The sequence below is a fragment of the Tropicibacter sp. Alg240-R139 genome (genome assembly GCF_900537075.1).
In the GTDB taxonomy this organism is placed as follows: domain Bacteria; phylum Pseudomonadota; class Alphaproteobacteria; order Rhodobacterales; family Rhodobacteraceae; genus Falsiruegeria.
On record NZ_UNRA01000003.1, the window covers coordinates 513,354 to 567,353 of the forward strand.

Sequence of the window (54,000 nt, forward strand, 5' to 3'; positions counted from 1 at the left end):
GTCAAAGGGCTGATGGGGCCCGGTGTCGACCCGCATGCCTATCGCCAAACCCGCACTGACATCGTGGCGATGACCCGCGCCGACCTCATCCTGTGGCACGGTCTGTACCTTGAGGCGCAGATGGAAGGTTTCTTTCATGACCTCGAACGCAAGCGCACTGTGGTGGCTGTGGCCGAGGGCCTGGATAAATCCAAACTCCGCGCTCATGACGATTACGCCGACAAATTCGACCCGCACGTCTGGATGACCCCAGATCTGTGGCGCGATGTGGTGGTCGAAGTACAAAAAGCCCTGATTGACGTGCGCCCCGAGGCGGCGGATGTCTTTGCGGCCAACGCTGAAAAGCACTTGGCGGATCTGGACCGTCTGTCTACTTATGCCGCCGATACTCTGGTGCAGGTGCCGGAAAACAATCGCGTCCTTCTGACTGCCCATGATGCCTTTGGCTATTTCGGAGGCAGCTACGGGTATGAGGTGATGGGCATTCAAGGTATCTCGACTCAGTCCGAGGCCGGATTGAACCGCATTGGCGAGCTGGTGGATTTGCTGGTAGAGCGCCAGATCACGGCCGTATTCGTCGAAAGCTCGGTCTCGGACCGGTCCATTCGCGCTCTGATCGAAGGGGCGGCTGCGAAGGGGCACAAGGTGCACGTCGGTGGTGAGCTGTTTAGTGATGCCATGGGCGAGGACGGCACCTATGAGGGCACCTATATCGGGATGCTGGACCACAACATCACCGTGATCGCCGGAGCATTGGGTGCAGCCGTGCCTGCGCGCGGCATGGACGGCAAACTATCGGCGGGGTTCTGAATGATGCTGGAACTGGCAAGCAACAACGGTATTGCAAACACTAACGAGACCCTGACAGAAAGCCCGTTGGCGATCCGGGGTCTGACAGTCTCTTACGGTCAAAAGCCTGCGGTATTCTCTGTCGATATGACAGTGCAGGCCGGCGCGATGACGGCGATCATTGGACCCAATGGAGCCGGTAAGTCGACCATGCTCAAGGCCGCGCTTGGTATTGTCAAACCGCTGTCGGGGCAGGTTACTGCCTTTGGCAAGTCACTGGACGACCAGCGCGCCCGCATTGCCTATGTTCCACAACGTGCCAGCGTGGATTGGGATTTCCCAACCCGCGTGATTGATGTCGTTTTGATGGGGCTCTACCGAGAGCTTGGTCTACTGGGTCGACTTCGCGCACGGCACAAGGCTAAAGCGATGGATTGTCTGAACCGCGTAGGCATGCGCGATTTTGCCGACCGCCAGATCGGGCAGCTTTCAGGCGGCCAACAACAGCGCGTGTTTCTCGCCAGGTCGCTGGCACAGGATGCGGACCTGTATCTGCTGGACGAACCCTTTGCTGGCGTCGATGCGGCGACCGAAAAGGCGATCATCGCAGTGCTAAAATCGCTCAAGGACGCGGGCAAGACGGTGGTTGTGGTGCATCACGACCTGGCAACGGTTACCGATTATTTCGACCACGTGTTCTTGATCAACACGCGCAAGGTGGCCGAGGGATCGGTGGGTGAAGCCTTTACCGCCGAAACGTTGCAGGCCGCTTATGGTGGCCGCCTTGCAACCGCGCAGATCGACCAGTTGTCGCGTGTGGTCGGCTAAACAGACGGACACTCGCGTCATGCTCATCGATGCTTTGCTGTTGCAACTTGGCTATAATGCCACCTTGGTTGCCATTGGCGCTGCCCTGTTGGGTGTGTCCGCCGGGGTGACTGGCACCTTCCTGTTTTTGCGCAAACGTGCTTTGGTGAGCGATGCCATCAGCCACGCGACACTGCCCGGCGTTTGTATTGCTTTCATGATTATGGTCGCTTTGGGCGGGGATGGCCGCAACTTGATTGGCTTGCTGTTGGGATCGGCCTTGTCGGCTTGGATCGGGCTTTTGTGCCTCAACTGGCTGACCCGTAACACACGTCTGGCCGAGGATGCGGCCATTGGATCTGTCCTTTCGGTGTTCTTCGGCTTTGGCGTCGTTCTGCTGACGGTGATCCAGACCATGGGTGTCGGGCGGCAAGCGGGGTTAGAGGGATTCTTACTAGGGTCGACCGCAGGCATGCTTTGGGCTGATGCGATGATCATTGCGGTTGGTGGTGGTGCGACGCTGCTGTTGATCCTTTTACTGCGCCGACCAATGACGCTTGTGTCTTTTGACCCCGAACACGCTGCAGCCCGTGGCCTGCCCGTGGCGCGGATCGACTTGGCGATGATGGGGCTGGTGATGGCCGTGACGGTCGTGGGCCTAAAGATCGTAGGCTTGATCCTGATTGTGGCGTTGCTGATCATTCCACCAGTAACGGCGCGGTTTTGGACTGAACGTTCGGACCGTGTGGTACTTCTTAGTGGTCTGGCTGGCGGGATTTCTGGCTATGTTGGGGCCGCAATGTCGGCTTCTGCACCGAATCTGCCCACCGGCCCGATCATTGTTTTGGTCAGCTTCACCCTGTTTGCGCTGTCGATGCTTCTGGCGCCCAATCGCGGGGCGCTGGCTGCGATCCTCGGGCATCTGAAGTTTCAGCGCCGTGTTCACCTGCGGCAAGGTCTGCTGGCTCTGGCCCAGGGCCAACCGATCTATGAACGCTTGACGCTGCGCCTGTTGTCTCGCGCCGGATTAGCCCGCGCCGATGGGGTCGCGACCGAGTTTGGTCGTGCTCGTGCCGCTAAAGCTTTGCGTGACGAAAAGCGGTGGGAGGTGGTGCGCACCGATCAGGCGCATGAGGCGGCGGCGGCGCTTTATGATGGTCTCCGTGATATCGAAACGGTTCTGACCAAGGACCAGATCGCCGACATCGACCACCGCATCGGTGGCCCGCAGGAGATTCCGGCATGAGCGGAGAAGAGTTTGTTCCCCTGTCTCTGACACCTTTGTTGATCGGGATTTTTGCCGCTGTGGCCTGTGCTTTGCCCGGCAATTTCTTGGTATTGCGCAAACAGGCACTGATCGGGGATGCCATCAGCCATGTGGTTTTGCCGGGCATCGTCGTTGCCTTTCTGCTGACCGGCGTGATTTCGGCCTGGCCAATGATGCTGGGGGCGGCAGCGGCCGCAATCGTTGCGGTGGTAATGATCGAAGCCATTCGCCGGCTGGGTCGGATAGAGCCGGGTGCGGCTATGGGTGTGGTATTCACCACGATGTTTGCAGGGGGTGTTCTACTGTTGGAGCAAACCGACACTTCGACCGTTCATCTGGACGTCGAACACGCTCTGTACGGCAATCTGGAAAGCCTGATCTGGCTGGACGCGGTTGGTTGGTCTTCGCTGCTGGATGTGCAGGCCCTGGCCGGCTTGCCGGTCGAGTTGGGTCGGATCGCCGCGACTTTGGCGGGCGCGATCGCCTTTATCTGGTTGTTTTGGCGGCCGCTCAAGATCTCGACCTTTGACGAAGGGTTTGCGTGCACGATGGGCATCCGCACCAATGCGTTGGGTCTGGCACTGGTTGTGGTTGCGGCCATTGCCGCGGTTGCGTCCTTTGATGCCGTTGGGTCGATCATCGTGATCGCCATGTTCATCTGCCCTCCCGCTGCTGCGCGTATGATGACAAACCAGCTTGAACGCCAAATCGCCTGGAGCGTTGGATTCGCCGCTATTTCGGCCACCCTTGGTTATGTTCTGGCTGGTTATGGCCCGCTGTGGTTAGGCGCGGCCGATGCGGTGAGCGCTGCGGGCATGATCGCTACGGTTTCAGGCATCATTCTGGCGTTGGCAGCGATGTTCGGTCCCTGTCGCAAACGAGCAGGCGCCCCCGCGCAGGCCTGAACGTTGCGAGACCGGGCCAAGCCATTGCCCAAACACGCCATTTGTAAACTCTATGTGACAAAGGGCTTAACATTTGTGCTCAGCCACCCCAGTTTCAGGTCATGGCAAGGGCAATTTTCAGCCCCGAAATGACCACCACTCACTTAAGGCCCGGTGCCGCCCACATAAGTCTCGCTGAACACATCAAATGTCGCGATACCGGGGGCGCCGGGTCTTTCGCGCATAGACCCCCCTGGGCACAGCAAACGGGTGGCAGAATCGCGTCCGGCCATGCTAGGTCTAGCGGTATGGCAATCCTTGACCCCAATATCAGCGGTTTTCGACCGGTTATCCGGCAACTAGACGACGCAGCAATCAATCGGATTGCAGCGGGTGAAGTGGTCGAGCGTCCCGCCTCGGCGGTGAAAGAACTGGTCGAAAATGCTATCGACGCTGGTGCGACACGGATCACTGTGGACATCGCGGATGGGGGCAAGACCCTGATCCGGGTGACAGATGACGGGTGTGGCATTTCACCAGAGCAATTGCCGTTGGCCTTGTCCCGCCATGCGACGTCGAAAATCGACGGCTCGGACCTTTTGGAGATCCACACTTTTGGGTTCCGCGGCGAAGCATTGCCATCGCTTGGGGCCGTGGGTCGGCTGACAATCACCAGCCGAGTACCGGGTGAAGAGGCTGCGACCATTCGTGTTGCGGGTGGGCAGGCTGTACCGGTCAAACCGGCGGCTCTGCGCACGGGTACGGTGGTCGAGCTGCGCGATCTTTTCTTTGCCACCCCTGCACGGCTCAAATTTATGCGCACCGATCGAGCCGAGGCACAGGCGATTACCGACACGATCAAGCGTCTGGCGATGGCGGAACCTTCGATCGGGCTGACTCTGCGCGATGTTTCAGGTGGCGGCGAAGGCCGTATCGTGTTCCGTGCCGACGGCGAAAGCGGCGATCTGTTTGATGCCCTGCACGCCCGGCTGGCCCGCGTCATCGGACGCGAGTTTGCTGAAAACGCCCTGCGGATTGAATCCGAGCGGGACGGCATCCGGCTGTATGGCTACGCAGCTCTGCCGACCTATTCCCGTGGTGCGGCCGTGTCGCAGTACCTGTTCGTCAACGGACGGCCTGTGCGCGACAAGATGCTGACCGGGGCGCTCCGGGCGGCCTATTTCGATTTCCTCAGCCGTGACCGCCATCCGGCGGCGGCCTTGTTTGTGGATTGCGACCCGACCCTGGTTGATGTGAACGTCCATCCTGCTAAATCCGAAGTGCGCTTTCGCGATCCGGGCATTGCGCGCGGCCTTATCATATCGACCTTGCGCCACGCTTTGGCCGAGGCGGGGCACCGTGCTTCGACCACAGTGGCCAACGCCACTTTGGGCGCGATGCGGCCCGAGCCTGCACCACAACCCGGCCCGGCTCGCATATATCAGATGGATCGCCCGTCGATGGGGGCTCGGACTTCAGCCTATCGGGCCCAGGCACCCCAGCCGATGCCGACGCAGGGTTTCGCCGATTTGTCCCAGAGTTACTCGGGACAGATGATTGACCCGACACCGGCTGTTGAAGAACAGGCGTCCGAGACACCTGTGGAACAGCTTCCGCTTGGTGCTGCCCGCGGGCAGGTGCATGAAAATTACATCATCGCCCAGACCGCTGATGGTATGGTGATTGTCGATCAGCACGCGGCGCACGAGCGACTGGTTTACGAGAAACTCAAAACCCAGATGTCGGAAAGCGGCGTGGCCGCGCAAGCGCTATTGATCCCCGAGATTGTAGAACTGTCCGATGGAGACTGTGCTCGACTGTTGAAAGTGGCAGACCATCTGAGCAAATTCGGTCTGAGCATCGAAGCATTTGGCGGCAGCGCCGTGGCTGTGCGCGAAACTCCGGCCATTCTGGGTGAGGTGAACGCACGGGCGATGATTATGGATATTTTGGACGAACTGGCCGACCAAGGCGAAAGCCAGATGGTGCAGGCCCGGATCGAGGCGATCCTGAGCCGCGTGGCCTGCCATGGTTCGATCCGGTCGGGTCGCCGGATGCGCGGCGAAGAGATGAACGCGCTGCTGCGCGAAATGGAAGCGACGCCCCATTCCGGCCAATGCAACCACGGACGGCCGACGTATGTAGAGCTGAAACTGGCAGACATCGAACGGCTGTTCGGACGCAGTTGATTTTCCTGGATCCCCTCGCTAGAGGTTTGGGAAACAAAAAGAGAACAAGTGCGAGGCGCAGATGATCGAGATTGCAGGACAGACCTATTCGCTGGAGGATCCGATGGTCCTTTTGGCCCTTGGTGCGGCCGCGATCCTGTTGCTGATTGCTTTGATGGTGTTTCTCAGCCTGCGGGCGGCCAACCGCTCGGCCCGGATGGCGGAACCTTTGACGCAACAGATGGCGATTCTGGGCCAAAACGTACAACAGCTGGGCGCAGGTCAGGAGCAGCTGCGCGGCGGGTTGCAGCATGTCTCGGACACGCAGGCCAACGCGCAAGTTCAGGTGATCCAGACGATGGAAGCGCGCTTGGGCGATGTGCAGCAGCACATGAACGACCGGTTGGCGGACAATGCCATGCGCTCGGCGCGTGCTTTGGCCGAAATGCAGGAACGGATGAAAGAGAGCCTGCATGGCTCGTCGAAACAGACCGCGACGTCGCTGACGCAGCTGCAAGAGCGGCTCAAGACCATCGACAAGGCGCAGGACAACATCACCAAACTGTCCGGCGATGTGCTGAGCCTGCAGGACATTCTGTCGAACAAGCAAACGCGCGGTGCGTTTGGCGAAATTCAGCTGAACGACATCGTGTCAAAGGCGCTGCCGTCGGACAGCTATGCGTTGCAATATACCTTGTCGAACGGCAAGCGAGCGGACTGCCTGATCTATCTGCCCAACCCGCCGGGACCCATTGTGATTGATAGCAAGTTCCCGTTGGAAGCTTATGAAGCGCTCCGCCGTGCCGAGACCCAAGCCGAGTTGAACGAGGCCGCGCGGATGATGCGCACGGCGCTGAGGGCCCACATCAAAGCCATTGCCGACAAATACATCATCGAGGGCGAAACCGCTGACGGAGCTTTGATGTTCCTGCCATCCGAAGCGGTTTATGCGGAACTCCACGCAAACTTTCCTGAGATTGTGCGCGAGGGGTTTGCAGCACGGGTCTGGATCGTGTCTCCGACGACCTGCATGGCGACGCTCAACACCATGCGCGCGATCCTGAAAGATGCTCGCATGCGCGAACAAGCTGGCGCGATCCGCAAAGAATTGGGGTTGTTGCACAAGGACGTCGAACGCCTGGGCGACAGGGTCGCCAATCTGGATCGTCATTTCGGGCAGGCAGCCAAGGATATTTCGGACATCAAGATCAGCGCGGACAAGGCCGGGCGCCGGGCGCTGCGGCTGGACAACTTTGATTTTGAGGAATTGGCCCCTGAGGACACAGGGTCAGTCGTGCCACTGACCAAACCCGGTGAGTGAGGGATTGACCCACGGATAGGCGTTTCACGGGTTAAATGGTCGATGAAATGGGAACAGCCAGCCAACTTTGAGTGAATTTCTATGTTTTCAGGGGTGTATTCTGCACACAAATACAGCCCCAAACGGAATTCCCTAATGTGCCGATTTCTCGCGTGGACAGGTGCGCCGCGCTATTTTGACGAACTGGTCCTCAATCAGGAACAATCGCTGGTCGAACAAAGCCGTAATGCGATGATTGGCAAAACGCCGATCAACGCGGATGGCTTTGGTTTGGCATGGTATTCCAAGCGCGAGGTGCCTTGTTTCTACAAGGATACGAACCCGGCTTGGTCGGACGCGAACCTGCGCCAGCTAGCGCATCACACCCAGTCGCGCATGTTTCTGGCGCATGTGCGCGCCTCAACGGGCACGGCCACGTCGCGCAACAATTGCCATCCGTTCGGGCACGGGCGATGGAGTTTCATGCACAACGGGCAGGCAGGTGGTCACGAGCGCATCCGGCAAGAGCTGGATGGGATGATCCCACCCGAATGTTACGAGTATCGCTTGGGTGCGACCGAAAGCGAGGCGATCTTTCTGATCGCCTTGGGTGAACGGCTAGAGAGTGATCCAATCGGTGCGATGGCCCGCGCGGTAGGCCGGGTCGAGGTTTTGTCACGCCGCCGAGGTGATTTGCCCTTTATGCGGTTTGCGGCCTGTTGGTCAGATGGGCAGCGGCTTTTTGCGGCGCGCTACGCCTCGGATGGATACGCGCCCAGTCTGTTTCACCGACGCTGCGCACACGGGGTCATCGTGTCGTCCGAGCCGTTGGATGACGAAAGACAGAAATGGATCGAGGTTCCGGCTGGTTTGGCCATTGAAATCAGTGATGACAAGATCACCCGCCATCCGTTTGAGCCACCTTTGGTCCATGTTGAGGCAGCTTAGTTTCCTATTGTCGAGTGCATCGATTGAAGTACGAGGGAGCTCCCGCCCGTCGTCGATGTTTCTGACGAAACATCTCCTCCCGTAGGGCCCGGCGCCACGCTTCGCGTGGCGTGACACCTAAGACCGCCAGCGGTTCGAACGAAAATGCGTTTCGAGAACGGACCACACCACCAAAGTCCCGTCGCGTCACTGGTGTTCTCGGGATATTGGCGGTCGATCCCTGTGTGCTGGTTCTCGAAATGACATGACCGGTATTTTTGCACGCAGGAGCGGCCAGTCACACCGTGCGGATCAAGGACGGATGGAATGTACTCTAAGTCGTCAGAGCCGTCTTGGCAGCCTCGGTTACTCCGGTCATGGCTGTCAGATAGGGCGCGGGACCATGGCTGATCCGTGCGACCCCCATGTCGGCGAGGGATTGGTGGTCTGGGGCCAATCCGGTTTGCATGATGTTTACCGGCAATGACGTGGCTGCACAGAACTCGCCAATCAGGTCAGGCGTGACCAACCCTGGAACAAAAAGCCCGTCTGCGCCGGCATGTGCGTAGGCGCGCGCGCGCTCGATTGCTTCTGCCATAAGGTCAGAGTGCGCGTTGGGCTTAGCTCCCTGGAAGAAGACATCAGTTCGCGCGTTGATGAAGACCGGAACACCAGTCGATTGTGCGGCCTTTCGCAGGGTGCTGATCTGCTTGGCTTGGGTTGCCGCAGCCAATAGTCCGGAGCCGTCGATAACACGGTCTTCGAAGTTTACTCCTACGGCACCTGCGGCAATGACGCGTTCCATGTTTGTGGCCAACGTGCTCAAGTCATCGGAATAGCCAGCCTCAAAATCGAAACTTACCGGTAGGTCCACCGAGGCGGTGATGCGGGCCAGGATGTTCAGAGCAAATTCCAGCGGCATATCCTGCCCATCGTCAAATCCCTGAGCATGCGCGAGCGACCAGCTGCCAGTGGCGATTGCGGTGGCACCTGCCTTGGCAATAGCCTTGGCGCTGCCTGCGTCCCAGGCGTTATACAGGATCAATGGTGCACCGGGACGGTGCAGTTCTGCAAAGGCGCGGGCAGTGTCAGATTGGCTCATGCGGGAATGCTTTCGGTTGTGGCGTATTGCCGTTCCAGGTCGATCAGTTTCTGTTTGCGCCAGAGCCCGCCACCATATCCGGTGAGCGAGCCGTCCGCGCCCATGACGCGGTGGCAGGGTATGACGATGGCGATTTGGTTGGCACCGTTGGCGCGGGCGATGGCTCGGGTGGAATCAGGTCGATCCATGCGACGCGCGATTTCTGAATAGGAATAGATGCTTCCTGCGGGCAATGTCTGCAACATGTCCCAGACAGCACAGGTGAACGGTGTGCCATGCAGTGCAAGGGGGATGTCGAACAGGGCCGAACGTCCGTGGAAATAGTCATCCAGCTGAGCCTGGACCCGGTCCGTGGGAGGCAGGCGGCCAAAACCAAGCGAGCCCTTGCAGGCCTTGTTCAGGCGCTTTAGTTCGGTCGGCAAAGCCTTGCGATCGGTGAATTCCAGCAGATGTAGGTGGGTGGTATCACTGACAGCGATCATCGGTCCCAGAGGCGTCTGGAACCAATCGGCCTTTAACAACGCATCTGATTGAAATGCACCGGGGGGCAATCCTAGGTGTCTCGCAAAGGCCGCCCGAAATGCGGCCCCCGAAGAAAACCCCGCGTCCAGTTGCGCGTCGATCACGCGCCCGTCTTGTGCCAGCGTCGTCAGCCCCGCATGCAGCCGGGTTTGCCGTGCCATTTCCAGAAAAGTCATGCCAAAGTGGCGCTTGAACGCCCTGCGGATGGTGGATGGGTCATGCCCCAGTGCGACCAGATCCCCTTCTCGCCAGCGACGGGATGGATCGGCTTCTAATGCGGCGATCAAGGCTTGTACTGCGGGATCAGCCTGCGCAGCGGGTTGCATGGGGTGACAGCGTTTGCAGGGGCGAAATCCGGCTTCGATCCCGGCCCCGATAGTGTCGAAGAATTCGCAGTTCTCGCGTTTGGGTTTACGGGCTGGGCACGTTAGGCGGCACAAGATTCCGGTGCTGGTCACCCCGACAAAAGCGCGCCCGTCCCAGGCCGCGTCCCGGGCCAGTAAGGCGGCATACAACACATCATCATCAGGTAAATCGAGTCTCATGCTCAGACCCTAACGCGAAAGCCCGTATTTTGGGCGCTGGTTTTCGGGCGTCTATGTCACTTTTTTGGTGAGGAGAAACGGGGCAGTGCGGTTTGCGCAAGATCAAAGACAATCCAGCCTGCAGCGTAGAAAGATCGCAGACAGATCACAGAAAGATCAGAGACGAGACGCGAACAAGGGGATCAGAAGATGCTGGAGATTTCGACACGCAAGGTGGCCCAGGTGGCCATGATGGCGCGCGAGTTGAATCGAGCCGAGGGCGAATTGCGCGCGTTTGTCGACCGGATGAGCGAAGATGAACAGGCTGAACTGGTTGCGATAATGTGGGTTGGGCGAGAAAGTTTTTTCGCCGAGGATTTGGCGGAAGCTATTGCGACAGCCCGAACCGAAGCTTCGACACCTTGTGCGGATTATCTGATCGGAACTCCGCATTTGGCCGATCACTTGGAAAACGGATTGGACGCTTTGGGTGTATCTGCCGAAGATGTTGAAAACGACCTGATGTGAGGACCCAAGTTGGTCTGTCTGTCAACACGAACACTTTCGTTGCCAAATTGGATTTGATGCAGTCCTATCGAGTGCAGTTTTGGTTCAAAGTAAATGCCGTTCAAATCTCGGGCAGCAAGATCCGGCGGATAGGGAAATTCTGTTGCCTCGAAATGTTGCTGCACTGAGATTAGGTTTGTTCCCTGCAAAGGGCCGATAAGAACTAAACGGGCAAATAGGCCACTACACGTATTGAGGTGGCTGTCGCCGGGTGAGATTGTGTTAGAAGCAAGACACCCCACCCTGATTGCGGGCGGGGCACTTTGGGGCGATGACAAGCCGACAGGGCACTTGACGCCCTTTGGATCAAGCTGCGTGATCCACGATCTGAAGATGCTGTGCCAATCTGTCGATTTCAGCCATCCAGGCTTCGACCAGTTTCGGGTCACTGGGGGCAGCATGCACACCGGCGGGGATCGCGCGATTCATCACGGCCTCTATGGCGAGCGAGACGGGAATAGACACCAGGCGCGCCATAGCGGTGCCGCGCGCGTCACCCCATGCGTCCATTACATAGGTTTTGTGCCAGACCACAGTGCCGTCTTTCTCGGCCTTGAGGTCGACGCAGAGCACCACGCGATCCGGCTCGCCGTCGTCATATGCATTATCGGTCCAGAACTGATCTGACATCTCTTTCAGTCGTGCATCGCCTTCGGGGCCAGAGAGTGTCTCAACCTCTTTGAACACGCCGTCCCAGGCCTCGGTCCAGCCATTCAGGCGCAGGGTGCCGCGGACGAACTCTTTGACTGGCCAGTGTTCTTCAAAGTGGTACTGGTCCTTGAACGGGATCGAGTCGCGGTTTGGGTAGACCTCAAAGCTCTCCGGCGTGGGAAGGGGGGCCACATAGCTGCTGATCGCGTCCCAGGGGCGGGCCACATCCAGCGGGGCATAGTTGCGGATCGAGCGTGAAGGCGAGAGCAGCGCCTTGAGCACGCCCAATGGCGACCAGCTGAATTTGTAGCGGAAGGGGTTGGCGATCTTGGGAATGCCGCCGCAGTAGGATTTGAAGCTGAGGTGATTGTGGCCATCAAAGGCATCCGAAGCGCGATAATTATCTACCAGTGCATGCGCCATCAGGTGGTCGATGCCCGGATCTAGGCCGACCTCGTTGACCAGCGCAACACCGGCTTCGCGCGCGCGATCATCCAGTGCGCGCATTTCCGGGGCGATGTAAGACGAGCTGACAAAGTTGGCCCCCTTGGCGATCGCCAGTTCGGCAAGCGGCACATGCCAGTCGCCGGGCAGCATGGATACGATCACGTCGTCCTTGGCCAGGTCCTTGGCCAGCACATCAATGTCGAATGCCTTGATGTTGTTGGTCAGGTCGCCGACCTCGGCCTGGGCCTTTTCGACTGTCCGGTTCCAGACGGTCACATCTTGACCGGCCTCGATCAGGCGTCGCAGTCCGGGGATGGCCGACAGGCCGGTTCCGCACCAATGGATTGTCATCTGGATCTCTCCCTTATCCGAATTTTAATTTGGCGGTGACGATAAACAGAACCGCCGTGACCGCACAGACATTGGCAAGGATCAACGGCAGATCGCCCACCATCAGGCCATAGAGCAACCACAGGCTGACCGTCATCAGCAACATCAGGTTCGAAGGCAGCGATAGGCCGGATGTGTCGCGGCTGGTCCAGGCCTTCCACGCCTGCGGGATCCAGCAGACGGTGCCGAAGATCGCCGCAGCGATACCAATGTAAAGCTCCATGTCAGATGTCCCGCAAATGGGTTTTGAATGTGTCCCATGCCCGGCCCCAGACGCCGCTGTCCAGATCGGTCAGGGTCAAGAGCGATGGCAGAAGCTGGTCCGCGTAATCTTCCGAACTTTCGGCGGGCAACATCGAGGGCAGGTTGTCGATGGCCATCACATCCAGCACCGGGTCAGTGGCCACGCGCAGGGCAGGGGCATCCCATGTGGTGGCGCGGTCATAAACAGGCACCGGGTTGTAGTCGCTGTCCGGGTCGCAGGCGACATCGCCGATGGCGGACAGCTTGCGGTCGGCGCTTAAGGCCTCTTGCGGGACAAACACAGGCGTGCCGGGACGAGCGAAGATGCAGTTCAGGAACAGGTTGTGGTCCAGGATTTCAGGGAACGGCCCGCCGCTTGCGGTCTCTGCCATGTCCCATTTGGTAACGGCAACGCCCATAGCCTCGCACAGGTCTGCCGCGCCCGAACCTACGCGACCGAGTGCGCCGATCACGATGGCCGAAGGGCGAGCGACGCCAGTTGCGTCCATCTCGGCGCTCAATTCTGCCAGCAGCACGTCCTTGCCCGGATAGGCCCCAACCGGGCCGCATTCCTCGCCCCGCTGTTGTGCCGCCCAGGTCTTGAGCGTTACCGCCGCGCCTGCGTAACCGGCCCAATAGCCAAAGGCGGCGACGCGACGGCCGCCTTCATCCACCAGATATTCCAGATCATAGAGCGTGCCACCCCCGGCCTTGAACCGTTCCAGCAAGGCGCGGCCCGAATGCTGACCCTTGAAGGCATGGCCGAACATGATGTGTTTGTGCGGCAGTTGCGTGCCATCCTCGGGCAGCTCCTTGAGGCCAAAGATGATGGCGTCCGCCGGGGCTTGCGGCCAACTATTCTCGGTTGCGATCTCGCACCCTGCATCACGATAGCCGTCGATGCCGATGGCGCGTGTGCCGCTGTCCTCAATCGTGACCTTGATGCCCGCCGCGATCAGTTTGGTTGCCCCGTCGGGCGTCAGACCCACGCGGTCTTCGTTTAGGCGCTGTTCAGCCCGAACCCATAGATGTGTCATGTTGTGTCCTTTTCAGAGCATGCCATCAAAGCATACCGGCGGCCTTGACTGCCTGAACCGAGGCGCGCGCCTCCATCGCGGCGCGGAAGGCTACGATCTTGGGGAAAGCCGAAACGTCTACCCCATCCCCTTCGAGCCAGCTGCTCACCACATAAAGGTAGATGTCCGCAAGACTGATGTTGTCGCCCAACACAAATGGTCCCCGCAGGCCCTTGCTTTCGATATAGGCGCAAGAGGCGGTCATTGTTTCAGCCACTTTGCCCTTCATGTCCGCCCAACTGCTTTTCTTGTCCGCCCACCGATGACCGCGCATCTTATGGGCATGGTTCACATGCATGGTCGAGGCGAGGTAATACATCACTTCGCGCATGCGGGCGGCCATCACCGGATCGGCGGGCACCAGCCCGGCCTCGGGCGCTTTGTCAGCGATGAAATCCAGCAATGCACCAGTTTCAGTCAGAATACCGCCTTCGACTACCAATGCAGGCACGCGGCCTTTGGGGTTGATCTGTCCATAGGCTGAGGTGGTTTGTTCGCCAGCAGAGAAGTCCAGTTTGACAGGCTCATATTCCAGGCCGGCTTCTTCCAGCGCGATGGCGACGGCAATCGAAATAGTTCCCGGGGCGTAATACAGTTGCATCCGAAATCTCCTGTCACAAGTGGGTCTGGGCAAAGTGCCGGTCGGGGGCTTCCAGGTGCGGCACGGCGTTGAACAGAACCGGGCTTAGATGGGTGCCAATCGGGAACAGACGATGCATCGACGTATTCATGATGGCAAGAGCCAGCCGTGACATCGACGGTATGTCCAATCCCATCGCCTGCCGCATCACCATTGAGATGAACGCGCCTGAGGTGACCACCACGGCAGGTCCGGCGCCCTTGGCGATCTCGTGGATCACGTCATGGGCGCGGGCCTCAAACTCCTGAAAGGTTTCGGGTGGGCCATCGAGTTCACCATTTTGCCAGGCGGTGAAGACATGCGGCAGGTGCTGGATGAATCCCTCACGCTCGACCGGGATGGCGACGCCGTGTTGCTCTTCGAGAAGGGTCGCGAGAGTGAAATACTCGATCTCGTTTAGCCGTGCGTCTTGGTCCGGCGCGGGCAGGCCCATGCTGGCGGCGGTTTCGATGTGACGGGTAAGGGTGCCGGAATAAACGCGCGGGTGGTGCGCTTGTGCATCCGACAGATGGGCGCCCAGCCAAGCGGCTTGTTGATGCCCCAACGGGCTGAGCTTGTCATAGCTGTGCTCGTCCCGGGCTTCGGTGTTTGCCTGACCGTGACGGATAAGTGTGATGTGGGACATGCGGGCGCTCCTGCTTACGCGCAAGTCTTAGGCGAGGTATCAGTCGGGGACCAGAGGCGTTTGACAGGTGCGGGATGAAAACCGTTGCTGTGCCTTGTGGTGGGCAGCAGTCTGAATATGTTCAAATCACCAGGAGGTCACCCCATGTCCATCAAACCCGAACGGTTTCTGAAGTCGTTGCATGACTTGCGTCAATTTGGGTCCTCGGGCGTTGGCAAGGGCGTGGTACGACCGGCATTTTCCGATGCCGATATCGCTGCGCGCAAGTGGTTGGCGGATCAGATCAAAGATGCTGGGTTGACGCCGCATTTTGATCCGGTGGGTAATCTTTTTGGCCTTGCTGACGGGCCGTCGATCTTGCTGGGATCACACAGCGACAGTCAGCCCGAGGGCGGTTGGCTGGATGGCGCGCTTGGCGTGATGGCGGCGCTAGAAGTGGCGCGCAGCTCGAATGTTCCGGTTTCTGTTGTCAGCTTTCAGGACGAGGAAGGCCGGTTCGGCGTCACTACCGGCTCGGCCATCTGGTCGGGGAACCTGCCTTTGACCCAAGCTGATGCGCTGTGCGATCACGCGGGCGTTCCCTTTGCCGAGGCGCGGGCGCGCATGGGTGACTTGGCAGGTGATTTTGTCGCCCCCTCTCGGTTCACGGGCTACATCGAGATGCACATCGAACAAGGTCCGACACTGGACGCTGAGCGCGAGCAGATTGGTGTCGTGACCGAGATCGTCGGCATCCGGGATATGAAGATCAGCTTCGACGGGCAGCAGAATCACGCCGGAACCACACCTATGCATCTGCGGCGCGACGCGTTTCAGGCGTTGTCGGCGTTTAACACCGAACTCGGTGAGCGCTTTCAAAACGTGGTGACTCCGTGCACGGTTTGGACCATCGGCCACGTCAGCCTGCACCCCAACGCGTCGTCCATCGTGCCGGGGCGGGTGACGTTTTCGATGCAGTGGCGTGATGGTGACGCGGACCGACTGACCCGCATGGAGGGCATCGTGCGCACGACAGCAAAAGAGATCGCGTCAGCCAGAGGGATGGAGGTCAGCTTTGGGCCGCTCTTGGGGTTGGAACCTGTAGATATGGACACAAAGTTGCAATCTGCGTTGGCTGGCGCAGCCGAACAGATTGCACCGAACAAATGGCGCAGGATGCCATCGGGCGCTTTGCACGACGCGACCAATGTGGCCAAGCTTATGCCGGTTGCAATGTTGTTTGTTCCTTCAATCAACGGCGTCAGCCATGCTTTTGAAGAGGACACCGACGAGGCCGATCTGGTGGCCGGATTGCGGGTTCTTTCCGGCGCCGTGAACACTCTGTTCTAAAGAAATACCCGCCTCTCGCCCTGATTTTGCCACCAATTTCTGCTTAGATTTAGCTCAATGAGTAACGAAGCAGGTTGCAATCGAAATGCGCGTTTTTGGTGTGAAATTGGCTATCATATTGATTTTCCTGACGGGCCTGGTCGCGGCATGTCAGGAAAGTGTCACTCGAAACGAGGGCGCGCGGATTCTCGCGGTCGGCGATTCTCTGATGGCCTGGAATTCAGCTTGGGGCAGTTCCATCCCCCATGTGATGGAAGAGGTCCTGGGCGAGACGGTTGTTGATCGGTCGATCCGCGGGGCTTGGATGACCGTGCGCGATCCGGGCAACGAAAAAGGTGGGATTAACATCCCAAATCAATATGTTTCCGGCGAATGGGATTGGGTGATTGTCAACGGTGGTGGCAATGATTTGCTGTTCGGCTGCGGTTGTGGACGCTGTAGCGGAATGTTGGACCGGATGATTTCCAAAGACGGGATGAGCGGTCAGATCCCGGCGTTCGCGCGCCGTGTCAGAGACGACGGCGCGCGGGTTTTGTTCACTGGCTATTTGCGCAGTCCTGGCCTGCTGACCCCGATCGAACATTGCAAACCCGCCGGGGACGAGCTTGAGGCGCGTTTGGTCAAGCTGGCCAGCAACGAAGATGGCATCGTCTTTGTGTCAAACAAGGATGTGGTCCCAAGCGGCGGAATCACCTATTTCTCGCCTGATCTTATCCACCCGTCACGCAAGTCTAGCCGGATCATCGGCCGAAAGTTGGCCACCGTGATCACGCAGTTTGACAGCCGCTGATTAGTCCTAGGCGAGCAAGAGAATTTCAGTTTCACCCGCGCTGCGGCGCAAGGCATGTAGATCTGCCAAATCGGGATCATCTATCCAGGACTGCGCTGCGTCGACAGTGGGGAAGGACAATAACGCGGCAACATCGGGCAGGCTGGGTGAGCCATCCAGTGCCTGCGCCTTCGGAGTAGCGTGTTCAACTTTACCTCCATGTTTTGCTAGCGCGGCACCAGCTTGTTCGCGGTACTCACCAAGGGCCTGTGGGTTGCTGAGTTTGGCTTTGAAAACGGCGTAGATCATCTTGGTCTCCTGCAATGATGTGTTGGTAGGATCAAAATCTATGGGTCGCGATTGCTGGCGAAAACGCGTGTATTTTCATATCTCACATGCAAAAATGCATGCATGAAAGCAGAATGGGATGATCTTAAGACGGTTCTGGCAGTTGCGCGGGGTGGAACTCTGGCCGCTGCGGCCAAGCGCTTGGGGTTGAACTACACCACCGTCGCGCGTCGTATCCAAAGGGCCGAAGCGGCCCTGGGTGTTAGCCTGTTTCATCGTCTGCCAGATGGGTATCGGGCCACGGATGTCGGGCAACTGGTTGCAGAACGCGCCGCGACCATGGATCAACAAGCCGATGGGCTTTTCCGCGCGCTTCGGGGTCGCGACCAAACCCTGCGTGGTCGTCTGGTTCTTACCGCCCCACAACTGCTGATCGGGCCCCATGTCGCGCCGGTTCTAGAGCAGTTTTCCACCCTGCATCCCGATGTAGAGGTCTTGTTGAGGGCAACCAACGATCTGCTGGACCTGAATCGCCGCGAGGCAGACCTGGCCATTCGGATCAGCCGCACGCCTGGTGATACGCTCTTGGGGCTGCGGCTGTGCGAGCAGCAAGCGGCAAGTTTTGCGACCCCTTCCGTGGCCGAGCGGCTTAAGGATAGCCCCAACGCACCGGTCGATTGGATCGTCTATGAACAGAGCCCAAATGTGCCTAAGGCGGCGCTGGAGCACTTTCCGAACAACCGTGTTCGGATGGTGTTTGACGATATGGCTGCTATGGTTGGCGCTGCGCAGGCCGGGTTGGGTGTGGTACGTATGCCGATGTTTTTGGGCCGCGCGTCAGTCGGGCTGCAGCAAATACCGGTTCTGCCGCCGCAACCCTACGCCGATATCTGGGTCGTTGCTCATCGCGACGTATGGCCATCGGCCAAGGTCAAAGCTTTTCGCGACTTGCTGGTCCCCTGGTTCAAAGCTAGCGAATGCTGTTTTGTAGCCTGACACCTTTTTAGGTGCTCTGGTGAATGGCATGCATTATGGAACTGCGAAAACACTTTACATGAGAGTTTCCGTTTTGAGTATCATTGAAAGGCTGTCGCGCCGTACCGTCTATCGCAATCGCTGGACAACTGTGCATGAGGACGAGATCCGGTTTCCGGGGGGGCAGTGTGGAATTTACGGTGTCGTGGAAAAGACCGATTTTGCGCTTGTCATTCCGCAGCACGAAGATGGTCGCTTTCAAATGGTCGAGCAGTACCGCTATCCCGTATCCGGCCGGTTTTGGGAGTTTCCTGCCGGAGCACTGGAAGAAGACCCAGAGGCCGATCCCGCCGAGATTGCCCGCACCGAGCTAGAAGAAGAGACGGGATTGCGCGCGCACGTGATGATAAAACTAGGGGAGCAGTTTCCAGCATCGGGACTGACGACGAATGTTTGTCACATTTACCTTGCCACTGGATTGGAGCTTGGCGCGACGGGCAGAGAAAGCCAGGAGGCGGACATGATCACGGCGAAGTTCAGCCGTACAGAGATCATGGACATGATCCAGACAGGTAAAGTAAAAGATGCATTGACGATTTCGGCCTTCGGACTGCTGGCCATCGCAGAGTGGCGTTAGCTTAACGCCACTCGACCTCGCCCAAAAAGATATAGCCGGCCCCATAGATCGTCTTGATCAAACGAGGGTTCTTCGGGTCTTCCTTGAGCTTGGTACGCAGTCGTGAAATGCGGACATCCATCGCGCGGTCGAAACTTTCGCCCGCGCCACCGCCCAGCATTTCCTGCATCTGTGCGCGGCTGATCAGGCGTTTCGGGCTTTCCAGAAACAGGCGCAAAACTTCACCTTCGGCGTGAGAAAACTGGCTTTCGACGCCGGTTTCATCCTCAAGTACATAACGGTCGAAATGGGCCGTCCAGCCGTTGAACACCGCGGTGTTCCCCCCCGATTGTACGACTCGTGTGGCATCGCGAAGCCGGGCCCGAACGCGGGCGACGACCTCGGCGGGATCAAAAGGCTTAGTGATATAGTCATCCGCCCCTAGTTCCAGGCCGGTCACACGATCCTGCACTTGGGCGCGACCTGAAATGATGATGACTGATGCGCCTTGTTCCAAAGCCAAGCGATGAACCAAAGCCAACCCGTCGGTATCCGGCAGGGACAGATCAACAAGGCAAACATCCGGCGTAACGCGCTTGAGCGAGGCCTCAAATTCGCGCGCGCGAGAAAATGCCTGAGTGCGAAATCCCGCGTCTTCCAACACATCGGTCAGGATTTGGCGGATCTCTGGTTCGTCGTCGAGAATGGTGACGAGCGGTGCAGTCATTCGTTGGCCTCGGGTCTAAGCAGCGCAGAAAGCTGCGCACGGGTGAAAGGTTTGCGCAATACCGGCCCCAGGGCCAGCGCTTTTCGGTGCATTGGATCGCTGAGTGGCAGTGATGTCATCAACACAATGGGCAAGTCGTTCTGCAACCGCCCTACCAGATCCAGCCCGGTGGCTAACCCTTCGAGCTTGATGTCCGACAAGACAAAAGTGATGTCAGGAAGATCAGCGGCAAGAGCACAGGCCTCATCGACTGAGGTGGCTTCGATCACGGTGTGACCAAGTTTGACGAGCATTTCGCGGAACGTGGCGCGTAGGTCTTCGTTGTCCTCTACCAAAAGAGCCAGACCGCCGGCGGATTGTGGTGCGGGGCGGTAGGGCAGGCGCAAGATGACTGACGCACCTGAGGGAGTATTGCGAAGCTGCAAATCACCGCCTGCCAGTTTGACCGTGTCATATACCATAGGTAGGCCCAGCCCAGACCCTTCGCTCCCTTTTGAGGTAAAGAATGGGTTGAGCGCTTTTTCCAGCGCTTCTTTCGAGAAACCAGGGCCGGTGTCACTAACTGTGATCTCGATCCAGATGTTGCCGATAGTATGGGCGCTGACAGTGATCTGGCCACTGGTGCCACAGGCATCACGCGCGTTCAGGATCAGGTTCAAAAGCGCGTCCTGCATCATGCCGGGGTCCAGCATCAGCGCTTCGTCCGGGGTGTGATCCAGCACGCTTATTCCAACTCCTTGCGGCAGCGAAGGCGATGCAAGCAGTTTCAGATCCTCAAGCACTCCATGCATGTCAGTGGCGACGGGGCGCAGAGTACGATTGCCGGTCATGTCCGCGATCCGGTTCAGCAATCGTCCGCCGCGTTGGGCCGTCTGTTGGGTCGCGCCGATCAGTTGCGCGGCTTCCTCAGGCAGGCCCATCCGTTCCAATTTGGACTGCATGCCAAGGATGATGGTCAGCAAGTTGGAAAAATCATGTGCCAGACCGCTTGTCATCTGGGCTGCCATCGCACGGCGACGTGACTGTTGCAGGGCAACGCGAGCCTGGGTTTCTTCGGTGATATCCATCGACAGGATGTAAACGCCGCCGCTCTCTTCTGGGGTAAAGGCGACGCGAATTCGGCGGGAATCGTGGCCCTCGGTGAACTCAAAGACCGAGCTTTCACCGGAATAAGCTGCTTTCAGGTGCGGTTCGATCTTGGCAAAGGCCGGGCCCAAAGCGTCAGATATGTGCTTCCGCAAGATATTTGAGGGACGCCCGGGGATGACAGAACTTAGGCGGCGGTTCGAATAGGTGTAGTACCCCTTGGCATCCACATGAGCGATGTGAGCGGGCATCATCTCGGTGGTTAGACGGGTACGGGCCTCGATGGCGGTTAGTTGGCGTTTGGTTTCTTCCAGTGCGCTATTGGTGGCTGCCAGTTCGCGGTTGGTGGCCGACAGTTCTTCGGCATGGGTGAGCAATTGGTCTGACAGTTCCTCAGACCTTGCGCGCAGCAACTCTTCGACCCGTTTGGTGCGGGTGATGTCGGTGTAAACCGTTACCCAGCCACCTTCAGCAAGAGGCGCCCCTTCGATTGAGATAACCTGTCCATTGGGACGAACGCGTTCAAAATAATGCGGCACAAAGGCCAAGGCCTGGTCGACACGGCTCTGGACCAGAGTGTCGATGTTGTCGACAGGCCCATAATCGCCACGCTGGGCGATGAATCGAATGGTTTCGTCGAATCCAGCGCCGGGTTGTACCAACGCATCAGGTAGAAAGAACATTTCTTGAAACCGACGGTTGCAGACCGCGAGTTTCAGATCGTCGTCATAAATAGAGATAGCCTGCGCGATCAGGTTCAGACCCGCGGCAGTCATCGTCCTGATATATGCGTCGCTGGTGTCCAAATTCGCCCTCTCTCGCATCTCTTTCCTAGCACCGCTTTTGGGTGGTGGGTAGCCATTCGTCGGCTCGAATGTAACCGATATCTGGTTTGTAGATGGTGGCTGTTACAATTCGTAAGATTTGGGAAAACATCACGAAAAAGTTGACCCCGAACACTGAGCTCGTTCCTAATCGGGACAGAATCATCTTGGGAAGCTTGAGGTGATTGTTTCCGGCCCAATGGAGGGGGTCGGATTGGGGAGGAGAGATATTTTGGCTCAGATGCAGTCTGGCGTCGAAGGGATGCAATCCCTTCCGGCGCTGCTTCAACGCAATGCGACCCAGCACGGGACGTCGCCCGCATACCGGGAAAAGGAATTTGGAATCTGGCAGACCTGGACATGGTCGCAGACCGAGAAAGAGATTGAAGCACTGGCCTTGGGGCTAATCAATCTTGGCGTGAACGAAGGTGATTTTATCGCCATCATCGGACGCAACCGCCCGTATCTGTATTGGGCGATGGTTGCAGCGCAATCTGTGGGTGCCGTTCCCGTACCGCTCTACCAAGATGCCAACGCTGAAGAGATGGCATATGTTTTGCAGCACTGTGGTGCGCGATTTGTCATCGTGAGCGACCAAGAACAGGTCGACAAGGTGATCGAAGTGCAGGATCAACTGCAGCAGTTCGAGCATCTGATCTATCTTGATCCGCGCGGATTGCGGAAATACGATCACCATACGCTGCACCAATACAGCCATGTACAGGATCAGGGGCGCGCGGCCCGTGACGAGTGGATCACCGACCTGAACGAGCGTCGCGGGAAGCTGGACTACGAAAGCACATGCGTGATGCTTTACACGTCCGGAACGACTGGCAAGCCCAAGGGTGTAGTGCTGTCGAACCGGAACGTGATCGAGAGCGCCAAGAACGCCAGCGAATTCGACAAGCTGACCGACAAAGAGGACATCCTGTCGTATCTGCCGATGGCGTGGGTGGGTGATTTCATCTTCTCCATTGGTCAGGCCTATTGGTGCGGGTTCTGTGTGAACTGCCCTGAAAGCGCGGGCACGATGATGACCGACTTGCGCGAGATTGGGCCGACCTATTTCTTTGCGCCACCGCGCGTATTTGAAACCCAGCTGACCAACGTCATGATCCGGATGGAAGACGCGGGTTCGTTGAAAAAGAGTATGTTCCACAAATATATGGAACACGCCAAGAAAGTTGGCGGTGATATTCTGGACGGCAACCCGGTAAGCGGGATGGACCGGCTAAAGTATGCCATTGGTAACTCACTGGTTTATGGTCCGCTCAAGGACACTTTGGGTCTGGGCAAGGTTCGCGTCGGTTACACAGCTGGTGAAGCGATCGGCCCGGAGATCTTTGAATTTTACCGCTCACTCGGCATCAATCTGAAGCAACTTTATGGTCAGACCGAGGCGACGGTTTTCATTACCGCACAGCCCGATGGCGAGGTGCGCGCCGACACCGTTGGTGTTCCGGCCCCTGACGTCGAAATCAAGATCGACGACACCGGAGAGATCTTTTACCGCTCGCCAGGCACCTTTGTGGAATACTACAAGAATCCTGAATCCACGGCCTCGACCAAAGACGCTGAAGGATGGGTTGCGACGGGCGACGCAGGTTTCTTTGAGGACGGCTCGGGCCATTTGCGGATCATCGACCGTGCCAAGGACGTCGGCAAGATGGCCGATGGTTCGATGTTTGCGCCCAAGTATGTCGAGAACAAGTTGAAGTTCTACCCTGACATCCTGGAGGCGGTTCTATTCGGCAATGGTCAAGATCGGTGCGTGGCCTTTATCAACATTGATCTGACGGCCGTGGGCAACTGGGCTGAACGCAACAACATCGCCTATGCATCTTATCAGGAGCTGACCGGGCACCCAAAGGTGCTGGAGACGATCCAGAGCCATGTGGAGACGGTGAACAAATCTGTGGCCGAAGATTCGATCCTGTCGGGATGCCAGGTGCATCGCTTTGTCGTGTTGCACAAGGAATTGGATGCCGATGACGGCGAGATGACCCGCACCGGCAAGGTGCGTCGACGGATCGTGGAGGAAAAGTTCGCGGACATCATCGGCGCGCTTTATGATGGCTCTGCTCAGATATCGACCACAACGGAAGTGACCTATGAGGATGGGCGGAAGGGTTCGATCAGCGCCAGGCTCGATATCCGGGATGCGGCCGTATCGTCCGTTACCACAAAAATGGCTGCGGAATGAGGGCCGATTGGGACGACGCTCGTCCCCGTGCCGGGGACATCGCCCCGCCCACCGTCCCGCTGGGGACAGCCCTGCCGAATGAATGAGGGAGAGTTTGATGCTGGATGCATCTGAAGGCTATGTCACCGAGGATGGTCGCCAGATCGGCGGCGTGGTGATGGAGATGAAGAACATCACGTTGCGCTTTGGCGGTGTGGTGGCGATCAAGGACATTTCGTTCGACATTCGCGAAGGTGAGATTCGGGCCATCATTGGTCCGAACGGGGCTGGTAAATCCTCGATGCTGAACGTGATCTCGGGGTTTTATGTGCCGCAGGAAGGCGAAGTGTTTTTTCACGGCAAAAAACGTCCGCAAATGCGCCCCTATGAAGTGGCGCAGCAGGGGATTGCCCGGACATTTCAGAACATCGCCCTGTTTGAGGGGATGAGTGTTCTGGACAACGTGATGACCGGTCGCCTGAACCACATGAAAACAGGCTTGTTTTCACAGGCTTTGTGGAAGGGCAAGGCGGAGCGGGAAGAGACTGAAAACCGTGAAATCGTGGAAAGGGTCATCGACTTTCTAGAGATTCAGCACATTCGGAAAACGCCGGTTTCACGCTTGCCGTATGGTTTGAAGAAGCGGGTCGAGTTGGCGCGCGCTCTGGCGGCGGAACCGAAGCTGCTGTTGTTGGACGAACCGATGGCGGGCATGAACGTCGAGGAGAAAGAGGACATGTCCCGCTTTATCCTGGATGTGAACGATGAGTTTGGCACCACCATCGCCCTGATCGAGCACGACATGGGCGTTGTGATGGACCTATCCGACCGCGTGGTCGTGATGGATTATGGCAAGAAGATCGGCGACGGCACCCCGGATGAGGTGCGCACCAATCAGGATGTCATCGATGCCTATCTGGGGGTGTCACATGACTGATCCGAAATACTTTGAGAGTTTTGGGCAAATTGTGCTGACGAAGTTTGCAGGGGGAGAGCAGGATGCCTGAGTCACTTCTTTACGGAACAGAGGTCGTTTTGAACGGCCTTATGGCGGGGGTCCTTTATGCGCTTGTGGCCCTTGGCTTTGTCCTGATCTACAAGGCTTCCGGCATTTTCAACTACGCCCAAGGCGTCATGGCGCTGTTTGCGGCTATGACGCTATACGGGATCATGGTCGGGCAAGTTCCGTTTGCACATCTGATCAATGCGATCTTTGGAACGCATATTCATAACTTTGGGTGGGAGGTCCCGGCCATCATAGCGATTGTGCTAACGGTCGTGGTCATGGTGCTCTTTGCCTGGCTGGTGCAGCAGTATATCTTCCGCCACCTGGTTGGCCAGGAACCGATCATCTTGTTCATGGCGACCATCGGTCTGGCTTATTTCCTGGAAGGGGTGGCCGACCTGATGTGGGGCTCTGAAATCAAAGCACTGGACGTTGGCCTGCCGCAAGGTGGCAGCCTGTGGATCGAAGAAAACACCCAGTGGTTGGGGATGGGGAACGAGAACTTTTATGGGTTCTTCTTGGACCAGCTTGACCTGATCGCGACGGTGATTGCCGCGGTTCTGGTGATCGCACTAGTGGCTTTCAGCCAGTACACCAAACAAGGCCGCGCTATGCGGGCCGTCGCAGACGATCACCAAGCGGCACTGTCGGTTGGCATCAACCTGAACTTCATCTGGGTTCTGGTCTGGTCGGTTGCGGGCTTTGTAGCTTTGGTTGCCGGTATCGTCTGGGGCAGCAAGTCAGGTGTGCAGTTCTCGCTGTCGCTGATCGCGCTGAAAGCATTGCCGGTTCTGATGTTGGGCGGGTTCACCTCGATCCCTGGGGCCATTGTCGGTGGTCTGATTATCGGGGTCGGCGAGAAACTGTTTGAGTTCTCCATTGGCCCGCTGGTTGGGGGCGCGACTGAGAACTGGTTCGCTTATGTGCTAGCACTGCTGTTCCTGGTGTTCCGTCCGCAGGGCCTGTTTGGCGACAAGATAATCGAAAGGGTCTGAGGTCCCGGGAGGGCGACCCCGTTGCGGCTTGCGCCCAACGAGACCCGCCCACCCGGAACCTTCGCCTGATGTGAGAAACGATAGGGGTATCCGAAGATGAACAAACTGATCGCCATCATCAATGTGATTGCGTGGTCCGGGTTTTGGGCATTCGGGTACCTTGCCGTCACCGCCAAAGGGCTGACGGAGAGCCAACTGGTGATTGCCGCTTTGCTGGCCTTTGGCGGGCTGGTGACAGGGATCGCTGCTTACATGCGGCTGGTGCGGGTCTCGGAGGCCAGCGGCTATGCCAGGAAATCAAATCAACTCGACGCCGCGGCCCGGAATCGCGCGCAGTCCCAAGGGGGCATCTGAACATGTTCTACCGCGAAGCTGGGGATTTCAAAATCTCCTACAACCAGGACAACCAGACCTTTCCGATCCGGTTTGACCGCTATCGATACTATGCAGTGATGGTCTTCGCCTTTGCTGTGGTTCCGTTCATCATCAACGACTATTGGGCTAACGCCATCATGTTGCCGTTCCTGATCTACGCGATCGCGGCAATCGGGTTGAACATCCTGACCGGTTATTGTGGGCAGGTGTCGCTGGGCACTGGCGGGTTCATGGCTGTAGGGGCCTATGCCTGCTATAAATTGATGACTGCTTTCCCGGATGTGAGCATGTTCATCCATGTGCTTTTGGCGGGCGGGATTACGGCCCTGGTCGGGGTTCTGTTTGGTCTGCCGTCATTGCGGATCAAGGGATTCTACTTGGCGGTTGCCACGCTTGCCGCGCAATTTTTTCTGGTCTGGTTGTTTAACCGAGTGCCGTGGTTCTACAACTACTCGGCCTCTGGCCAGATCAACGCGCCGGAGCGAGATGTCTTTGGCATCATCATCACCGGTCCTAATGCGCCGGCCTGGGCGACTTATCTGTTTTGTCTGGTTTTCCTGGCTTTCTGTGCACTGATGGCACGAAATCTGACCCGTGGCACAATTGGCCGAAAGTGGATGGCCATTCGTGACATGGATATTGCGGCCGAGATCATTGGGGTGAATCCGATGAAAGCCAAGATGACGGCCTTTGCAGTCAGCTCTTTTTTTGTAGGCATCGCTGGCGCGTTGTTCTTTGCTGTCTATCTGGGCGCTGTCGAAGTGGGCGAAGTTTTTAACATTCAGAAATCGTTCCTGGTGCTCTTTATGGTGATCATTGGCGGTTTGGGCTCGATCTTTGGCTCGTTCGCTGGTGCGGCATTCCTGGTGCTGCTGCCGGTGGTATTGAAGGTCGTGGGTGCTGATATGCTGGGCTGGCCCACGGACATCGTGGCACACCTGCAGTTGGTGATCGTTGGCGCGCTGATCATTCTGTTCCTGATCATGGAACCACACGGGCTGGCGCAGCTGTGGCGCGTTGCCAAGGAAAAATTGCGTCTCTGGCCGTTCCCGCACTGACGCGGGGCTGGCTCAAGAATTGCGGGGCGGAGGACCTCGTTCACGATCGGATAATACCTAGGGAGGAATAAAGCCGATGAAAATGAAACTGACCACTCTGGCGCTTGGTGCGCTGATGGCCGCCGGACCTGTGATGGCAGATCTGGTGTTCCCATCGCTGAGCTATCGGACCGGGCCTTACGCCGCAGGCGGCATTCCGTTTGCAGACGGTTATGCGGATTACTTCACCATGCTGAATGAACGCGATGGCGGCATTGGTGGCGAGCCCATCCGTCTGGTGGAGTGCGAGACCGGCTATAACACCGAAAAAGGTGTTGAATGCTACGAGTCAACAAAGGGCGAAGGCGCGTTGGTGTATCAACCGCTGTCGACAGGTATCACCTATCAGCTGATCCCCAAAGCGACAGCAGACGGTATTCCGATTCACACAATGGGTTATGGCCGTACGTCTGCCGCCAACGGCGATGTCTTCTCGAATGTCTTCAACTATCCGGCCAACTACTGGAACGGTGCGTCGGGTGTCGTGAACTATCTACTGGAAAGCAATGGCGGCGATATCAACGGCAAGAAAGTCGCGTTGGTCTATCACAACTCGGCCTACGGCAAGGAGCCGATCCGGACCTTGGAAGAGCTTTCGAAAAAGCATGGCTTTGAACTGAAGGCGCTGCCTGTTGACCACCCTGGTCAGGAGCAGAAATCGCAGTGGCTGCAGATCCGTCGTGACCGTCCTGATTACGTTGTGATCTGGGGCTGGGGCGTGATGAACCAAGTTGCCGTGCAGGAAGCTGCAAACATCCGCTACCCGATGGAAAACTTCATCGGTGTCTGGTGGTCCGGAGCCGAGCATGACGTTCTGTCTGCAGGTGATGCGGCCAACGGCTATAAGGCGATCACTTTCCACAACGTGGGCAGCGATTTCCCTGTGTTTGACGATATCAAGACGCACGTTGTCGACGCAGGCAAGGCCGCAGGCGCTGGCGATCAGGTTGGTACGGTTCTGTACAACCGTGGTCTTTATGCAGCGATGCTGGCAGCTGAAGCTGTGAAAACCGCGCAAGACATACACGGTGTGACCGACATCACCCCGCAACAGATGCGTGATGGTATGGAAGCTCTGGAAATCACTGAGGACAAGATGGCCGCGCTTGGCATGCCGAACTTTGGCCCGTCGTTCAAAGTGTCGTGCGAAAACCACGGTGGCCCAGGTCTGGTTGGTGTGAACCAGTGGGACGCGGCAAGCAAAACCTGGTCGCTGATCTCGGACTTCAAACCGACCGACGGCGAAGTGATCGGTGCACTGGTTGCCGAGGATTCCAGTGCCTATGCGGCCGAAAACAAGATCGAGCCGAACTGCTGATCGGCTTTGATTAAAACCAATCGGAATGGCAGGTGCGCCTGCCATTCCATTCCCCAAAGCCCGGCATGGGAACCGGGCATGCGTGAGGACAACAACTGATGCTGGATGCAGCCAACACAAACGACGTCGGTGTCGAGACCCTTCTGGAGGTCAACAACATCGAGGTGATCTACAACCACGTGATCCTCGTGCTGAAAGGCGTCAGCCTGAATGTGCCCAAGGGTGGGATCACTGCCTTGCTGGGGGGGAACGGTGCCGGCAAGACAACGACCCTCAAGGCGATCTCGAACCTGCTTCATTCGGAACGTGGCGAGGTCACCAAAGGGTCGGTCAAGTATCGCGGTAAGGATGTGCACGATTCTGACCCGGCAGATATGGTGCGCAAGGGCGTGATCCAAGTAATGGAAGGGCGCCATTGTTTTGAACACCTGACGGTCGAGGAAAATCTGCTGACCGGGTATTACACTCGCACATCCGGCAAGGCCGAGATGCAGCGTGACCTTGAGCTGGTTTATGACTATTTCCCGCGCCTCAAAGAACGGCGCAAATCATTGGCGGGTTACACGTCGGGTGGCGAACAGCAGATGGTTGCCATCGGCCGCGCTCTGATGGCTAACCCAGAAACGATCCTGCTGGACGAACCTTCGATGGGTTTGGCGCCGCAATTGGTCGAAGAGATCTTTGGCATCGTCAAGGATTTGAATGAGAAAGAAGGCGTGTCCTTCTTGTTGGCTGAGCAGAACACTAACGTGGCGCTGCGCTTTGCGCACTATGGCTACATTCTGGAATCGGGCCGCGTTGTGATGGACGGACCAGCGGCAGAATTGCGCGAAAATCCGGACGTTAAGGAATTCTACCTTGGAATGTCCGACGAAGGGCGCAAAAGCTTCCGTGATGTCAGGTCTTATCGCCGCCGCAAGCGGTGGTTGAGCTGATGAGGGATCAGGCTATGACGCATTTTGATTCCCTTGAGACACGAAGTGTCGATGAACGCGCCGCTTCTTTGGCGCGGGCCTTGCCAGAGCAGATTGCGCGAGCGCAGTCAGCGACCGGCTATGCCAAAAGCCTTGCTGGCGTCGATGCCGATACGGTACGCAGCGTCGAAGACTTGGTGGATTTGCCGGTTCTGCGCAAATCCGAACTGAGCCGTGCCCAATCCGAGAGCGCGCCGTTTGGCGGGTTCACCGTGAAACCGGCTTCTGGCTTCGCGCACATCTTTCAATCACCGGGCCCAATTTATGAACCGGGAGGTGTGGATCACGATTGGTGGCGTATGGGTCGCTTCTTGCACGCTGCGGGTATTGGGCAGGAGGACATTGTCCAGAATTGCTTTGGCTATCACCTGACGCCAGCGGGGATGATTTTTGAAAACGGCGCGCGGGCCGTTGGCGCTGCCGTTTTGCCTGCAGGTACAGGTCAGACGGAATTGCAGGTCAATGCTGCGCGGGACATCGGCTGCACTGCTTACGCTGGCACACCGGATTATCTAAAGGTCATTCTGGACAAAGCCGATGAGATGGGCGTTACGCTCAAGTTCTCGAAAGCTGCCGTTGGTGGGGGGGCCTTGTTCCCGTCCCTGCGTCAGGAATACGCGGATCGCGGGATCACCTGCCTGCAAAGCTATGCGACTGCTGATCTGGGCAACATCGCTTATGAAAGCTCGGCGATGGAAGGGATGATCGTGGATGAGCACGTCATCGTCGAGATCGTGACCCCCGGCACGGGTACACCGGTAGCGCCGGGCGAAGTGGGTGAGGTCGTGGTTACCTCCCTGAACCCCGACTATCCGCTTATCCGCTTTGCCACCGGTGATTTGTCTGCTGTTCTGCCCGGTGTTTCGCCCTGTGGCCGCACCAACAAGCGGATCAAGGGTTGGATGGGCAGAGCGGATCAGACGACCAAGATCAAAGGTATGTTTGTTCGACCCGAGCAGGTTGCGGCACTGGTCGAAAAGCACGACGAGATCGTAAAGGCCCGCGTGATTGCTTCGCGTCAGGGGGAAATGGACACAATGACTGTCCAGATCGAAAGCCCGGACGGGGATGACATGAGTTATGCCAAGTCGGTTGTTGAAGTGCTGAAACTCAAAGGCGCAATCGAAGTGGTCGCGCCGGGAACCCTGCCCAAGGATGGGTTGGTGATCGAGGATCAGCGAGTCTACGACTGACAGACTGTGCGAGGGTTTTTAGTCTACCCCGCCGTTTCTGAAACGGCGGGGTGGATTTGTTTCAAAGTACCGGAATCACATAGTTCATTATGCTTTCCATCCGGATCATCACTCGCCGGATGATATGGGTCGGTTTGACTGCGTTCGTGTAAATCGCCGCTGTTCCCACTGTGCCAGGTTGCAGGTCGGCCAACATTTGCGGATCGTCCAGCACAAGTTTGGCCACGAAAGGCTCGGCTTGTACCTGTCCGCTGGCAAATACCGTGCCAGATACCATCGCCTGGCCCTGAGAGGTGATTTCGACAATGTCACCAAGTGTGCCCTTCAGAATACCACCCGGATTGGTCTTGAGTGCCATTTCGACCTCTTGCCCGGTCTCCAGATGCCGCACATAGATCTGGTGTATATTCACCACCAGCGTCTTTTCTGACGTGTCGATGAATACCATGGCCGGTGCAAAAGGCAGGCTCGTGACCCGCTGCCCGACGGCAAGCGCCAAGTTGGTCACAAACCCATCACTGGGGGCGCGAACCACAGTCTGATCCAGGTTCCATTGCGCCTGATCCAGTTGCGCCTGAGCTTCGGCCACCTTGGCGACCGTGCCGTCCGCCGTTACCGCGCCAAGTTCGGTTTCGGCGCGTGAAACGGCAGTTCGGGCTTGATCGACCATGGCATTGGCCGCGTCGAGGGTGGTTTGTCGACGTTCAAGGCGGGTTTCAGAAATTGTCCCGCTTTCGACCAGTTGGGCGTCGTCGTCGTACCTGTTCTGGGCCTGTGTCTGGTTGGCCAAGGCCTGTCTGAGTTGTGCTTCGGCATTTCCAAGCGCATCAAAGTCCTGTTTGGCTTGTGCCTGGGTACGCACCAGGCTGGCTTGTGCTGCAGCCACGGCGATTTCAAACGGCTCGGAATCCAGCTGGAACAATACATCGCCCTTTTTCAGCGCGGTATTCGGTTGCGCGGCGATCTCGACCACTTCGCCATTGACGTTTGGTATCACTTGAACCGCCCGGGTCAGGACGCGAGTGGATCCCTGCGGCGCACCCCATTGCAACGGAATGAAGAGGAAGATGAACAGAACCACCATCCATATCAAGGTTGTGGCCCAAGTCAGTCCCGTATTTGGCAATAGTTTGAGTCGGATCAGAACAAACAGGAAGGCGACATAGATCAGTGTCAGAAAGACAATCATAATTTGGCTCCCTCCGCTTGGGGGCCGGATTGAGGTTTGGTAAAGGCCCATATCAACGCAAGCGGCCAGAACACTCCGACCATCAGCGCACCCAGCCAACCGGCGACGGTGATAGCCTCGGCTTGTGGGTGGTTGCGGTTGTGTGCGATTTGACCAGGCAATCGGGCCAGGACGACAAAGCCGACCAGCACTGTGGCAATCAGAACGATCAGAACGATCCAGGCGAAGTAATCTAACACGGTCATGATCAAGTTACCTTTGTGACGCAAATTTAAATTCACCTTACTGCATGCGTGCAGGGCAAGGCAAAGTTGGAATCGGATACCCACGCCCGCGGACCTCTTGCAGGATTGCACTGGAATTGCCGACAGAAATGATCGAATAAGGGCGGAAAGCCTTACACAGAAGCGATCATGGCCGACATAGAATATTCAGATCAGGGCACACGCCACCGCAATTCCACCGGCACCCGGGTGCTCGGTTGGATTGCCATGGTCATTGCCGCCATCTGTCTGTTGCCGATGTTGGCCGTTGTTCTGGCGGCGGTTACAGGCGGAACAGATACCGTGTCCCATCTGATGTCGACGGTCCTGCCCCGGTACGCAGCGACGACATTGATCCTGGTTGTGCTGGTGGCTGTCGGCACTTTTTGTCTGGGCGTTGGGGCGGCGTGGCTGGTGACAATGACCCGATTTCCCGGATCACGGTTCATGGAAATCGCGTTGGTCCTGCCGCTGGCCTTTCCGGCCTATGTGCTGGCCTATGCATATACCTTTGTTCTGGATCATCCCGGCATTGTGCAAAGCACCTTGAGGGATGTGATGGGCTGGGGGCCGCGCGACTATTGGTTCCCCGAGGTCCGCTCGACCGAAGGGGCGGCGGTGATGCTGATCCTTGTGTTGTATCCGTATGTCTATCTGCTGGCGCGCGCTGCGTTCCTGCAACAAAGCGCCACCGCCTTTCTGGCTGCCCGTTCGCTGGGGTCCAGCCCGTTTGCGGCGTTTTGGACGGTGTCTTTGCCAATGGCGCGCCCTGCGATTGCTGGTGGCGTTCTGTTGGCGGTGATGGAAACCATCGCTGATTTCGGAACTGTGGCCTATTTTGGGGTCCAGACCTTTGCCACCGGCATCTATACCAGTTGGTTTACAATGGCTGACCGGGCGGCAGCGGCACAGTTGGCGATGTGTCTTTTGGGGTTTGCCCTGCTTTTGGCTGTTGCTGAACGCACCCAGCGGGGCCAGTCGAAATACCACCAAGCGGGGCGCCGTCACGCGGCGCTGCCATCAGTGCAGTTGCGTGGCTTTGCGGCGGCAGGAGCCTTTGTCCTTTGTGCAGTGCCCGTAGTGTTGGGATTTGTTTTGCCTGTGATCATCCTGTTCCAGATGGGTCTTGAATCCGAGCAGAACCTGTTGTCGCGCCGGTATGTCGGGTTTCTGCAGAACTCTTTGACGTTGGCGTCGATTGCTGCGGCAGTGACGGTCTGCGCTGCGATTTGTGTGGGGTTCTTTCAGCGGCTCAAGCCTGGACGGCAATCGATGTTTGCCGTCTATATTTCGCGCCTTGGGTACGCTGTGCCGGGCGGTGTGATCGCGGTCGGGCTGATGGTGCCGTTCGCGAATTTCGACAACCTGCTTGATGGGTGGATGCGCACGACCTTTGGGGTGTCGACCGGCCTGTTGATCACTGGGTCGATTTGGTTGTTGATCGCGGCCTATATGGTGCGGTTCCTTTCTGCGGCTTTGTCGGCCTATGAGGGCGGGCAGAGCATGGTGCATTCCAACATGGACGCCGCCGCCCGGTCATTGGGGAAAACGCCGATGGGCACATTGCGTCGGGTGCATCTGCCGATCCTGACTCCATCCCTTATGACGGCTTTGTTGATCGTCTTTGTCGACGTGATGAAAGAGCTGCCCGCGACCCTGATCATGCGTCCGTTTAACTACGACACGTTGGCGGTTCAGGCGTTCCGGTTGGCCTCGGATGAACGGCTAGAGGGCGCGGCGGTGCCGTCTTTGGTCATTCTAGCTGTGGGTTTGTTGCCTGTTATCCTGATCTGCCGTCAGGTTGGGCGTGGGCACTAACGCCAGACGGTTAAGCCAGCCCCAAGCGCAACAAGTCCCAAACCGAACGCATTGACGGTGGAGAAGCCCCGAACGTCCATGCCGAAGGCTCCGATGCGGTCATAAACGTATCCGGCTGCCAGTTGACCGATGATGACGCAGACCAAGTACGAAGCGACGCCCAGTCTAGGCACGGCCAGGATTGAGACCAGGACGACGTAGACTCCAATAAGTCCGCCTGCCCACATCCAAAGCGGAACTGAAACCATGTCGGATTTGCGCGGCACCGCGCTGCTTGTTGTCAGCAGTAGCATCAGCAATGCCAAGGTGCCCACGCCAAAGGCAAGCGTAGCAGCTTGAAGTGGCCCACCCAACTGATCGGCCATCCGGGTGTAGATCGGGCCTTGGGCTGCAATCAACGCACCCCCCGCGATCACAGCCAAGACCAATAGAACGATCATCGCAGGTGTTTGTACATGTAGGTGGTGGGTTCCAAACGGACGTCAAAAGGGTTGCGACAGAACTCTGGGATCTCGCCCGCTTTGTCGAAGCCAAGTGATTGGTAGAGCCGTTGCGACGGATCACCACTGCGAGTGTCGAGGACCAGTAGGGACAGGCCAAGAGCGCGTGTCTTGTCCTCGAGCGCAGTCATGAGCATTCGACCCAAGCCCAACCGGCGGAATTCAGGGTGCACCAGCAGTTTCGAGACATCCGCCCGGTGCGGTTGGTTGGGCATCGGCGCGGGGATGAGCTGTACGGTGCCTACAACATGGCCCTTGTGGCGTGCCACGAAGAGTGTTGCGGCCTCTGCCGACACCATCGGGAAGATGAGCGTTTCCCAGAAATTTGCGGCATCTTGTGTCGAGAATGGCAAGACAAACCCGACACTGGCACCGTCATGAACGCAAGCGTGGAGGGTATCGGTCAGGTCCTTCAGAACCAAAGGCAGTGTTGTTGCGGATACTTCTTCGATCATATCAACACCAGCATGTAGCGCACGCCGCGATGTTCCGAGGTTTCAAACACCGTCGGTCCTGACAGGTGGTATCGCAGGCAATCGCCCGCAGTCAGATCGTGGCGCACCGTGTCCACGGTCAGGGACATCGCCCCATCTAGCAAAATCACGTGATGCTCTTGTCCGGGTTTGGGCGGCCCGTCATAGGCAACGCGCGCCCCTGGCGGCAGGTGGCATTCGATAACCTCGCCCGACAGACCAGGAGCCGGAGGGGAGACGGAGCGGCGGACATACCCGGTTTCCGGGTCGGTCCATTCGGTTTGACGTTCAACCGGAATACGCGGAACAAACGTGTCCTCGACCATCATCATAAGACGGGACATCGGCAAGCCGTAGGCCTGACACAAGCGGCCCAGGCTTTCGGCCGTTGGGCTGACGTCGCCCTTTTCCATCCGGGACAGGGTAGCGCGGCTCAGCCCGCTATGAGCGGCCAGTTCATCCAGCGACCATCTACGCGCCTGGCGCAGTTCTTTCAGGCGTCCGCTCAAGCGGCTTGATAGGTTATCCAGCATAATCATATCCGAGACAGTTTCTCGTTTACGAAAATGCTGCACTGATAATCATTACGTTTGCAACAAAAAAAGCGCGAGATTTCTCTCGCGCTTTCCAGATGATTGGTTTTTGGGCAGGCTTAGCGCCAGCCAGCCTCGTCAAAGATCTTTTGTGCTGTGGGGATGTTCTTCGCCACCGCTGACAGACTTACGTCGTCGGGTTTGAAGTGACCCAGCTTGGCGACGGTTTCAGACAGGGCAACACCCGGCACAGAGGGGTATTCATCGTTGCCGCCCGAGAAGTATTGCTGCGCCTGATCCGAGGCTAGATACTCGAGAAACTTGATCGCGTTTTCCTTGTTGGGGGCATGGGCTGCCATGCCGCCACCCGACAGGTTCATATGTGCACCTTCGGCATCCTGCGAAGGAAAGACCCAACCGATCATATCGATGTCGTCGCTGACGCCTTTGACGTTCTTACGCAGGGCACGGGCAAAGTAATAGGTGTTACCAACTGCAATCTCACATTCGCCCGAAACCAAACCGCGCAGCTGATCGGTGTCGCCGCCCTTGGGGTCGCGTGCCATGTTGGCCACCACGCCGTCGGCCCAGGTCAATGCCGCCTCTTCGCCGTGGTGTTCGATAATCGAAGCCAGCAGCGTCTGGTTGTAGGTATTGCTGGACGACCGGATACAGACCTTGCCTGCATACTGTGGATCAGCCAAGTCCAGATAGGTGCGGGGTGGGTTGGCGACGTCATTCTTGTCGTAGAAGATCACGCGCGCGCGTTGCGAAAAGCCGAACCATTGGTTGTCGCTGTCCTGAAGATAGCTGGGCACGCGGGCCTCAAGCACATCGCTGTCGATGGATTGCAGAACGCCCGCATCCTTGGCGCGTTCCAAACGCGAGGTATCAACCGTCAACAGGATGTCCGCAGGAGAGTTTGCACCCTCGGCACTCATCCGGGCGATCAGCTCGTCGGCCTTGCCTTCGATCCGGTTGATGGTGATGCCAGTGGCCTCCTCGAAATCGGAATAGAGCCGCTCGTCGGTGTCGTAGTGGCGTGAGGAGTAGAGGTTCACTTCGCCTTCGGCCCAGGCGGCCGTTGTCAGTGTGGTGGCCACGATGGTGGCAAGTGCTGTCGATGCTTTGAGCATTGCAATTCCCAAGTGTTGACGAATCCGATAATAGACCCGGTTGCCTAGTGAAATATAGCAATCCTGATCGAATACAATCGAAATCCGATAAAAACACTCGGGAAGGATGTTCAACCTTCCTGACTGGACATTTTCCAAGCTTTGAGGAGCTTGGGCAAAGCAATGTTCCAGTCCATGGCACCTACTGTGTCTGCCCAATTATGATAGGCGCGCTGCATTGCATCGGCGCGATCAGCGTCTCCGTGAATCAGGTTGTGCAACTCGGTTCTGTCAGCCTCCATGTCATAAAGTTCCCAATCTTGGCCGTGCAGGCGGACAAGTTTGAACTGGCCCAAGCGAATGGCGGCGTTGCCTTCGTGTTCGAAAAAGATCGGCTGTTCACGGAGCCACTCTGCTCCCTGCAAAAGTGGGAGCAGGCTTTCGCCCTGGGTTGGCTGGATCTCGTGACCACCCAGTTCCTTTAGATAGGCGGTGCCGGTCGCCGCAAGGATCGTCGGCAGGATGTCGACCACGTGGCAGGCGGCGTGGCGGACAGTTTGCGGTGAAAACCCGTCAGGCCAATGCGCCACCAGAGGCGTCGAAATCCCGCCCTCGTGGACATAATGCTTGAACAGGCGGAAGGGCGCGTTCGATACGTTGGCCCATGGTTTGTCGTAGCTTTGAAAGGTCTGTGCATCGCCCGGTGCCAGATCGGGCACATTGCCCATCGTGATCTTGCGCCCGTCTTGAGTAACGTCCGGATAGAATTGCGCCCACCCATCTTCGGCCATGAACTCGGCACACCCACCGTTGTCGGACAGAAACAGGATCAGCGTGTTGTCCAACTGACCCAACTTGCGAAGGTTGGTCACGAGGGTTCCAATGGACTGATCCATCCGATCCACCATAGCAGCATAGGTCGCCATTTTGGCGGCTTCCCAATCGGTGTGCGTTTCCTCCTCCCATCGGTGCACGTCCAGGTCCCGGGGCGAGATGTCCCACTGTGTCTGAAACACGCCCAAGCCGTTCATCGTCTCATGTCGGGCTGTTCGGATCGCATCCCAACCCTTGGTGTACACACCGTTATACCGGGCGATGTCCTCGGGGTGTGCGTGTAGGGGCCAATGTGGAGCGGTGTGCGCGAGGTAGAGGAAAAACGGCATCTCATCCTCGACCGCGTCCTCGATCATGCCAATGGCTTTGTCAGTGATGGCGTCGGTGAAATAGAAGTCTTCCGACAGAACTTCGACCCGGCTGTCATCCTCCATCATGTAATGCGGCGAGAAGAAATGCGTGGCCCCGTCCATAATTCCAAAGAAACGGTCAAAGCCACGCTGGCGAGGAGTGGGATGTTCAACATCTCCGGGGCGCCAGCTGTCATAGTCGCGAGATTCGAAATCGCCCGCGACATGCCACTTGCCACTCATCAGCGTGCGATATCCGGCGGCGCGCAGATGTTCGGCGATGGTGGCAGAATCGTTTCGTAGAAACCCCTGATAGGCAGGCGTGCCAAGGTTCGCACCCATGTGCCCGATGCCAGCGTTGTGTGGATAGAGGCCGGTTAACAGAGATGCTCGTGTTGGACAGCAACGGGCGCAATTATACATCGCACTCAACAAAGTGCCCCCTTTGGCGAGGGCGTCGATGTTGGGCGTCCTGATTTCTGACCCAGTGCAGCCAAGGTCGGCAAACCCCATGTCGTCAGCCAGGATCAGAATGACGTTGGGACGTGACATGACTGGCCTCCGGTGCTGAGTCGCACAATTAGGCTAACAGCATTCGGTGCATCGCCACAGAATTCTCTGCGGTATGGCACTCGTCGAGTGCAAACACAAAAAAACCGCGCTCGAAGGCGCGGTTTTCTTTGGGTATGCGGTGTGGTTCAGCCCTGGCGAGCTTTGAACCGACGCTGCGTTTTGTTGATCACGTAAACGCGGCCTTTGCGACGCACAACCCGGCAATCACGGTGCCGGTTCTTGAGCGAGCGGAGCGAGTTCTTGACCTTCATGGCCTGTCTCCTGTTCCTGCGGCGCCTTGTGCAAGGTGTGGCCAGCGCCTGGTGTTACGGGTGTCCCGGAAATCCGAAACAGTGAATTCATGGTGGGCACTACAAGGTTCGAACTTGTGACCCCTTCGATGTCAACGAAGTGCTCTACCACTGAGCTAAGCGCCCACGAATACCTTTGCGTTCCTTGCCCCAGAAAAAACTAGGACGCGGAGAACCGCGCCGGTAGCGGGGTCTATAAAAGGAGTCGTCGGGGGGATCAAGGGCTTTTGATCGAACTATTTTCCGGTCTATGATTTTCTTTGTAAGGAGACGCCATGCCCCGTGCTGCATATTACTTGTCCGAACCCAAGAAACGCACGTCTTGCGTGGTTTTTGCCTCTCCGCACAGTGGAAACGACTATCCGGACAGGTTTCTGAAACAGACAGTGCTAGATCAAAAGACGATTCGGTCGTCCGAGGATGCTTTTGTAGATCTATTGTTTCAGGATGTATCCGATTTTGGGGCCCCATTTTTGAAAGCTGGCGCGCCGCGCGCATTTCTTGATCTCAACCGCAGCCCTGACGAACTGGATCCGGCATTGATAACGGGTGTTCGCAAGCCGGGGCACAATCCGCGTGTGGCCTCTGGATTGGGAGTGATTCCTCGTGTCGTGGCAAACGGGCGCGCGATTTACCGTGGCAAGCTGGCGATGACAGAAGCACAGCGCCGAATTGATGGGTACTGGCACCCTTACCATGCGCGGTTGCAAGCGCTGTTGGGTGAATCGCACCAACTGTTCGGGCAGGCGATCCTGTTGGATTGCCATTCGATGCCACACGAAGCTTTGGACAGCGTATGTCGCAACGGGAATAGCTGCCCCGAGATCGTCTTGGGGGACCGTTTTGGCGCAGCCGCGTCGCCTGAAATCATGGATGAGGTCGAAGCGGCCTTTGCGGATGCCGGGTTTTCGGTCATGCGCAATACGCCCTTTGCCGGCGCCTACGTCACACAAGCCTATGGGCGGCCGTCACGTCGTCAGCATGCTATCCAGATCGAAATCGACCGCTCTATTTACATGGACGAAAAGGGCATCCGCCCCAACGCGGACTTTGACCGGGTGCGCGAGTTGCTGGGCAAAGTGGCGTCTCGCATCGCGGTATTGGGGCAGGGGCCGGCACGGCTGGCAGCCGAGTAATCAACGCAATGTGCGCCCTTTGATGATCGCGTCAGAACCAAAGCGTTTGCGAATAGCGTCCGTCGCTCGTTCGGCTTCGCTGCGTTTGGCTGCATTTGGGTCGAGCAGGTCGCCGCTTTTGTCAGCTTCGTCTTCGGGGCACAAATCAGACAAGCCACACCCCAACAGTCGATAAAGTCCTTGATCGCCAACTTGATCAAACAAGGCCCGGGCAGTTCTATACAAAGTGTCGGCCATTTGCGTCGCATCCCGCAAGGACACGCGGCGCGTCAGGACCGCATGGTTGGCACGCTTGAGTTTGAGTGTCACCACCCGACCTGCCAGTCCCTTTGCCTTGGCCCGGTCCGCCACCTTTTCCGCCATCCGCCACAGATGCCCGTCCAGAATGTCGGGGTTATTGGTGTCTTCAAAAAAGGTGGTTTCATTCGAGATCGACTTCATCGGCTCGTTGTTTGATACCCGGCGCTTGTCCTGCCCACGTGCCAGATGCCAAAGGCGATATCCCATCGAGCCGAACCGTTCGCTCAGGGCAGTCTGGTCCCATCGCAGCAGGTCCGAGAAGGTTCGGATGCCAACCTTTTCTAACGAGGTTTGGGCAGCGGGGCCGATGCCCCAGATCAGGCGCACAGGTTTGTTTTCCAGAAAACCGGCGGTTTCTTGTCGGCTGATCACGGAAAATCCACGGGGTTTGTCCAAGTCTGATGCCACCTTGGCCAGGAACTTGTTGTGGCTGAGACCAATAGAGCCGGTAAGCCCCAGTTCATCTTTCATCCGCTTCACTAAACCCGCCAGCATTACCGCGGGTGGTGCGCCGTGCAGCTTTTGGGTGCCAGACAGATCCAGAAATGCCTCGTCCAGCGACAGCGGTTCTATTGCGGGGGTTAGGTCATCCATCATCGCGCGGATTTCGCGACTGACCTCGGCATAGACACTCATACGGGGTTTGACGACCACGGCATCGGGGCAGAGGTCGAGCGCCTTGAACATGGGCATCGCAGATTTGACGCCACGAATCCGCGCCACATAACAGGCCGTCGAAACGACCCCACGTTTGCCGCCGCCAATGATCACTGGTTTGTCCGCCAGCTCAGGATTGTCGCGCTTTTCGACCGAGGCATAGAACGCATCACAGTCCATGTGCGCGATCGATAGATCGAACAGTTCGGGGTCGCTGACAACCAGGGGGCTGCCACACGAAGGGCAGCGGCGCCCGGCATTAAAAGGGATCAGGCAATCGCGACATAAGGAAGGCATCGATCGGCTCGGCGTTCGGGATACTAGGGGTCGGCATGCAACACTATTCTAAGGGCCGATACAGGGCAATGACAGAGAGCTCTCTGTGGGTGGTCTGAGCAGGTTTTTGGGGGCCTCACCGAGAAAACCCCCGCTTCTTAAGCGGGGGAGGTAACGAACCACAGGAAGACAAGGTTCGTTGGGGAGTGTATCAACCTTAGACTCCCCCAAAAAACGGCTCGGGCATAGTCCGGAATTCCAGACATGCAAAATGCATGTGAAATATGTGCTTTCAGGGGCACAGCGGCTTTTGAGTGAAAAAGGCCAGTTGCGCCCAGTCAGGGTCTGTTCGGAGCCGAGGCCTGGGCTGAATTCAGTTCAGCCAGGATCGCGTGCGCTGCGGCCCGAGGATCCTCGGCGCGGTAGATCGGACGGCCGACCACGATGTGATCTGCCCCGTCCGAGACTGCATTTGCCGGGGTGGCGACACGCTTCTGATCCCCCAGCTCGGCGCCCGCCGGACGCACGCCTGGAGTGATGATCAAGCGACCTTCGGACTGTGGCAAGGCGCGGATCAAAGCAGCCTCTTGCGGCGACGCAATGACACCGTCTGCACCCGACTCAAATGCCTTGGCAGCACGTTCGATGACCAACTCTTGCACGTCGCCGGGCTTGATCAAACCTGCATCCAGGTCATCCCGGTTGAGTGAGGTCAAGATGGTCACGGCTAGGATTTTCAGGTCCTTGCCGCTTGCGCCTTCTTTCGCGGCACGGACCACATGCGGATCACCGTGGACGGTCAGGAAATCCAGATCGAACTGCGCCAGGCCCCGCACCGCATTTTCGACTGTGTTGCCGATGTCGAAAAGCTTCATGTCCAAGAAAATACGCTTGCCGTGTTGCTGCTTCAGCTCATTCGCTAGCGCCAGGCCGCCGCCGGTCAGCATACCGAGGCCGATTTTGTAAAAGGAGACCGCGTCGCCCAGCTGTTCGGTCAAGGCCAGACCTTGCAGGGCGTTGGGAACATCCAGCGCGACAATCAGGCGATCGTCGGGCGCAGGTGTAGCGGGCGCAGGTATGGCGGACATGGGCGCGATCCTTGTTTTGGTGGGGTCGCGCCTCTCTAAATAGCCGTAAGGCGTGATGCAAGTGGTGTTGCAAGCCTCATGCCAGCAAAGGCATCGGTGCAGTGACGTGTTTCGACAACTCTAGCGAGCTGCGCCCCGAGCGGTATTCGGGCATGCGGCGCAACTGGCGCATCGCGTCCCGAACAAACGCGTTGGCGCGTGTCTTCGGGCATTCGTTTTCAGGCATGTTCAGTGCGCAGAACAGGGTGACGAACATGTCGCCAAGTGTCATGCAGACGTTTGCAGTGTGCCGTTCGGTTCGTTCGCAGTAGGTGTATTGTGAAATTTCAACATTCGTTACAAGCATAGTAGCCTCCACTCTGAACCCTAGTATGAACCCCGAAATATTACGAAAGTGAGGCGCCGTTGAGGTGAAATTCTGAGAATTTAACTCATTTTGAATTTCCGTGACCCAGCCTCTTGAAGACCGGATAGCATTTCCCAAATTGAATGTGAGGCCCAACAACAGGCGTGCCGATTTCGGGCGCCGACATGACAGGGCGCTTGGAAAAGGAGAGAATGATGGACTTGAACAAGTTCACCGAGCGAGCACGAGGTTTCGTGCAAGCGGCGCAGACCATTGCGATGCGCGAAGGGCATCAGCGACTGACGCCCGAACACATTCTAAAGGCTTTGATGGATGACGAACAGGGGCTGGCGAGCAACCTGATTGCGCGTGCTGGCGGTGCGCCTGTACGGGTGGTCGAAGCGCTCGATCTTGCCCTTGCAAAACAGGCCAAAGTTGGCGGCGACGCAGGCCAGATATATCTGGATGGTCAAACCGGTAAGGTATTGGCTGAGGCCGAGAAATTGGCAAAAAAGGCAGGCGACAGCTTTGTCCCTGTAGAGCGTATTTTGATGGCGCTTTGCATGGTGAAATCCAAGGCCAAGGAGGCTTTGGACGCCGGTGCCGTGAGCGCGCAGAAACTCAACGAAGCAATCAATGACATTCGCAAGGGGCGGACGGCTGATACGGCCAGCGCCGAGGATGGTTATGACGCGCTCAAGAAATACGCCCACGACCTGACCGAGGCTGCGGCCGAGGGGAAGATTGACCCGATCATCGGTCGCGACGAGGAAATCCGCCGCGCTATGCAGGTGCTCAGCCGCCGAACCAAAAATAACCCGGTTCTGATCGGGGAACCCGGCGTAGGTAAAACCGCAATTGCCGAGGGGATGGCCTTGCGCATCATCAATGGTGATGTGCCGGAATCCTTGCGCGACAAGAAACTCCTGTCCCTCGACATGGGCGCGTTGATCGCCGGTGCGAAATATCGCGGCGAGTTCGAAGAGCGGCTGAAGGCGGTTCTGACTGAGGTGACCGAAGCCGCTGGCGAAATCATCCTATTCATCGACGAGATGCACACACTGGTCGGGGCCGGTAAGTCAGACGGAGCGATGGACGCCGCGAACCTGATCAAGCCCGCGCTTGCCCGCGGAGAGTTGCACTGTATCGGTGCGACCACGTTGGATGAGTATCGCAAATACGTGGAAAAAGACGCGGCTTTGGCGCGGCGGTTCCAGCCGGTGATGGTCAGCGAACCGACGGTTGAGGACACGATCAGTATCCTGCGTGGTATCAAAGAGAAATACGAGCTGCACCACGGCGTGCGCGTGTCGGATTCGGCGCTGGTCTCGGCGGCGACCCTGTCGCATCGCTACATCACCGACCGCTTCCTGCCAGATAAAGCGATCGACCTTGTCGATGAGGCTGCCAGCCGCTTGCGGATGGAGGTCGACAGCAAGCCGGAAGAGTTGGACCAGTTGGACCGACAGATCCTGCAATTGCAGATCGAAGAGGAGGCGCTGAAGCTCGAAGACGACGTGGCCTCCAGGGATCGCCTGGAAACGTTGCAAAAGGACCTGTCGAACCTGCAAGAAAAATCCGCTGAGATGACAGCGCAGTGGCAGGCCGAACGCGACAAGCTTAATGCGGCACAGTTGCTGAAAGAGCAGTTGGACAAGGCGCGCGCCGATCTGGAAATTGCCAAACGCGAAGGCAATCTGGCAAAGGCCGGCGAGCTTAGCTATGGCGTGATTCCCGAGTTGGAAAAGCAACTGTCGGATGCAGAAAACCGCGAAGATCGCGGCATGATGGCCGAAGAAACCGTGCGGCCCGAGCAAATCGCAGGCGTGGTTGAGCGTTGGACCGGAATTCCGACGTCCAAAATGCTCGAAGGTGAACGTGAGAAGCTCTTGCGGATGGAAGATGATCTGCATCGTCGCGTGATTGGCCAGCATTCGGCCGTAACCGCCGTGGCAAACGCCGTGCGCCGCGCACGGGCCGGTTTGAACGACGAAAATCGCCCGCTGGGTTCGTTCCTGTTCCTTGGACCCACTGGCGTGGGCAAGACCGAGCTGACCAAGGCAGTGGCCGATTTCCTGTTTGACGACGACAGCGCCATGGTTCGGGTCGATATGTCCGAGTTCATGGAAAAGCACAGTGTTGCCCGCCTGATCGGTGCTCCTCCGGGCTATGTCGGTTATGACGAGGGTGGTGTGTTGACCGAGGCAGTGCGCAGGCGCCCCTATCAGGTTGTGCTGTTTGACGAGGTTGAAAAGGCGCATCCGGACGTGTTCAACGTTCTGTTGCAGGTGCTGGACGACGGTATGTTGACCGATGGTCAGGGCCGCACTGTGGACTTCAAGCAGACGCTGATCATCTTGACGTCAAACCTAGGCGCGCAGGCGCTCAGCCAACTGCCTGATGGCGCTGACGCAGCAGATGCACGGCGTGATGTGATGGACGCGGTGCGGGCGCATTTCCGGCCCGAGTTCCTGAACCGACTGGACGAGACGATCATCTTTGACCGTCTGGCCCGTGCGGATATGGACGGTATCGTCGACATCCAGTTGGGCCGCCTGGCCAAACGTCTGGCTGGTCGAAAGATCAGGTTGGAACTGGACGAGGCGGCCAAGACCTGGCTGGCCGACGAGGGCTACGACCCGGTCTTTGGTGCGCGCCCCCTCAAGCGCGTGATCCAACGCGCCTTGCAAAATCCGCTCGCCGAGGCGCTGTTGGCGGGTGAAATCAAGGACGGTGAAACCGTTCCAGTTTCTGCCGGGGCCGATGGTCTGATCATCGGCGACCGTCTGGGCACCAGCGATCGCCCTCGCCCGGATGATGCAGTCGTGCACTGATCCGCGCTGAAATGAACATGAAGCCCGCCCTTTTACAGGGCGGGTTTTTCTGTCACCAAGTGGCTGAATTTCAACATGGAAAAGGTCGGCAGACATGGCGAAAATGGAATGGGCGAAGCTTTTGGATACGTCCGTCTTTGACGGCAAACCCGAGCAACCGGATCGCCCGGCTCATGTAATCGCCGCTGACAGAATCACCTTTTCCGCCCCGTTCCGCCGACTGGCCAATAAGACGCAGGTTCATCCGCTTTATGACAACGACCATTTGCGCCATCGCCTGATCCACTCGGAAGAGGTGGCCAGCGTTGGCCGCTCGATCGGCATGCAGGTTGGGACTTGGCTGGCAACTGAAGAAAACCTGATCCCAGAAGCGGCGTCCCATAAAGTTGCCGGGATTATTCAGGCTGCGTGTCTGGCCCACGACGTCGGGAATCCGCCATTTGGACATTCGGGTGAAGAAGCGATTGGCGCTTGGTGCGCTGAGCAACTGCAAGGCTGCTCGCCTGCGTTTCGCGGTATTGCAGGGGACCGCTGGCATGAATTCGAAAGGTTCGAAGGCAACGCTCAGGGGTTTCGCATTCTGACCCGGCTTGAGATGTATCGCAACGAAGGCGGCATGTGCCTGCCGAACGCGGTATTGGGGGCCTTCACGAAGTATCCGATGGGTGCAGAAACATCCAAGCGGCTGAAGGCCAGTGGCAAGAAGCCTTATGTTGGTGCCAAAAAGTTTGGGTTCTTCGAAGCCGAACGCGCATATTACGAAGCCGCCGCCAATGCGATGGAGTTGATCGAGACCGAAGGGGCCGATGGCCAAAAATGGTGGCGACGGCATCCGCTGGTCTATCTGGTCGAAGCCGCAGACGACATCTGTTACAACATCGTTGATCTGGAGGATGGATTTTCATCCGGGGATCTGTCCTTGAAGACGGTCGAAGAATTGCTCTCGGCGGTGGCCATTCCGACGCGCCGAAATCAAGGCGGTTATACTGACTATGAGAAGATCAGTTACCTGCGCGCCCGTGCTATCGGTGGCGCGATCAACGCCTGTGTTCAGGCGTTCAAGGATAATCATGACGCCATTTTGGACGGCAGTTTTTCGAGCTCTTTGATCGAGGAATCGGGTAAGGCCGCGGCTTTTAAAGAGATCAAGGATCTGGCTCATGAACAGCTGTTCACAGCCCCGCGCAAAACCAAGCTTGAAGTGCAGGGGCGCAACGTGATCCGCCGGGTGCTGGACGGGCTGTGCCCGGTTTACGAAGCACTGGCAAAAAGTGGTTGGCAACAAGCGGATTTGCCGTCGTACGAGCGGCAAGTCGTCAGCGCCGTTCAACTTGATTTACGGGATGTCACCGATGCTTATTCCGCAATGCACTCGCTGACCGATTTCGTTTCGGGCATGACTGACCGCTATGCGGTCAAGACAGCCGACCTTCTTTAAGTTCAGAACTCTTTCATCTCGCCCCCTCCCGAAGAGCCCGAAGCAGATAACGTTGAGTAAGTGGGAGACGTAGGGTCTTTCATTGCTCAAGGCAGCCGTCACAATGTGGGTGAAAACCGATCTGGATCGGGAAGGGGAGAGAGATGCTCAAATGGGTCAAGCGTATCGCCGCCTTGCTGGCGGTGGCAATCGTGGTTTTGGCAGGGATATTGCTGTTTAACACCTTTCAGTATGGGCCGCCGCCCATTCCGGCGTCAGAGCCTGTTACCGTTGAGGTTGATGTCGAACGAACTGCGAAGCAGCTCTCGCAGGCCATTCAGTTCGAGACGGACAGCACCAAACCCGGTCACCCAGATTTTGACGCGTTTTTGTCGTTTCTCGAGGCGACCTATCCAGCTGTTCACGGCGCGACAGAGCGGGTGGTGCTGGATCAGAAAACCCCGCTTTATCGCTGGCAGGGCTCCAACCCGGATCTGAAGCCGGTCTTGCTGGCTGCGCACTATGACGTGGTGCCGGTTGCGCCGTGGTCCTTGGATCAATGGGAACATGACCCTTATTCCGGCGCGATTGCGGATGGCTTTGTCTGGGGGCGGGGCACATTGGACAACAAAGGTGCTTTGATCGCCATGTTGGCTGCAGCCGAATCCATGGTTACTGCCGGTTTTACACCCGAACGCACCATCTACTTCAGCTTTGGTGGTGACGAAGAGGTTGGCGGCAAGGGCGCAATTTCGGTCGCGAACCACCTGAAAGAGCAGGACGTACTTTTGGCTTGGTCACTGGACGAAGGGTCCTTTGTTCTAGACAAGATCATCCCGGGACTTGATGAGCCCGTGGCCAGCATCAACCTGTCCGAAAAGGGATATGTGACCCTAACCCTGATCGCCCGTGCCGAAGGGGGGCATTCATCGATGCCACCGCGTGTGACGGCGGTGGGTCGTTTGGCGCGCGCGGTCGATCGGGTGCAGTCCAATCCGATGCCCGGTGGTTTGACCGGGGTGTCGGCGGAATTCTTCGATGCTTTGGGGCGCCATTTCTCATTTGGTCAGCGGGTGGTCTTTGCCAACCGCTGGCTGTTTGATCCGCTGTTGGAAAACATCCTGTCAGGTGCTCCGTCCACAGATGCGATGCTGCGGACAACCACTGCGCCCACGATGCTGTCCGGATCGACCAAGGAAAACGTGCTGGCGACCGAGGCCCGCGCGGTCATCAATTTTCGCATTCATCCACGCGACGACATCGACAGCGTGGTGGAACATGTTCGCACCGTTATCGACGATGACGAGATCGAGATTTTGGCAGACAGGGATAAGGGCGGTGATGCCTCGCCGGTCTCCAGCTCTACTGCGGCGGGGTACCTGGACGTCGAGGCGTCAATTCGCGCGGTTTTTGGTCCCTTGGCTGCCGTACCGGGGCTGACGATTGCGGCCACAGATGCGCGTCATTACGCCAAGGCCAGCGAGAACACCTATCGCATCAACCCTTTCATGATCACTGGCGAGGACCTGGTTCGGTTCCACGGCTTGAACGAAAGGCTGTCGATCGAAAACCTGGAACGTGGGGTCGGCTTTTACCTGTCGTTGATGCAAAAACAGTGATCAGCCGCTGGCGGTCCGTTCATCACAGGTGAGTTTGGCCTGACCAACCGACAGAGAGTTGCCTATTAGGGAGACATCTGTCGTGAAAGACGCGCCGGTGCTGGCACCCGGTGGTGGGGTGAAGCTAAAGGTCACCGCGCGTTCTCCAGGGCGGGCGGTGCTGGGGGCGGGACCCTTCCAGACGTAAATCCGCGTATTGCCGCGTTTTGAAAGGCGCAGCAGAGCGTAATCACCCACTCCGCACCAAAAGATCGCGTTTTCCGAAAAATCGGCGACTACCTCGATCAAGCCGTTGCCGACCTCATAAGCGGTGGAACGGGATTCGTTGCCACCCCACGTCAACGTGGGCAGCAGGGTCAAAGAAGCCAAGAGAAAGCTTACGGTGCATTTTTGTGACATCTCACGGAACCTCATTCAGGTTGGTGTATTCTTGATACTGCGCCGACGCAGATTTGGATCACTTTCACGGGTCAGGCGCGGCGGTCATTTGCAAGAGATTGCCGTCTTGCCCCGTGAAGATCAGCCCGCTAAGTTTTGCCCTGCTACGAAATCCCCAAAATCGGAAAGGTCACATTATGAGGATCTGGACCCTGCTTGTGGCCCTTGTGCTTGGAACGGGCTTGGTTTTGGTGTTTTTGCAATTGCACCCACCCAAGACGTTGCGGATCGCGGCCGGCCCTGAGGGCGGCGCATATAACCAAGTGGCCAAACGCTATGTTGAGGAGTTGGCACGTGATGGCATCACGCTTGAGGTGATTGAGACCGCCGGATCGGTTGAAAACGAGCAACTTTTGGTAGGCCGTCAGGTCGACGCCGCTCTGTTGCAAGGTGGGATCATGGTCAGAGACCCGGAAATCGAGGCCGTCGGCTCGATCTTTTTCGAGCCAATGATCTTTCTGGCACGTAGCGAGTTGAACCTTCCGGGGAATCCGGCGCTTTGGCGAGGGTTAAAGATCAACGGCGGGCGTCCTGGGTCTGGTACGTCGGCAGCATATGTCGATTTTCTGGCCGCGATCGAGCTGGACTTACTGGCCAATCAAACCGTCGCCATTGGCTATGACGATGCCATCAGCGCGCTGATTGCGGATGAGATCGACGTGGCAGTTTTTGTGGCGCCGATTGATGCGCCGTATCTGCAACGCGCTTATGGACATCCTGACATTCAATTTGTTCCCCTGGACCACAGTGATGCGATTGCCCGGCGTCTGGCCTATGCCACCACTGTTACTGTGCCGCCTGGCGCGATCTCGTTGGATCCCGTGATCCCGTCAAAGCCGCAATCGATCCTGGCGCTTGAGGCGCGGTTGGCCGTCACGCCGGATCTACATCCCGCTTTGGTCAATCGCCTGACGATGGCCGCCAAGGCGTTACACGGCGCGCGCGATATCATCACTGATCCCGATGCGTTCCCCTCGATTGATGGCACTGACCTGCCGGTGAACAATGCCGCGCGTCAGCTGATCACAGAAGGACCGTCAACCTGGCACGACTGGTTGCCGTACTGGATGGCGGCGCAGGTGAACCGTACGCTGTTGTTGCTGTTGCCGATCCTATTCATTGTGGTGCCCATGCTGCGCGCTTTGCCGGGGATCTATGCCTACATCATGGGATGGAAGGTCTGGCAGCATTATCCCGACATCCGGGCCATCGAGGATGAGCTCGACGGAACCCCCTCGGCCGAAGATCTTGAGCGGATGAGCGCAGATCTGGTGGAGCTGGACGACCGACTGTCCAAGGTGCGTTTGCCTGCTGCCTATCGCCAAGCTGCCTATCACGCGCGGATGCATGTCGAGCTGGTCCGCAAGCGGATCGATGGCATGCGTTCGGCCTAAGATCTGATCAGTGCTGATCCAGTGTAACATTTGTTTTCCAACAGTATCTGATGGCTGATCAAGATATGGTGGTTGACCTGGTTACACGCCTAGATGTGGGATATCCTCCGCTTTTCTGTTTCAACCTCCTTCTTGCAACGTGATTGCACGTGGCTTGATTGCCCGTGCTGTTGTGGTCAGTCTTTAAGACTCGCCAGCAACGCGAACGCCGCAACAAAACACAGATCGGAGGTCCCCAAATGGGATTCGCAATGAACGCAATCGAGGTCATGGCCTTTGCCTTTGTCACCTTCATCGGTTTGGTCGCTTTGGTCGCGCTGATCCTGTTCTTTGTCGACCGGTTTCAGACACATGATGCCATCCGCAGAAACTATCCTGTCATCGGGCGATTCCGGAAATTGTTCAGCGGGCTGGGAGAGTTCTTTCGGCAGTATTTTTTCGCCATGGACCGCGAAGAACTACCGTTTAATCGGGCGCAGCGCGAATGGGTCAACCGCGCAGCTGAAGGCGAAGGGAATACAGTCGCCTTTGGTTCGACCCGCAATCTGAGCGTACCAGGTACTCCGATTTTTGTGAACGCGCCTTTCCCGCCGTTGGGGGATCAGTTCACCAAATCCGAACCGTTGCGGATTGGTCCGACTGCGCGAATACCCTATGAAGCGCCGTCGTTCTTTAATATCTCTGGCATGAGCTTTGGCGCGATTTCAAAGCCGGCCGTGCAGGCTTTGAGCCGGGGCGCCAAAGAAGCAGGTGTTTGGCTTAACACTGGCGAGGGCGCGTTGAGCCCGTTTCATCTGGAAGGCGGATGCGACATCGTTTTCCAGATTGGGACGGCAAAATACGGTGTCCGAGATGAGCACGGAAAACTGAGCGACGACAAGCTGCGTGAGGTGGCCGCCCATGAAACCGTTCGCATGTTCGAGATTAAATTGGCCCAAGGCGCCAAGCCAGGAAAGGGAGGCATTCTGCCGGCCGAAAAGATCACCGACGAGATTGCTGCCATCCGGGGCATCAAGAAAGGCCACGACAGCCAATCCCCCAACCGTCACCGCGAAGCAGGCAACGTTGAAGAGCTGCTCAACATGATTGCCCATGTGCGCGAGGTCACCGGCAAACCCGTCGGGATCAAGACCGTGGTTGGGTCTGAACAGGTTTTCACCGAGCTTTTTGATGCCATTGTTGCGCGCGGGGACGACTGTGCGCCCGACTTCATTACTTTGGACGGCGGCGAAGGCGGCACCGGGGCAGCGCCCATGCCCCTGATTGATCTTGTAGGGATGTCCGTGCGCGAGGCGCTGCCCGTAATTGCAAACTTGCGTGACGAACATGGGCTCAAAGAGCGCATCCGCCTTGTGTCGAGCGGTAAGCTGATCAATCCCAGCGATGTGGCCTGGGCCTTGGCTGCGGGGGCGGACTTTGTCACTTCGGCACGCGGGTTCATGTTCTCGCTCGGCTGCATCCAAGCGCTCAAATGCAACAAGAACACCTGCCCAACAGGCATCACGACCCATGACCTGCGCTTTCAAAAGGGACTGGTGGTCGAGCACAAATACAAACGCGTCGCTCGGTACGCGCAGGAAATCCGGCACGAGGTGGAAACCATCGCCCATTCGGTGGGTGTTCCCGAACCTCGGCAGCTTCGTCGGCGCCATGTGCGTATTATGATGGAAAACGGGCGTTCAACACCCATGAACGAAATCCTGCCAAGTTACAGTCCCGTCTCTGAATCGTGAGACAAGTTGGTTTGGCTCAATTCGCTTGACCCTCTACCTGATTAAAAACGATTAACAACCGGAGACCGAAATGGCCCACCGCTGGAAGAATGATTTGACCCACGCCGACGTGACACCCGAAGCGGCGTTCCTGAACCGCCGTCACTTTATGGCGGGACTTGCGGGGGTTGGTCTGGCGTCGATTGCCAAGCCTGCCTTGGCCGAAGGGCTGGAACCCAACAGCTGGGAAGAGATCACCAGCTACAACAACTTTTACGAGTTTGGCACCGGCAAGGGGGACCCAGTTGAGTACGCACATCTGATGAAAACTGACCCTTGGACAGTTCAGATCGACGGCCTGGTCGACCGCCCCGGCGACTATGGATTTGAGCAGATCATGTCCGAGATGACGGTCGAAGAGCGCATCTATCGCTTTCGCTGCGTCGAGGCCTGGTCGATGGTCATCCCGTGGAACGGGTTTGAACTGGCCGACCTGCTGAATCTGGCGGGTGTGCAGGAGGGGACAAAGTATGTGGGCTTTGAAACCCTCTATCGCCCCGAAGAGATGCCCGGCACGCAGTATCCCGTGCTGGAGTGGCCCTATAAAGAGGGGCTGCGCCTGGACGAGGCGATGCACCCGCTGACGATCATGGCGACCGGTATCTATGGCAAACCGATCCCGAACCAGAACGGTGCGCCGCTGCGGCTGGTGGTTCCGTGGAAATATGGCTTCAAGTCGATCAAGTCGATCGTGCGTATCACGCTGACCGACAAAGAACCGCCCACCAGTTGGAACCAGGCCAACGGGCGCGAGTATGGCTTTTACAGTAACGTGAACCCCGAGGTGTCGCACCCTCGCTGGTCGCAAGCCAGCGAGCGTAAGATCGGCGGCGGGTTGTTCGCCAAGCGTGTCCCGACGCTGATGTTCAACGGCTACGAAGATCAAGTCGCAGATCTTTATGAAGGTATGGACCTCTCGAAGTTTTTCTAGGGGCTGGCCCAGCTTGGGATAGATAGAAACACATGACACTGATGGATCAGATCAACGTAACTTTGCGCAAGTTTCCGGCTTGGGTGCTTTACCTTGCAGGGGCAGCCTATCCGATGTGGCTTTTGTACTCTGGGCTGACTGGTGGGTTGGGCGTTGATCCGGTCAAGGTGCTCGAACATGAAATGGGCGAGCGGGCGCTGCAGTTGTTGATCTTGGGCTTGGCAGTGACACCGCTTCGTCAGTTCACCGGCTTGAACCTGATGAAGTTCCGGCGCTCCATCGGGGTGCTGACGTTTGTCTATGTACTGCTGCACCTGTTGGTCTGGTTGGTCCTGGATGTACAGATCCTTAGTCAGATCTGGGCTGACATCCTGAAACGGCCTTACATCACCATTGGAATGGCGGGGTTCATAATCCTGCTCCCATTGGGGCTGACGTCCAACAACTGGTCCGTGCGAAAGCTTGGCCCCAAGTGGCGCAGTTTGCACAAGATGGTCTATGCGGCAGCTATTCTGGGGGCCGTACACTATGTCATGGTCGCCAAGGGCTTTCAGATCGAACCATTGATCTATCTTGGGGTGACAATTGTTCTTCTGGTGCTGCGACTCCCCAAAAGACGTATGCGAGTCCAGCGCGCCTGATCCCGGATTTTGGGTAATTCTTGAGGGTGAATCCTGGGAGTCTGTGGGCGAGTCTGTGGAAAACTCCACTTTTCATAGAAGGGTTGGAAACTAAGCGGTGGAACGCATGGCTCGCTGGTTCATTGCGGATTGCATGGTGGTGGCTAACCCTATGATATTGTTATATTTTAGATCTTTTTCGTGATTTTCGTGATTTTTGTGATTTTTTGGGTTGCGGGTATTTGTAGTTAGGACTAGAACCCCCTTCACCGGCGGCGCTGAGGCGCTACGGGGCGGACGGAACGGACTGGACGGAAGGTTCAGGAGGGGAAGTTTGGGAAGAATTCGAGGCAGGTTTGACGCGGTTTGCGCCAGTTAAGATTGGCGCTACGTGTTGGTTTTTGTCTCTGGGACTTAGGTTCCGACGCTGTTTGACAATTGAATACACTGAAGAGATATGTGGGCGGTTTGGTTCATTTCGATGGATCAACGTCTGTATATCAACGCTCTTAGGTGATGATTGCCTGTGCTCAAGGAGCGCAAGTGGTAGC

At 57.5% G+C, this 54,000-nt stretch carries 51 protein-coding genes and 1 tRNA gene (1 of these 52 cut by a window edge); 29 read left to right on the forward strand and 23 right to left on the reverse strand.

Annotated features, from left to right (window positions below; genetic code table 11):
• The 7 genes from G6R15_RS15435 to G6R15_RS15465 all read left to right on the forward strand — a co-directional run.
• On the forward strand, window positions 1-810 hold the 3' portion of the coding sequence (locus G6R15_RS15435) for a metal ABC transporter solute-binding protein, Zn/Mn family (protein ID WP_164660850.1). Its footprint begins 144 nt before the window's first position; only the last 810 of its 954 coding nucleotides appear in the window; its start codon lies beyond the left edge, outside the window; the stop codon is at window positions 808-810.
• Window positions 811-1,617 (forward strand): metal ABC transporter ATP-binding protein, encoded by an 807-nt coding sequence (locus tag G6R15_RS15440; RefSeq protein ID WP_205520531.1) that lies wholly within the window; start codon window positions 811-813, stop codon window positions 1,615-1,617.
• Window positions 1,618-1,636: 19 nt separating this feature from the next.
• Window positions 1,637-2,842 carry a metal ABC transporter permease gene (locus G6R15_RS15445; protein WP_164660851.1) on the forward strand — a complete coding sequence of 402 codons (1,206 nt, stop codon included), beginning with the start codon at window positions 1,637-1,639 and terminating at the stop codon, window positions 2,840-2,842.
• Window positions 2,839-3,768, forward strand: coding sequence for a metal ABC transporter permease (locus G6R15_RS15450; protein WP_164660852.1), 930 nt, complete (start codon window positions 2,839-2,841; stop codon window positions 3,766-3,768). The genes G6R15_RS15445 and G6R15_RS15450 overlap by 4 nt, the downstream gene beginning before the upstream one ends.
• A 287-nt stretch (window positions 3,769-4,055) precedes the next feature.
• Window positions 4,056-5,936 carry a DNA mismatch repair endonuclease MutL gene (gene mutL, locus G6R15_RS15455; protein ID WP_164660853.1) on the forward strand — a complete coding sequence of 627 codons (1,881 nt, stop codon included), beginning with the start codon at window positions 4,056-4,058 and terminating at the stop codon, window positions 5,934-5,936.
• A gap of 61 nt (window positions 5,937-5,997) precedes the next feature.
• Window positions 5,998-7,236 (forward strand): DNA recombination protein RmuC, encoded by a 1,239-nt coding sequence (locus tag G6R15_RS15460; protein WP_164660854.1) that lies wholly within the window; start codon window positions 5,998-6,000, stop codon window positions 7,234-7,236.
• A gap of 135 nt (window positions 7,237-7,371) precedes the next feature.
• Entirely contained in the window at window positions 7,372-8,163 is a 792-nt protein-coding gene (locus G6R15_RS15465; RefSeq protein ID WP_164660855.1) for a class II glutamine amidotransferase, read from the forward strand.
• A 313-nt stretch (window positions 8,164-8,476) separates the two neighbouring features.
• On the opposite strand, the gene G6R15_RS15470 is transcribed toward G6R15_RS15465, so the two are convergent.
• Together G6R15_RS15470 and G6R15_RS15475 are read right to left on the reverse strand one after the other, a co-directional pair.
• Window positions 8,477-9,244: an isocitrate lyase/phosphoenolpyruvate mutase family protein gene (locus G6R15_RS15470; protein WP_164660856.1), complete on the reverse strand. Its 768-nt coding sequence runs from the start codon at window positions 9,242-9,244 to the stop codon at window positions 8,477-8,479.
• Window positions 9,241-10,311, reverse strand: coding sequence for a bifunctional transcriptional activator/DNA repair enzyme AdaA (locus G6R15_RS15475; RefSeq protein ID WP_164660857.1), 1,071 nt, complete (start codon window positions 10,309-10,311; stop codon window positions 9,241-9,243). Before G6R15_RS15475 ends, G6R15_RS15470 begins: the two co-directional genes overlap by 4 nt.
• Window positions 10,312-10,500: 189 nt before the next feature.
• On the opposite strand from G6R15_RS15475, the gene G6R15_RS15480 reads away from it, so the two are divergent.
• Window positions 10,501-10,818, forward strand: coding sequence for a DUF3775 domain-containing protein (locus G6R15_RS15480; protein ID WP_164660858.1), 318 nt, complete (start codon window positions 10,501-10,503; stop codon window positions 10,816-10,818).
• 345 nt (window positions 10,819-11,163) lie between these two features.
• Here G6R15_RS15480 and G6R15_RS15485 read toward each other — a convergent pair whose 3' ends face one another.
• The 5 genes from G6R15_RS15485 to G6R15_RS15505 are packed head-to-tail and all read right to left on the reverse strand — an operon-like array spanning window position 11,164 to window position 14,929.
• A complete protein-coding gene (locus tag G6R15_RS15485; protein ID WP_164660859.1) occupies window positions 11,164-12,306 on the reverse strand; it encodes a saccharopine dehydrogenase family protein in 1,143 nt (380 codons plus the stop codon).
• A 13-nt stretch (window positions 12,307-12,319) separates the two neighbouring features.
• Window positions 12,320-12,568, reverse strand: coding sequence for a SemiSWEET family sugar transporter (locus G6R15_RS15490; protein ID WP_164660860.1), 249 nt, complete (start codon window positions 12,566-12,568; stop codon window positions 12,320-12,322).
• Window position 12,569: 1 nt separating this feature from the next.
• Window positions 12,570-13,625 (reverse strand): saccharopine dehydrogenase, encoded by a 1,056-nt coding sequence (locus tag G6R15_RS15495; RefSeq protein WP_164660861.1) that lies wholly within the window; start codon window positions 13,623-13,625, stop codon window positions 12,570-12,572.
• 25 nt (window positions 13,626-13,650) lie between these two features.
• Window positions 13,651-14,265, reverse strand: a complete 615-nt coding sequence (locus G6R15_RS15500) for a glutathione S-transferase family protein (RefSeq protein WP_164660862.1) — start codon at window positions 14,263-14,265, stop codon at window positions 13,651-13,653.
• Between the two features lie 13 nt (window positions 14,266-14,278).
• Entirely contained in the window at window positions 14,279-14,929 is a 651-nt protein-coding gene (locus tag G6R15_RS15505) for a histidine phosphatase family protein (RefSeq protein WP_164660863.1), read from the reverse strand.
• A gap of 144 nt (window positions 14,930-15,073) precedes the next feature.
• On the opposite strand from G6R15_RS15505, the gene G6R15_RS15510 reads away from it, so the two are divergent.
• Window positions 15,074-16,258, forward strand: a complete 1,185-nt coding sequence (locus tag G6R15_RS15510) for a hydantoinase/carbamoylase family amidase (protein WP_164660864.1) — start codon at window positions 15,074-15,076, stop codon at window positions 16,256-16,258.
• An 85-nt stretch (window positions 16,259-16,343) separates the two neighbouring features.
• On the forward strand, window positions 16,344-17,048 hold the full coding sequence (locus tag G6R15_RS15515; RefSeq protein ID WP_164660865.1) for an SGNH/GDSL hydrolase family protein: 705 nt from the start codon (window positions 16,344-16,346) through the stop codon (window positions 17,046-17,048).
• 6 nt (window positions 17,049-17,054) lie between these two features.
• On the opposite strand, the gene G6R15_RS15520 is transcribed toward G6R15_RS15515, so the two are convergent.
• Window positions 17,055-17,336, reverse strand: a complete 282-nt coding sequence (locus G6R15_RS15520; RefSeq protein ID WP_164660866.1) for a DUF1330 domain-containing protein — start codon at window positions 17,334-17,336, stop codon at window positions 17,055-17,057.
• 102 nt (window positions 17,337-17,438) lie between these two features.
• Here G6R15_RS15520 and G6R15_RS15525 point away from each other — a divergent pair, with 102 nt between their 5' ends.
• Both G6R15_RS15525 and G6R15_RS15530 read left to right on the forward strand, forming a co-directional pair.
• Window positions 17,439-18,311 carry a LysR family transcriptional regulator gene (locus G6R15_RS15525; RefSeq protein WP_164660867.1) on the forward strand — a complete coding sequence of 291 codons (873 nt, stop codon included), beginning with the start codon at window positions 17,439-17,441 and terminating at the stop codon, window positions 18,309-18,311.
• A gap of 28 nt (window positions 18,312-18,339) precedes the next feature.
• Window positions 18,340-18,927: an NUDIX hydrolase gene (locus G6R15_RS15530; protein ID WP_240336780.1), complete on the forward strand. Its 588-nt coding sequence runs from the start codon at window positions 18,340-18,342 to the stop codon at window positions 18,925-18,927.
• 1 nt (window position 18,928) lies between these two features.
• Here G6R15_RS15530 and G6R15_RS15535 read toward each other — a convergent pair whose 3' ends face one another.
• A complete protein-coding gene (locus tag G6R15_RS15535) occupies window positions 18,929-19,633 on the reverse strand; it encodes a response regulator transcription factor (RefSeq protein WP_164660868.1) in 705 nt (234 codons plus the stop codon).
• Complete coding sequence (locus G6R15_RS15540; RefSeq protein WP_240336781.1) at window positions 19,630-21,495, reverse strand: PAS-domain containing protein; 1,866 nt, start codon at window positions 21,493-21,495, stop codon at window positions 19,630-19,632. The genes G6R15_RS15535 and G6R15_RS15540 overlap by 4 nt, the downstream gene beginning before the upstream one ends.
• 310 nt (window positions 21,496-21,805) lie before the next feature.
• On the opposite strand from G6R15_RS15540, the gene G6R15_RS15545 reads away from it, so the two are divergent.
• The 8 genes from G6R15_RS15545 (at window position 21,806) to G6R15_RS15580 (ending at window position 30,683) form a co-directional block, all read left to right on the forward strand.
• On the forward strand, window positions 21,806-23,746 hold the full coding sequence (locus G6R15_RS15545; protein WP_164660927.1) for an AMP-binding protein: 1,941 nt from the start codon (window positions 21,806-21,808) through the stop codon (window positions 23,744-23,746).
• A 97-nt stretch (window positions 23,747-23,843) separates the two neighbouring features.
• Window positions 23,844-24,662: an ABC transporter ATP-binding protein gene (locus tag G6R15_RS15550; RefSeq protein WP_164660870.1), complete on the forward strand. Its 819-nt coding sequence runs from the start codon at window positions 23,844-23,846 to the stop codon at window positions 24,660-24,662.
• A 62-nt stretch (window positions 24,663-24,724) separates the two neighbouring features.
• Entirely contained in the window at window positions 24,725-25,726 is a 1,002-nt protein-coding gene (locus G6R15_RS15555; RefSeq protein WP_164660871.1) for a branched-chain amino acid ABC transporter permease, read from the forward strand.
• A gap of 96 nt (window positions 25,727-25,822) precedes the next feature.
• The gene (locus G6R15_RS15560; protein WP_164660872.1) at window positions 25,823-26,080 is read left to right on the forward strand and encodes a hypothetical protein; all 258 of its coding nucleotides are present in this window, start codon (window positions 25,823-25,825) and stop codon (window positions 26,078-26,080) included.
• Window positions 26,081-26,082: 2 nt separating this feature from the next.
• Window positions 26,083-27,159, forward strand: coding sequence for a branched-chain amino acid ABC transporter permease (locus G6R15_RS15565; RefSeq protein ID WP_164660873.1), 1,077 nt, complete (start codon window positions 26,083-26,085; stop codon window positions 27,157-27,159).
• A 76-nt stretch (window positions 27,160-27,235) separates the two neighbouring features.
• Complete coding sequence (locus G6R15_RS15570; RefSeq protein ID WP_164660874.1) at window positions 27,236-28,516, forward strand: ABC transporter substrate-binding protein; 1,281 nt, start codon at window positions 27,236-27,238, stop codon at window positions 28,514-28,516.
• A gap of 98 nt (window positions 28,517-28,614) precedes the next feature.
• Entirely contained in the window at window positions 28,615-29,451 is an 837-nt protein-coding gene (locus G6R15_RS15575; RefSeq protein ID WP_164660875.1) for an ABC transporter ATP-binding protein, read from the forward strand.
• Window positions 29,452-29,465: 14 nt separating this feature from the next.
• Window positions 29,466-30,683, forward strand: coding sequence for a phenylacetate--CoA ligase family protein (locus G6R15_RS15580; protein WP_164660876.1), 1,218 nt, complete (start codon window positions 29,466-29,468; stop codon window positions 30,681-30,683).
• A gap of 61 nt (window positions 30,684-30,744) precedes the next feature.
• Here G6R15_RS15580 and G6R15_RS15585 read toward each other — a convergent pair whose 3' ends face one another.
• Both G6R15_RS15585 and G6R15_RS15590 read right to left on the reverse strand, forming a co-directional pair.
• Window positions 30,745-31,872 carry an HlyD family secretion protein gene (locus G6R15_RS15585; protein ID WP_164660877.1) on the reverse strand — a complete coding sequence of 376 codons (1,128 nt, stop codon included), beginning with the start codon at window positions 31,870-31,872 and terminating at the stop codon, window positions 30,745-30,747.
• Window positions 31,869-32,117 (reverse strand): DUF3302 domain-containing protein, encoded by a 249-nt coding sequence (locus G6R15_RS15590; RefSeq protein WP_164660878.1) that lies wholly within the window; start codon window positions 32,115-32,117, stop codon window positions 31,869-31,871. Before G6R15_RS15590 ends, G6R15_RS15585 begins: the two co-directional genes overlap by 4 nt.
• Window positions 32,118-32,285: 168 nt before the next feature.
• On the opposite strand from G6R15_RS15590, the gene G6R15_RS15595 reads away from it, so the two are divergent.
• Entirely contained in the window at window positions 32,286-33,953 is a 1,668-nt protein-coding gene (locus G6R15_RS15595; RefSeq protein WP_164660879.1) for an iron ABC transporter permease, read from the forward strand.
• Here the strand turns inward: G6R15_RS15595 and G6R15_RS15600 are convergent.
• The 7 genes from G6R15_RS15600 to G6R15_RS15630 all read right to left on the reverse strand — a co-directional run bounded on the left by G6R15_RS15600 (window position 33,950) and on the right by G6R15_RS15630 (window position 38,747).
• Complete coding sequence (locus tag G6R15_RS15600; RefSeq protein WP_164660880.1) at window positions 33,950-34,393, reverse strand: DMT family transporter; 444 nt, start codon at window positions 34,391-34,393, stop codon at window positions 33,950-33,952. The genes G6R15_RS15595 and G6R15_RS15600 overlap by 4 nt on opposite strands.
• Window positions 34,390-34,908 (reverse strand): GNAT family N-acetyltransferase, encoded by a 519-nt coding sequence (locus G6R15_RS15605; RefSeq protein ID WP_164660881.1) that lies wholly within the window; start codon window positions 34,906-34,908, stop codon window positions 34,390-34,392. The genes G6R15_RS15600 and G6R15_RS15605 overlap by 4 nt, the downstream gene beginning before the upstream one ends.
• A complete protein-coding gene (locus tag G6R15_RS15610; RefSeq protein WP_164660882.1) occupies window positions 34,905-35,459 on the reverse strand; it encodes a helix-turn-helix domain-containing protein in 555 nt (184 codons plus the stop codon). Before G6R15_RS15610 ends, G6R15_RS15605 begins: the two co-directional genes overlap by 4 nt.
• Window positions 35,460-35,578: 119 nt before the next feature.
• A complete protein-coding gene (locus tag G6R15_RS15615) occupies window positions 35,579-36,595 on the reverse strand; it encodes a Fe(3+) ABC transporter substrate-binding protein (RefSeq protein ID WP_164660883.1) in 1,017 nt (338 codons plus the stop codon).
• Between the two features lie 110 nt (window positions 36,596-36,705).
• Window positions 36,706-38,310: an arylsulfatase gene (locus G6R15_RS15620; protein ID WP_164660884.1), complete on the reverse strand. Its 1,605-nt coding sequence runs from the start codon at window positions 38,308-38,310 to the stop codon at window positions 36,706-36,708.
• Between the two features lie 146 nt (window positions 38,311-38,456).
• Window positions 38,457-38,582 (reverse strand): type B 50S ribosomal protein L36, encoded by a 126-nt coding sequence (ykgO, locus tag G6R15_RS15625; RefSeq protein WP_008562923.1) that lies wholly within the window; start codon window positions 38,580-38,582, stop codon window positions 38,457-38,459.
• A 90-nt stretch (window positions 38,583-38,672) separates the two neighbouring features.
• A tRNA-Val gene (locus tag G6R15_RS15630) sits at window positions 38,673-38,747 on the reverse strand.
• A gap of 149 nt (window positions 38,748-38,896) precedes the next feature.
• Here G6R15_RS15630 and G6R15_RS15635 point away from each other — a divergent pair.
• A complete protein-coding gene (locus tag G6R15_RS15635) occupies window positions 38,897-39,757 on the forward strand; it encodes an N-formylglutamate amidohydrolase (RefSeq protein WP_164660885.1) in 861 nt (286 codons plus the stop codon).
• Here the strand turns inward: G6R15_RS15635 and G6R15_RS15640 are convergent, their stop codons facing one another.
• The 3 genes from G6R15_RS15640 to G6R15_RS15650 form a co-directional block, all read right to left on the reverse strand.
• Window positions 39,758-41,011: a DNA polymerase IV gene (locus G6R15_RS15640; protein ID WP_164660886.1), complete on the reverse strand. Its 1,254-nt coding sequence runs from the start codon at window positions 41,009-41,011 to the stop codon at window positions 39,758-39,760.
• A 317-nt stretch (window positions 41,012-41,328) separates the two neighbouring features.
• Window positions 41,329-42,078, reverse strand: coding sequence for an orotidine-5'-phosphate decarboxylase (gene pyrF, locus G6R15_RS15645; protein ID WP_164660887.1), 750 nt, complete (start codon window positions 42,076-42,078; stop codon window positions 41,329-41,331).
• Between the two features lie 76 nt (window positions 42,079-42,154).
• Window positions 42,155-42,424: a hypothetical protein gene (locus G6R15_RS15650; protein ID WP_164660888.1), complete on the reverse strand. Its 270-nt coding sequence runs from the start codon at window positions 42,422-42,424 to the stop codon at window positions 42,155-42,157.
• Between the two features lie 215 nt (window positions 42,425-42,639).
• Here G6R15_RS15650 and clpB point away from each other — a divergent pair, with 215 nt between their 5' ends.
• The 3 genes from clpB to G6R15_RS15665 all read left to right on the forward strand — a co-directional run bounded on the left by clpB (window position 42,640) and on the right by G6R15_RS15665 (window position 48,294).
• Entirely contained in the window at window positions 42,640-45,258 is a 2,619-nt protein-coding gene (gene clpB, locus G6R15_RS15655) for an ATP-dependent chaperone ClpB (protein ID WP_164660889.1), read from the forward strand.
• A gap of 94 nt (window positions 45,259-45,352) precedes the next feature.
• On the forward strand, window positions 45,353-46,696 hold the full coding sequence (dgt, locus tag G6R15_RS15660; protein ID WP_164660890.1) for a dGTP triphosphohydrolase: 1,344 nt from the start codon (window positions 45,353-45,355) through the stop codon (window positions 46,694-46,696).
• Between the two features lie 143 nt (window positions 46,697-46,839).
• A complete protein-coding gene (locus G6R15_RS15665; RefSeq protein WP_164660891.1) occupies window positions 46,840-48,294 on the forward strand; it encodes a M20 family peptidase in 1,455 nt (484 codons plus the stop codon).
• Here the strand turns inward: G6R15_RS15665 and G6R15_RS15670 are convergent, their stop codons facing one another.
• Window positions 48,295-48,693, reverse strand: coding sequence for a hypothetical protein (locus tag G6R15_RS15670; RefSeq protein WP_205520532.1), 399 nt, complete (start codon window positions 48,691-48,693; stop codon window positions 48,295-48,297).
• Window positions 48,694-48,869: 176 nt separating this feature from the next.
• On the opposite strand from G6R15_RS15670, the gene G6R15_RS15675 reads away from it, so the two are divergent.
• The 4 genes from G6R15_RS15675 (at window position 48,870) to msrQ (ending at window position 53,470) form a co-directional block, all read left to right on the forward strand.
• Window positions 48,870-50,126: a TAXI family TRAP transporter solute-binding subunit gene (locus tag G6R15_RS15675; RefSeq protein WP_164660893.1), complete on the forward strand. Its 1,257-nt coding sequence runs from the start codon at window positions 48,870-48,872 to the stop codon at window positions 50,124-50,126.
• 239 nt (window positions 50,127-50,365) lie between these two features.
• Window positions 50,366-51,859: an FMN-binding glutamate synthase family protein gene (locus G6R15_RS15680; RefSeq protein ID WP_164660894.1), complete on the forward strand. Its 1,494-nt coding sequence runs from the start codon at window positions 50,366-50,368 to the stop codon at window positions 51,857-51,859.
• 70 nt (window positions 51,860-51,929) lie between these two features.
• Window positions 51,930-52,829 (forward strand): protein-methionine-sulfoxide reductase catalytic subunit MsrP, encoded by a 900-nt coding sequence (gene msrP / locus G6R15_RS15685; RefSeq protein WP_164660895.1) that lies wholly within the window; start codon window positions 51,930-51,932, stop codon window positions 52,827-52,829.
• A 41-nt stretch (window positions 52,830-52,870) separates the two neighbouring features.
• Window positions 52,871-53,470, forward strand: a complete 600-nt coding sequence (gene msrQ / locus G6R15_RS15690; RefSeq protein ID WP_164660928.1) for a protein-methionine-sulfoxide reductase heme-binding subunit MsrQ — start codon at window positions 52,871-52,873, stop codon at window positions 53,468-53,470.
• Window positions 53,471-54,000 lie beyond the last annotated feature (530 nt).

What these genes read in the sequence shown, in the direction of transcription:
- G6R15_RS15440 (WP_205520531.1), top strand. Translation starts at nt 811, where the DNA reads ATGATGCTGGAACTGGCAAGCAACAACGGTATTGCAAACACTAACGAG.
- G6R15_RS15445 (WP_164660851.1), top strand. Translation starts at nt 1,637, where the DNA reads ATGCTCATCGATGCTTTGCTGTTGCAACTTGGCTATAATGCCACCTTG.
- G6R15_RS15450 (WP_164660852.1), top strand. Translation starts at nt 2,839, where the DNA reads ATGAGCGGAGAAGAGTTTGTTCCCCTGTCTCTGACACCTTTGTTGATC.
- mutL (WP_164660853.1), top strand. Translation starts at nt 4,056, where the DNA reads ATGGCAATCCTTGACCCCAATATCAGCGGTTTTCGACCGGTTATCCGG.
- G6R15_RS15460 (WP_164660854.1), top strand. Translation starts at nt 5,998, where the DNA reads ATGATCGAGATTGCAGGACAGACCTATTCGCTGGAGGATCCGATGGTC.
- G6R15_RS15465 (WP_164660855.1), top strand. Translation starts at nt 7,372, where the DNA reads ATGTGCCGATTTCTCGCGTGGACAGGTGCGCCGCGCTATTTTGACGAA.
- G6R15_RS15470 (WP_164660856.1), bottom strand. Translation starts at nt 9,244, where the DNA reads ATGAGCCAATCTGACACTGCCCGCGCCTTTGCAGAACTGCACCGTCCC.
- G6R15_RS15475 (WP_164660857.1), bottom strand. Translation starts at nt 10,311, where the DNA reads ATGAGACTCGATTTACCTGATGATGATGTGTTGTATGCCGCCTTACTG.
- G6R15_RS15480 (WP_164660858.1), top strand. Translation starts at nt 10,501, where the DNA reads ATGCTGGAGATTTCGACACGCAAGGTGGCCCAGGTGGCCATGATGGCG.
- G6R15_RS15485 (WP_164660859.1), bottom strand. Translation starts at nt 12,306, where the DNA reads ATGACAATCCATTGGTGCGGAACCGGCCTGTCGGCCATCCCCGGACTG.
- G6R15_RS15490 (WP_164660860.1), bottom strand. Translation starts at nt 12,568, where the DNA reads ATGGAGCTTTACATTGGTATCGCTGCGGCGATCTTCGGCACCGTCTGC.
- G6R15_RS15495 (WP_164660861.1), bottom strand. Translation starts at nt 13,625, where the DNA reads ATGACACATCTATGGGTTCGGGCTGAACAGCGCCTAAACGAAGACCGC.
- G6R15_RS15500 (WP_164660862.1), bottom strand. Translation starts at nt 14,265, where the DNA reads ATGCAACTGTATTACGCCCCGGGAACTATTTCGATTGCCGTCGCCATC.
- G6R15_RS15505 (WP_164660863.1), bottom strand. Translation starts at nt 14,929, where the DNA reads ATGTCCCACATCACACTTATCCGTCACGGTCAGGCAAACACCGAAGCC.
- G6R15_RS15510 (WP_164660864.1), top strand. Translation starts at nt 15,074, where the DNA reads ATGTCCATCAAACCCGAACGGTTTCTGAAGTCGTTGCATGACTTGCGT.
- G6R15_RS15515 (WP_164660865.1), top strand. Translation starts at nt 16,344, where the DNA reads ATGCGCGTTTTTGGTGTGAAATTGGCTATCATATTGATTTTCCTGACG.
- G6R15_RS15520 (WP_164660866.1), bottom strand. Translation starts at nt 17,336, where the DNA reads ATGATCTACGCCGTTTTCAAAGCCAAACTCAGCAACCCACAGGCCCTT.
- G6R15_RS15525 (WP_164660867.1), top strand. Translation starts at nt 17,439, where the DNA reads ATGAAAGCAGAATGGGATGATCTTAAGACGGTTCTGGCAGTTGCGCGG.
- G6R15_RS15530 (WP_240336780.1), top strand. Translation starts at nt 18,340, where the DNA reads ATGCATTATGGAACTGCGAAAACACTTTACATGAGAGTTTCCGTTTTG.
- G6R15_RS15535 (WP_164660868.1), bottom strand. Translation starts at nt 19,633, where the DNA reads ATGACTGCACCGCTCGTCACCATTCTCGACGACGAACCAGAGATCCGC.
- G6R15_RS15540 (WP_240336781.1), bottom strand. Translation starts at nt 21,495, where the DNA reads ATGACTGCCGCGGGTCTGAACCTGATCGCGCAGGCTATCTCTATTTAT.
- G6R15_RS15545 (WP_164660927.1), top strand. Translation starts at nt 21,806, where the DNA reads ATGCAATCCCTTCCGGCGCTGCTTCAACGCAATGCGACCCAGCACGGG.
- G6R15_RS15550 (WP_164660870.1), top strand. Translation starts at nt 23,844, where the DNA reads ATGCTGGATGCATCTGAAGGCTATGTCACCGAGGATGGTCGCCAGATC.
- G6R15_RS15555 (WP_164660871.1), top strand. Translation starts at nt 24,725, where the DNA reads ATGCCTGAGTCACTTCTTTACGGAACAGAGGTCGTTTTGAACGGCCTT.
- G6R15_RS15560 (WP_164660872.1), top strand. Translation starts at nt 25,823, where the DNA reads ATGAACAAACTGATCGCCATCATCAATGTGATTGCGTGGTCCGGGTTT.
- G6R15_RS15565 (WP_164660873.1), top strand. Translation starts at nt 26,083, where the DNA reads ATGTTCTACCGCGAAGCTGGGGATTTCAAAATCTCCTACAACCAGGAC.
- G6R15_RS15570 (WP_164660874.1), top strand. Translation starts at nt 27,236, where the DNA reads ATGAAAATGAAACTGACCACTCTGGCGCTTGGTGCGCTGATGGCCGCC.
- G6R15_RS15575 (WP_164660875.1), top strand. Translation starts at nt 28,615, where the DNA reads ATGCTGGATGCAGCCAACACAAACGACGTCGGTGTCGAGACCCTTCTG.
- G6R15_RS15580 (WP_164660876.1), top strand. Translation starts at nt 29,466, where the DNA reads ATGACGCATTTTGATTCCCTTGAGACACGAAGTGTCGATGAACGCGCC.
- G6R15_RS15585 (WP_164660877.1), bottom strand. Translation starts at nt 31,872, where the DNA reads ATGATTGTCTTTCTGACACTGATCTATGTCGCCTTCCTGTTTGTTCTG.
- G6R15_RS15590 (WP_164660878.1), bottom strand. Translation starts at nt 32,117, where the DNA reads ATGACCGTGTTAGATTACTTCGCCTGGATCGTTCTGATCGTTCTGATT.
- G6R15_RS15595 (WP_164660879.1), top strand. Translation starts at nt 32,286, where the DNA reads ATGGCCGACATAGAATATTCAGATCAGGGCACACGCCACCGCAATTCC.
- G6R15_RS15600 (WP_164660880.1), bottom strand. Translation starts at nt 34,393, where the DNA reads ATGATCGTTCTATTGGTCTTGGCTGTGATCGCGGGGGGTGCGTTGATT.
- G6R15_RS15605 (WP_164660881.1), bottom strand. Translation starts at nt 34,908, where the DNA reads ATGATCGAAGAAGTATCCGCAACAACACTGCCTTTGGTTCTGAAGGAC.
- G6R15_RS15610 (WP_164660882.1), bottom strand. Translation starts at nt 35,459, where the DNA reads ATGCTGGATAACCTATCAAGCCGCTTGAGCGGACGCCTGAAAGAACTG.
- G6R15_RS15615 (WP_164660883.1), bottom strand. Translation starts at nt 36,595, where the DNA reads ATGCTCAAAGCATCGACAGCACTTGCCACCATCGTGGCCACCACACTG.
- G6R15_RS15620 (WP_164660884.1), bottom strand. Translation starts at nt 38,310, where the DNA reads ATGTCACGTCCCAACGTCATTCTGATCCTGGCTGACGACATGGGGTTT.
- ykgO (WP_008562923.1), bottom strand. Translation starts at nt 38,582, where the DNA reads ATGAAGGTCAAGAACTCGCTCCGCTCGCTCAAGAACCGGCACCGTGAT.
- G6R15_RS15635 (WP_164660885.1), top strand. Translation starts at nt 38,897, where the DNA reads ATGCCCCGTGCTGCATATTACTTGTCCGAACCCAAGAAACGCACGTCT.
- G6R15_RS15640 (WP_164660886.1), bottom strand. Translation starts at nt 41,011, where the DNA reads ATGCCTTCCTTATGTCGCGATTGCCTGATCCCTTTTAATGCCGGGCGC.
- pyrF (WP_164660887.1), bottom strand. Translation starts at nt 42,078, where the DNA reads ATGTCCGCCATACCTGCGCCCGCTACACCTGCGCCCGACGATCGCCTG.
- G6R15_RS15650 (WP_164660888.1), bottom strand. Translation starts at nt 42,424, where the DNA reads ATGCTTGTAACGAATGTTGAAATTTCACAATACACCTACTGCGAACGA.
- clpB (WP_164660889.1), top strand. Translation starts at nt 42,640, where the DNA reads ATGGACTTGAACAAGTTCACCGAGCGAGCACGAGGTTTCGTGCAAGCG.
- dgt (WP_164660890.1), top strand. Translation starts at nt 45,353, where the DNA reads ATGGCGAAAATGGAATGGGCGAAGCTTTTGGATACGTCCGTCTTTGAC.
- G6R15_RS15665 (WP_164660891.1), top strand. Translation starts at nt 46,840, where the DNA reads ATGCTCAAATGGGTCAAGCGTATCGCCGCCTTGCTGGCGGTGGCAATC.
- G6R15_RS15670 (WP_205520532.1), bottom strand. Translation starts at nt 48,693, where the DNA reads ATGTCACAAAAATGCACCGTAAGCTTTCTCTTGGCTTCTTTGACCCTG.
- G6R15_RS15675 (WP_164660893.1), top strand. Translation starts at nt 48,870, where the DNA reads ATGAGGATCTGGACCCTGCTTGTGGCCCTTGTGCTTGGAACGGGCTTG.
- G6R15_RS15680 (WP_164660894.1), top strand. Translation starts at nt 50,366, where the DNA reads ATGGGATTCGCAATGAACGCAATCGAGGTCATGGCCTTTGCCTTTGTC.
- msrP (WP_164660895.1), top strand. Translation starts at nt 51,930, where the DNA reads ATGGCCCACCGCTGGAAGAATGATTTGACCCACGCCGACGTGACACCC.
- msrQ (WP_164660928.1), top strand. Translation starts at nt 52,871, where the DNA reads ATGGATCAGATCAACGTAACTTTGCGCAAGTTTCCGGCTTGGGTGCTT.